Origin of the sequence: Paraburkholderia sp. EG304 (assembly GCF_046543485.1) — a bacterium.
GTDB classification, from domain to species: domain Bacteria; phylum Pseudomonadota; class Gammaproteobacteria; order Burkholderiales; family Burkholderiaceae; genus Paraburkholderia; species Paraburkholderia youngii.
The window spans coordinates 55,600-113,270 of record NZ_JBKGUA010000022.1 but is presented as its reverse complement, the minus strand read 5'-3'; the positions used below and the strand labels follow the sequence as shown (position 1 = coordinate 113,270).

The 57,671-nt window shown below is 61.1% G+C and carries 50 protein-coding genes and 1 pseudogene (2 of these 51 only partly in view); 39 read left to right on the top strand and 12 right to left on the bottom strand.

The window, feature by feature from the left end:
• On the top strand, positions 1-191 hold the 3' end of the coding sequence (gene ilvC, locus ACLFKU_RS24980) for a ketol-acid reductoisomerase (protein WP_410850846.1). 826 nt of this gene lie to the left of the window's left edge; the window shows 191 of its 1,017 coding nt (coding positions 827-1,017); its start codon lies off the left edge, out of view; it ends in the stop codon at positions 189-191.
• Between the two features lie 56 nt (positions 192-247).
• On the opposite strand, the gene ACLFKU_RS24975 is transcribed toward ilvC, so the two are convergent.
• Positions 248-679: a YybH family protein gene (locus ACLFKU_RS24975; RefSeq protein ID WP_410850845.1), complete on the bottom strand. Its 432-nt coding sequence runs from the start codon at positions 677-679 to the stop codon at positions 248-250.
• A 309-nt stretch (positions 680-988) separates the two neighbouring features.
• Here ACLFKU_RS24975 and ACLFKU_RS24970 point away from each other — a divergent pair, with 309 nt between their 5' ends.
• The 6 genes from ACLFKU_RS24970 (at position 989) to ACLFKU_RS24945 (ending at position 7,087) form a co-directional block, all read left to right on the top strand.
• Positions 989-2,914 (top strand): FUSC family protein, encoded by a 1,926-nt coding sequence (locus tag ACLFKU_RS24970; RefSeq protein WP_410850844.1) that lies wholly within the window; start codon positions 989-991, stop codon positions 2,912-2,914.
• Positions 2,915-3,162: 248 nt separating this feature from the next.
• A complete protein-coding gene (locus tag ACLFKU_RS24965) occupies positions 3,163-3,963 on the top strand; it encodes an amino acid ABC transporter ATP-binding protein (protein WP_410850843.1) in 801 nt (266 codons plus the stop codon).
• Positions 3,960-4,616, top strand: coding sequence for an amino acid ABC transporter permease (locus ACLFKU_RS24960; RefSeq protein WP_410850842.1), 657 nt, complete (start codon positions 3,960-3,962; stop codon positions 4,614-4,616). The genes ACLFKU_RS24965 and ACLFKU_RS24960 overlap by 4 nt, the downstream gene beginning before the upstream one ends.
• On the top strand, positions 4,613-5,272 hold the full coding sequence (locus tag ACLFKU_RS24955; protein ID WP_410850841.1) for an amino acid ABC transporter permease: 660 nt from the start codon (positions 4,613-4,615) through the stop codon (positions 5,270-5,272). Before ACLFKU_RS24960 ends, ACLFKU_RS24955 begins: the two co-directional genes overlap by 4 nt.
• Before the next feature lie 108 nt (positions 5,273-5,380).
• Positions 5,381-6,217: a substrate-binding periplasmic protein gene (locus tag ACLFKU_RS24950; RefSeq protein WP_410850840.1), complete on the top strand. Its 837-nt coding sequence runs from the start codon at positions 5,381-5,383 to the stop codon at positions 6,215-6,217.
• A gap of 81 nt (positions 6,218-6,298) precedes the next feature.
• On the top strand, positions 6,299-7,087 hold the full coding sequence (locus ACLFKU_RS24945; protein ID WP_410850839.1) for an aspartate/glutamate racemase family protein: 789 nt from the start codon (positions 6,299-6,301) through the stop codon (positions 7,085-7,087).
• A gap of 93 nt (positions 7,088-7,180) precedes the next feature.
• Here ACLFKU_RS24945 and ACLFKU_RS24940 read toward each other — a convergent pair whose 3' ends face one another.
• From ACLFKU_RS24940 to ACLFKU_RS24930, 3 genes are all read right to left on the bottom strand, one after another.
• Positions 7,181-7,543, bottom strand: a complete 363-nt coding sequence (locus ACLFKU_RS24940) for an MmcQ/YjbR family DNA-binding protein (RefSeq protein WP_410850838.1) — start codon at positions 7,541-7,543, stop codon at positions 7,181-7,183.
• Between the two features lie 71 nt (positions 7,544-7,614).
• Positions 7,615-9,492, bottom strand: a complete 1,878-nt coding sequence (locus tag ACLFKU_RS24935; RefSeq protein WP_410850837.1) for a TRAP transporter large permease subunit — start codon at positions 9,490-9,492, stop codon at positions 7,615-7,617.
• On the bottom strand, positions 9,493-10,512 hold the full coding sequence (locus ACLFKU_RS24930) for a TRAP transporter substrate-binding protein (RefSeq protein WP_410850836.1): 1,020 nt from the start codon (positions 10,510-10,512) through the stop codon (positions 9,493-9,495). It abuts the gene before it with no gap.
• A 175-nt stretch (positions 10,513-10,687) separates the two neighbouring features.
• On the opposite strand from ACLFKU_RS24930, the gene ACLFKU_RS24925 reads away from it, so the two are divergent.
• The 10 genes from ACLFKU_RS24925 (at position 10,688) to ACLFKU_RS24880 (ending at position 21,307) form a co-directional block, all read left to right on the top strand.
• Entirely contained in the window at positions 10,688-11,587 is a 900-nt protein-coding gene (locus ACLFKU_RS24925; RefSeq protein ID WP_410850835.1) for an IclR family transcriptional regulator, read from the top strand.
• Positions 11,580-12,749: an acetyl-CoA acetyltransferase gene (locus tag ACLFKU_RS24920; RefSeq protein WP_410850834.1), complete on the top strand. Its 1,170-nt coding sequence runs from the start codon at positions 11,580-11,582 to the stop codon at positions 12,747-12,749. The genes ACLFKU_RS24925 and ACLFKU_RS24920 overlap by 8 nt, the downstream gene beginning before the upstream one ends.
• The gene (locus ACLFKU_RS24915) at positions 12,746-14,380 is read left to right on the top strand and encodes an acyl-CoA synthetase (protein WP_410850833.1); all 1,635 of its coding nucleotides are present in this window, start codon (positions 12,746-12,748) and stop codon (positions 14,378-14,380) included. The genes ACLFKU_RS24920 and ACLFKU_RS24915 overlap by 4 nt, the downstream gene beginning before the upstream one ends.
• Positions 14,367-15,260, top strand: a complete 894-nt coding sequence (locus ACLFKU_RS24910; protein ID WP_410850832.1) for a PCC domain-containing protein — start codon at positions 14,367-14,369, stop codon at positions 15,258-15,260. Before ACLFKU_RS24915 ends, ACLFKU_RS24910 begins: the two co-directional genes overlap by 14 nt.
• Positions 15,238-16,020, top strand: coding sequence for an SDR family NAD(P)-dependent oxidoreductase (locus tag ACLFKU_RS24905; RefSeq protein ID WP_410850831.1), 783 nt, complete (start codon positions 15,238-15,240; stop codon positions 16,018-16,020). The genes ACLFKU_RS24910 and ACLFKU_RS24905 overlap by 23 nt, the downstream gene beginning before the upstream one ends.
• A 72-nt stretch (positions 16,021-16,092) precedes the next feature.
• Complete coding sequence (locus ACLFKU_RS24900) at positions 16,093-16,896, top strand: SDR family NAD(P)-dependent oxidoreductase (RefSeq protein ID WP_410850830.1); 804 nt, start codon at positions 16,093-16,095, stop codon at positions 16,894-16,896.
• 49 nt (positions 16,897-16,945) lie between these two features.
• Positions 16,946-18,079, top strand: a complete 1,134-nt coding sequence (locus ACLFKU_RS24895; protein ID WP_410850829.1) for an acyl-CoA dehydrogenase — start codon at positions 16,946-16,948, stop codon at positions 18,077-18,079.
• Between the two features lie 30 nt (positions 18,080-18,109).
• Positions 18,110-19,639: a CoA-acylating methylmalonate-semialdehyde dehydrogenase gene (locus ACLFKU_RS24890; RefSeq protein ID WP_410850828.1), complete on the top strand. Its 1,530-nt coding sequence runs from the start codon at positions 18,110-18,112 to the stop codon at positions 19,637-19,639.
• Positions 19,640-19,664: 25 nt separating this feature from the next.
• Positions 19,665-20,561, top strand: coding sequence for a 3-hydroxyisobutyrate dehydrogenase (gene mmsB / locus ACLFKU_RS24885; RefSeq protein ID WP_410850827.1), 897 nt, complete (start codon positions 19,665-19,667; stop codon positions 20,559-20,561).
• Entirely contained in the window at positions 20,558-21,307 is a 750-nt protein-coding gene (locus ACLFKU_RS24880; protein ID WP_410850826.1) for an enoyl-CoA hydratase, read from the top strand. The genes mmsB and ACLFKU_RS24880 overlap by 4 nt, the downstream gene beginning before the upstream one ends.
• Before the next feature lie 109 nt (positions 21,308-21,416).
• On the opposite strand, the gene ACLFKU_RS24875 is transcribed toward ACLFKU_RS24880, so the two are convergent.
• On the bottom strand, positions 21,417-22,688 hold the full coding sequence (locus ACLFKU_RS24875; RefSeq protein WP_410850825.1) for an IS4 family transposase: 1,272 nt from the start codon (positions 22,686-22,688) through the stop codon (positions 21,417-21,419).
• A gap of 204 nt (positions 22,689-22,892) precedes the next feature.
• Here ACLFKU_RS24875 and ACLFKU_RS24870 point away from each other — a divergent pair, with 204 nt between their 5' ends.
• The gene (locus tag ACLFKU_RS24870) at positions 22,893-24,041 is read left to right on the top strand and encodes an enoyl-CoA hydratase/isomerase family protein (RefSeq protein ID WP_410850858.1); all 1,149 of its coding nucleotides are present in this window, start codon (positions 22,893-22,895) and stop codon (positions 24,039-24,041) included.
• 118 nt (positions 24,042-24,159) lie between these two features.
• Here ACLFKU_RS24870 and ACLFKU_RS24865 read toward each other — a convergent pair whose 3' ends face one another.
• Positions 24,160-24,966 (bottom strand): IS5 family transposase, encoded by an 807-nt coding sequence (locus ACLFKU_RS24865; RefSeq protein ID WP_410850857.1) that lies wholly within the window; start codon positions 24,964-24,966, stop codon positions 24,160-24,162.
• 63 nt (positions 24,967-25,029) lie between these two features.
• Between ACLFKU_RS24865 and ACLFKU_RS24860 the strand changes: the two genes are divergently transcribed.
• Entirely contained in the window at positions 25,030-27,510 is a 2,481-nt protein-coding gene (locus ACLFKU_RS24860) for an SDR family NAD(P)-dependent oxidoreductase (RefSeq protein WP_410850824.1), read from the top strand.
• A gap of 87 nt (positions 27,511-27,597) precedes the next feature.
• Here ACLFKU_RS24860 and ACLFKU_RS24855 read toward each other — a convergent pair whose 3' ends face one another.
• Positions 27,598-28,416, bottom strand: a complete 819-nt coding sequence (locus ACLFKU_RS24855) for an IclR family transcriptional regulator (protein ID WP_410850823.1) — start codon at positions 28,414-28,416, stop codon at positions 27,598-27,600.
• Positions 28,417-28,707: 291 nt separating this feature from the next.
• On the opposite strand from ACLFKU_RS24855, the gene ltnD reads away from it, so the two are divergent.
• The 6 genes from ltnD to ACLFKU_RS24825 all read left to right on the top strand — a co-directional run bounded on the left by ltnD (position 28,708) and on the right by ACLFKU_RS24825 (position 35,442).
• The gene (ltnD, locus tag ACLFKU_RS24850; protein ID WP_410850822.1) at positions 28,708-29,598 is read left to right on the top strand and encodes an L-threonate dehydrogenase; all 891 of its coding nucleotides are present in this window, start codon (positions 28,708-28,710) and stop codon (positions 29,596-29,598) included.
• Between the two features lie 26 nt (positions 29,599-29,624).
• Complete coding sequence (locus ACLFKU_RS24845) at positions 29,625-30,791, top strand: acetyl-CoA acetyltransferase (RefSeq protein WP_410850821.1); 1,167 nt, start codon at positions 29,625-29,627, stop codon at positions 30,789-30,791.
• 33 nt (positions 30,792-30,824) lie between these two features.
• Positions 30,825-32,420, top strand: coding sequence for an acyl-CoA synthetase (locus ACLFKU_RS24840; protein WP_410850820.1), 1,596 nt, complete (start codon positions 30,825-30,827; stop codon positions 32,418-32,420).
• A gap of 1 nt (position 32,421) precedes the next feature.
• Positions 32,422-32,949 carry a gamma carbonic anhydrase family protein gene (locus ACLFKU_RS24835; RefSeq protein WP_410850819.1) on the top strand — a complete coding sequence of 176 codons (528 nt, stop codon included), beginning with the start codon at positions 32,422-32,424 and terminating at the stop codon, positions 32,947-32,949.
• A 104-nt stretch (positions 32,950-33,053) separates the two neighbouring features.
• Complete coding sequence (locus ACLFKU_RS24830) at positions 33,054-34,367, top strand: MFS transporter (RefSeq protein ID WP_410850818.1); 1,314 nt, start codon at positions 33,054-33,056, stop codon at positions 34,365-34,367.
• A 73-nt stretch (positions 34,368-34,440) separates the two neighbouring features.
• Positions 34,441-35,442 (top strand): alpha/beta hydrolase, encoded by a 1,002-nt coding sequence (locus ACLFKU_RS24825; protein WP_410850817.1) that lies wholly within the window; start codon positions 34,441-34,443, stop codon positions 35,440-35,442.
• Between the two features lie 19 nt (positions 35,443-35,461).
• On the opposite strand, the gene ACLFKU_RS24820 is transcribed toward ACLFKU_RS24825, so the two are convergent.
• Entirely contained in the window at positions 35,462-36,985 is a 1,524-nt protein-coding gene (locus tag ACLFKU_RS24820; RefSeq protein WP_410850816.1) for a PLP-dependent aminotransferase family protein, read from the bottom strand.
• Positions 36,986-37,125: 140 nt separating this feature from the next.
• Between ACLFKU_RS24820 and ACLFKU_RS24815 the strand changes: the two genes are divergently transcribed.
• From ACLFKU_RS24815 to ACLFKU_RS24800, 4 genes and pseudogenes are all read left to right on the top strand, one after another.
• On the top strand, positions 37,126-38,418 hold the full coding sequence (locus ACLFKU_RS24815; protein ID WP_410850815.1) for a 4-aminobutyrate--2-oxoglutarate transaminase: 1,293 nt from the start codon (positions 37,126-37,128) through the stop codon (positions 38,416-38,418).
• 34 nt (positions 38,419-38,452) lie between these two features.
• Complete coding sequence (locus ACLFKU_RS24810) at positions 38,453-39,913, top strand: NAD-dependent succinate-semialdehyde dehydrogenase (protein ID WP_410850814.1); 1,461 nt, start codon at positions 38,453-38,455, stop codon at positions 39,911-39,913.
• 1,284 nt (positions 39,914-41,197) lie between these two features.
• Positions 41,198-42,069 (top strand): annotated as a pseudogene (gene tnpC / locus ACLFKU_RS24805) (IS66 family transposase); the annotation flags it as partial.
• 148 nt (positions 42,070-42,217) lie between these two features.
• Positions 42,218-43,129, top strand: coding sequence for an HTH-type transcriptional regulator ArgP (locus ACLFKU_RS24800; RefSeq protein ID WP_410850813.1), 912 nt, complete (start codon positions 42,218-42,220; stop codon positions 43,127-43,129).
• A gap of 82 nt (positions 43,130-43,211) precedes the next feature.
• Here ACLFKU_RS24800 and ACLFKU_RS24795 read toward each other — a convergent pair whose 3' ends face one another.
• The 4 genes from ACLFKU_RS24795 to ACLFKU_RS24780 all read right to left on the bottom strand — a co-directional run bounded on the left by ACLFKU_RS24795 (position 43,212) and on the right by ACLFKU_RS24780 (position 46,739).
• A complete protein-coding gene (locus ACLFKU_RS24795) occupies positions 43,212-44,450 on the bottom strand; it encodes a sodium:solute symporter (RefSeq protein ID WP_410850812.1) in 1,239 nt (412 codons plus the stop codon).
• Positions 44,437-45,393, bottom strand: a complete 957-nt coding sequence (locus tag ACLFKU_RS24790; protein WP_410850811.1) for a fatty acid desaturase family protein — start codon at positions 45,391-45,393, stop codon at positions 44,437-44,439. The genes ACLFKU_RS24795 and ACLFKU_RS24790 overlap by 14 nt, the downstream gene beginning before the upstream one ends.
• Before the next feature lie 560 nt (positions 45,394-45,953).
• Positions 45,954-46,163: a hypothetical protein gene (locus tag ACLFKU_RS24785; RefSeq protein ID WP_410850810.1), complete on the bottom strand. Its 210-nt coding sequence runs from the start codon at positions 46,161-46,163 to the stop codon at positions 45,954-45,956.
• Between the two features lie 129 nt (positions 46,164-46,292).
• Positions 46,293-46,739 (bottom strand): helix-turn-helix domain-containing protein, encoded by a 447-nt coding sequence (locus ACLFKU_RS24780; RefSeq protein ID WP_410850809.1) that lies wholly within the window; start codon positions 46,737-46,739, stop codon positions 46,293-46,295.
• Positions 46,740-47,190: 451 nt separating this feature from the next.
• Between ACLFKU_RS24780 and ACLFKU_RS24775 the strand changes: the two genes are divergently transcribed.
• The 10 genes from ACLFKU_RS24775 to ACLFKU_RS24730 all read left to right on the top strand — a co-directional run.
• Complete coding sequence (locus tag ACLFKU_RS24775; RefSeq protein WP_410850808.1) at positions 47,191-48,069, top strand: ParA family protein; 879 nt, start codon at positions 47,191-47,193, stop codon at positions 48,067-48,069.
• Complete coding sequence (locus ACLFKU_RS24770) at positions 48,066-49,772, top strand: ParB N-terminal domain-containing protein (protein ID WP_410850807.1); 1,707 nt, start codon at positions 48,066-48,068, stop codon at positions 49,770-49,772. The genes ACLFKU_RS24775 and ACLFKU_RS24770 overlap by 4 nt, the downstream gene beginning before the upstream one ends.
• On the top strand, positions 49,769-50,491 hold the full coding sequence (locus ACLFKU_RS24765) for a hypothetical protein (RefSeq protein ID WP_410850806.1): 723 nt from the start codon (positions 49,769-49,771) through the stop codon (positions 50,489-50,491). The genes ACLFKU_RS24770 and ACLFKU_RS24765 overlap by 4 nt, the downstream gene beginning before the upstream one ends.
• Complete coding sequence (locus ACLFKU_RS24760; protein ID WP_410850805.1) at positions 50,433-50,897, top strand: hypothetical protein; 465 nt, start codon at positions 50,433-50,435, stop codon at positions 50,895-50,897. Before ACLFKU_RS24765 ends, ACLFKU_RS24760 begins: the two co-directional genes overlap by 59 nt.
• The gene (locus ACLFKU_RS24755; protein ID WP_410850804.1) at positions 50,894-52,447 is read left to right on the top strand and encodes a hypothetical protein; all 1,554 of its coding nucleotides are present in this window, start codon (positions 50,894-50,896) and stop codon (positions 52,445-52,447) included. Before ACLFKU_RS24760 ends, ACLFKU_RS24755 begins: the two co-directional genes overlap by 4 nt.
• A gap of 301 nt (positions 52,448-52,748) precedes the next feature.
• Entirely contained in the window at positions 52,749-53,822 is a 1,074-nt protein-coding gene (locus ACLFKU_RS24750; RefSeq protein WP_410850803.1) for a PFL_4669 family integrating conjugative element protein, read from the top strand.
• Positions 53,823-53,958: 136 nt separating this feature from the next.
• Entirely contained in the window at positions 53,959-54,324 is a 366-nt protein-coding gene (locus ACLFKU_RS24745; RefSeq protein ID WP_410850802.1) for a hypothetical protein, read from the top strand.
• 131 nt (positions 54,325-54,455) lie between these two features.
• Complete coding sequence (locus ACLFKU_RS24740) at positions 54,456-55,019, top strand: single-stranded DNA-binding protein (protein WP_410850801.1); 564 nt, start codon at positions 54,456-54,458, stop codon at positions 55,017-55,019.
• Positions 55,020-55,070: 51 nt separating this feature from the next.
• Positions 55,071-55,364, top strand: a complete 294-nt coding sequence (locus ACLFKU_RS24735) for a hypothetical protein (RefSeq protein ID WP_410850800.1) — start codon at positions 55,071-55,073, stop codon at positions 55,362-55,364.
• A 261-nt stretch (positions 55,365-55,625) separates the two neighbouring features.
• Positions 55,626-57,671, top strand: partial view of a DNA topoisomerase 3 gene (locus ACLFKU_RS24730; protein WP_410850799.1) — the 5' portion only. The gene runs 45 nt beyond the window's last position; 2,046 of the gene's 2,091 nt are visible here — the first part of the coding sequence; its start codon is at positions 55,626-55,628; its stop codon lies off the right edge, out of view.

Sequence of the window (57,671 nt, the reverse complement as noted above, 5' to 3'; positions counted from 1 at the left end):
AGGTGCTTCGCGATATCCAGACCGGCGAGTACGCCAAAAGCTTCGTACTGGAGTCCGCCAGCGGCGCCCCCACCTTGATCAGCCGCCGTCGCTTGAACGCGGAGCACCAGATCGAGACGGTGGGGGAGCAGCTGCGCGCGATGATGCCTTGGATCAAAGCCAACAAATTGGTCGACAAAAGCCGCAACTGAGAATCAGCGCCGCGCCGCCGATCTCGATGTCACGGCGGGCGGCGTTGATCTGCCGCTCAGGATGCGACGGCACCGGCGAAAGACTTCGTCAGCGCCCAGTTCGAATGCACGATGCGCCATTGCTTATCGACCAGGCGGTAAACCTCGGTCGAATTCCATGCCCTCAGCAACTTTTCGCCGCCCCACTCATCGGTCACAAAGGTGTTGAGGTTGTAGCTCAGCACCGCCAGGTCGCCCGCATCACTGACGATTATGTGCGGATTGAGATACTCGCACCGCACGATGTGCGGGTTGCTGTAGATCTTCGAAATGTGTGCCACGACCGTGGACCGACCGACAAGCAACGTTTCTGTTACCGGGTCGAAATAGCTGATGTCCTCATGGTAGTTCTCCAGGTAGCCGCTGTTGTCGCCAGAACTCCATCGCTCATTGAGAGAGCGTTCCAGCGCCATGAGTGTGTCGCCGATCTGTTTCACGTTTGCTGCCATGTGCGCTCCTATGATCGCTTCCGCGAAGATGTCGTCCGGCAGAGCGGCGACATCGATGTGTGCTCGGCCCCCGGACGTCAGTCAACTGCTCGCCCGCCAGTGTTGGCTAACTGCGTGGCGCTTCTTCGACGGCACGGACAACAATTTTGACGCACCGCGCCATCGAGGGCATACTGACCAGACGGTCTAATTTTAGTCCTTATCGGTTTTATTGCAAGGCTAACCGGTCAACGCCAGCGTCCGAAACTCCGTGTTCACGGCGATGTTGCGCTGTGTGATGCGACGCGTCTCAAATTTTCGTCGAGTCAAATGTCGAACCCATCGTCGTCAGCATGGCGGTCTTGGAATCTCAACGGCGTTGCCCGAGACCTCGCTGCCGACTTGGGGCACGACCCCGGCCGAATCCGGCTGTTCAACGCGATCAGAGCAGTCGTCGCTTCGCTGGTCACCGGCCTCGTGCTTTACCAGTTCGCCGTTCGATCCGAGCAAGCCATTGCGCTTGCTGCGCCGGGATTCCTGATTTCATTCCTGTGGGTCGTGCTCGCACGCGAGACGCGATTTCGCGGCCAATTGGAAATGTTGTTCGCATCGAGCGCAACGATCGCTGCGACCGTCATCATCGTCTCACTGCTCAGGGACTGGCCGTCTTGGTTAGGGGCTCTCTACCTTTGTGTCGGCATGTTTCTCGGTACGTTAGTCCAAGATTGCTTGCGACGGGCCTCGGGCATAACAGTCATGTGGTTCGTTGTCACCTGTGTTGAACTCTACTCGAGTCCTTCGATTGCAGCTGTGCGATTTCAAATGGCGTCGATTGCTATCGGCGCTGGGATAACGTTCGTTATCTGCATTCTGTTCCTGCCTCACTCATCCGCCCGCGTCCTGCGTAGCGCCCTATCCGACTTTCAATGGAATGCAGCGCGAATCCGCCACAACGCCCTGAGGCGATCGTCAGGAGACGATGTGTACAACAAAGCCGACCAGAGAGCCTACGATCGACTAGGACGGTCTATAGCAGTGATCGAGAGCGAGCTTAGCGGGCAAAGCCTTGCCCACTCCGATGCCTTTTTTTATGCCTTGGCGCGAGCCCACGTAGAAGTGCAAATCGTAAGGGAAGCGTCTATCTCGGCCGCACGTCAGAGCGGCCCCGATACGCAACTCCACGATGAGATCTCCGCACGCATTGCAGTGCTCGATGACGCCCTGTCAACGCTGCGTACAATCGCGGACAAGATGGAAATCCGACCAATCGTTTCGGCCCACAAGATGCCTATTTCCATCGGCGTGCTTGCTTGGCGGCCAGCGATCCAAGTCACGGCCGCCATTACCATGGCGTTGTCACTTGCTGAATGGATCGTTCCTGGGCGTTGGTACTGGGCCGTTGTGACGGCAAATGCCGTTCTTGCCCGCTCCAACACTACAACGATCCATCGAAGTTTTCTCCGGCTTGCCGGCACTGTTACGGGGCTAATAATTGGATTGTTGATAGGCTGGCTTATCGGCGGAAACATGCTGTTGGCGTGTGCAGCAATCTTTGTTGTGATTTTCGCGTTGCATTTCTATCTGCCTGTCAACTACGGGATTGGGGTGCTTTTCGCCACGATTTTCGTGGGCTTGCTGTACGCCTCGCTCGGCTTCTCTGAGACGCAGATTCTCCTCATGCGTTTCGAGGAAACCATCATTGGCGTGTTGGCCGCCGTGCTCGTCGCAACAGCGGTGTTTCCGGTGCGAGCGGCGAGCGAGGCGTCGCCGGCTGAGCGCGCGGCGCTCAATGCATTGAAGGAGGTTGTCGAGGCGCTCGCTGGTGGTGGCGACGCGGGACTTGCCCACGCATACCTACGTTTGCATGTCTTGAATCAGAGGCTGAGCGAGGCCAAGCAAGCACTGCGGCCAGCCATCACTGTCGAACGCGTCATAGGAAGACGCGATACCTATGAACGATGGCGCTGTTTGGACGATTGCAGGTCATGGATCATGATTGCGCTCCGCAACTCCAACCTGAATTCTTGTGTGCCCACATCGACGGTGGCTCACCTTCAGTCGTTATGGATCATGCTTGAAGGCATGATCGATGGGACGTACGTGCCCCGAGGCGAATCGAATCGGACATTCATCCGACGCGGTCATGAAGAAGATGCAGCAACGCAGGCCGCAACAGCAGAGGCGGCCGCAGCGCTCGATCGATACTGGGCTGCATCTTCCGGCAGGCGTCCACGTCGTAGCGTGCCGGATCTCTGACCTGGTAAGCGGGTCCTTCTTCAGCGCCGGAGGGCTCCTAGGTATTTTCCCGGCCGAGATCAAAAACAATTTTGACGCGCCACGCCCGCCAGTGCATACTGACTTCGTAGTCGAATTTTAATTCCAATGAGTCAAATCGAAAAGACGGTGACCTACCAGAGCGCGACGCGCCTTGTTCATGGCCAGGCCGGTTGGACCGTCTGATGCCGAACGACGGTCTCGCTAATCGATTGACGGAAACGTCCGCAATGAGCGATCTCTCGGAACCCACAACTGCTCGCCGAGCCTCAACGAGCACGAAGTCACATCTGGTCACGCTCGATCACGTCGGGAAGGCATATGGCGATCATCGCGTGCTGCACGATATCAGCCTCGAGATTGCCGCGGGCGAAGTCGTCGCAATCATCGGCCCAAGTGGCTCGGGGAAGAGCACGCTGCTGCGGTGTATCAACCAGCTCGAACCGCCCACGTCTGGGTCGGTGACGGTCGACGGCGTGCAAATTGTGGCCGGCACGCCTCCGGGCGCGGCGAAGCTCGCGCATTTTCGCAGGTCGTTGGGGATGGTATTTCAGTCGTTCAATCTCTTCCCACACATGACCGTCCTTGAGAACGTCAGTCTCGCGCAACGTCGAGTGCTCGGTCGTTCCAGCGAAGAGGCGAACGCTCGCTCGATCGAGTTGCTTACCCGGGTGCGGTTGGCCGACAAAGCTGGCCAATACCCCGCTCGGTGCTCAGGCGGGCAGCAACAACGAATCGCAATCGCGCGCGCCTTAGCCCTCGACCCGAAAATCATGTTGTTCGATGAGCCGACATCGGCGCTGGATCCGGAGGTGGGTCTCGAGGTGCTCGCGGTGATGCGGGAGCTGGCTGACGACGGTATGACGATGATGGTCGTGACCCATGAAATGCGCTTTGCAGAGAGCGTGTCAGATCGTGTGATCGTGATGGCCGATGGTGTCGTGCTGGAGGAGGGGCTGAGCGCGGACGTCATGGCGAACCCGAAGACGGAGCGCGTCCAGCGTTTCTTGTCGGCGGTAAGGGATCGATGATGTCGGCTCTAGTCATGCAGATCTTTGGAGAGATCATAGCGGCGCTGCCGTGGACGATTGCGCTCACGGTCACGTCGTTCGTGATGGGTGCGTTGTTGGCCGTACCGCTATGCAGGCTGCGCATCGCCCGTCATCCGCTGGTTAGACACGGCGCGGTGGCGCTCATCCTGACTTTCAGATCGATTCCGCCGATCGTTTGGCTCTTCATCATCTTCTTTGGGCTCGGAAGCGATTTCGTTTCACTGAGCCCGTTCGCTTCAGCGGTCATTGGGCTTGGCCTCATCACGGCGGCGAATATCGCTGAAATCTATCGTGGGGCCATCAAGGCGGTGCCGATCGGCCAATTCGAAGCGGCGCGGGCGCTCGGGTTGCCGGCGCACAGGCAGTACAGCGATGTGCTGATCCCGCAGATATTTCGGCTCGTGCTTCCCACGATGGCCAGCTATGTCATCGGCCTATTGAAGGACACGGCCGTTGCCTCGACGATCGGTGTGCATGATCTGGCGTTCTCCGCCTACCGCGTATCGCAAGAAACGTTTCGCGGCATCGAGGTCTACGCCATCTACGGGCTCGTGTATTTCTTGATCAGTGTCGCAATTGCGTATCTCACGCGCGGATTCGATCGGCGACTCAGAGAAAGGATTTCGCGATGACCGCACTCGTGAGCTTGTGGGCGCAATGGTTGCCGAGTCTCTTGTCCGGATTGCTCACCAGCCTGGAGGTGACCGTTTCCTGCATGGCGATCGGCATACCACTGGGCTTGCTGTTTGCGCTGGGCGTGGGCGCGACCGACAAGGCCGTTCGCCACGTTACGGTGGTTCTCGTGGAACTAGGGCGGGGCGCTCCCGCGCTCATCCTGCTGCAGTTCTTCTACTTCGGGCTGCCGGCGCTGCATATCACGCTGTCATCGTTCGTGTCGTCTGTCTTGGCTCTGGCGTGGTGTACGGCCGCCTACACCAGTGAAATCATGCGGGCGGGCCTGCTCTCGGTCCCCCACGGGCAACGCGAGGCCGCCTACACGATCGGGCTGAAAGAGATCGACACGCTCAGGTTGATCGTACTACCACAGGCTTTTCGTGTTTCTTTGCCGCCCTTGCTGGGCTTCGCCTTGGTCATGCTGCAGGCGACCTCGCTCTGCTTCACGATAGCGCTTCCCGAACTGGTGACACGCGCCAATCAAATCGGCACCGGGACATTCCTGTATATGCCCGTCCTCATGTTGACGGCGCTGCTGTATGCCTCCATCTGCGTGCCGTCGACGTTGTTCGTGTCATCGCTGGAACGGAGGCTTTCAAGGCACGAGACGTGAGCAATACCGGCGCGAGGGTGCATGGGGCCGGTATGGGCATCAATACGGGGCACCTCGAAACGAAACGATCACTCTTTTTTCACAACGCGCTCGACGGGAAATAGTCAGATGAAGCTCGCACAACACATTCTCTACGGTACGGCTGCGATTGCATTGGGTATGTTCGGTGTTTCCAGCAACGCCTATGCGGATTGCAAACCCGCACACCCAATGAAGACAGTGGTGCCCGGCACTTTGACCGTATCGACGATGATGCTTCCGCCCTACAACATTCCTGGTAAAGACGGCTCCATGTCAGGCGTCGAGGGCGACATTCTCAAACGGATCGGCGACATGGAATGCTTGAAGATCCATGCTCTGCAAGTTGATACCGCGGCGGAAATTCAGTACGTGACGACCGGCAAGGCCGACATGAGCGCCGGAAACTGGTATGCCACGGCGGAGCGAGCGAAGGTCCTCGGGCTCACCGCCCCGGTATATCTCGATCAGGCTGGCATCTTCTCCAAAGAGGGTTTCACGAAATTCTCTCAACTGAGGGGCAAGACAGTCGGAACAGTCCAAGGCTACAACTGGGTTGGCGATCTGCAGCAGATGTACGGCGACGACCTGAAGCTTTACCCGACACCGGTGGCCCTCGAACAAGATCTCGCGACCGGGCGAGTGGATTCCGGCGTGGACAGCCCAGGTGCGGGCATATACGCGCAGAAGAAGGGCGGGTATCCCGGCATCAAGATCAAGGTCGCCGATCCTGATCCGAAGATTCGCTCCTCCGTTGAGCCGGCACAGATCGTATTTCTGTATCCGAAGAGCAGTGTTCAGCTCGGGGAGGCGCTCGATGCGGATATCGCTACGCTGCGCAAAAACGGTGCGATCGCTGAAATCCTCAAATCGTATGGGCTGGATGCGCGCAGCGCCGACGTCGGGCCAGCGCGCCTGATCAATTGAACGAGAAAAGCGGCGCTATCTGGCAAGTCGCCGCGCCTATGTGTGCGGGGCGGCGCAGTCCATGAAGAAACGAGAGGCGAGATGACTGTTGTGATCAAATTCATCAACCCGTTCGGTACAGATCAATACAACGGGTTGATCAGCGAGACGATGGCTCCATATTTGCGAGAGGGGACGCAGCTTGTCGTCGCGAATACGAGCAATTGCCCCGAAAACATCGATTACTACTACAACAAGCATCTCATCGAAGAGGCCATTTTCGAAGAGGTGATCAAGGCCGAGCGGGAGCGATTCGATGCTGTCATCGTCGGGTGCTGCTATGACCCGGGGGTGAGAGTTGCCCGTGAGCTTGTGGACATACCGGTCATTGGACCACTTGAAGCGGCGATGTATTTCGCACCGTACTTTGGCCACGACTACGTCGTCGTCACCGACCACCACAAAGCCGTGCCCTACCTTCGAGACCTTGTTCGGCTATATGGCCAGCAGGCGAATTGTCTCGACGTTTCGTGTATCAACTGGTTTATCACCGACATGATCAAAGATACCGACGGCGTTGCCAGGGATGCGATGAGCGCAGCAGCGTCTGCGATGATGAACAAAGGCTCCGAAACGGCCATTCTCGGCTGTACGATCATCTCCGCAAGCTACGAAAAATTGATCTTGCAAACTGGGGAGGAGCGCAATCGCGCAGTATTGAATCCGAATACCTGCGCACTCAAAATGGCAGAGTCGCTTGCCGATCTCAAGCGCCAAGGCATCTATCAGATCAGCCGTCGCGGCTATTACCAGCAGCTCCAACAACATAACCCCATCGAGTACGCAGCGGTGCGAAAACGGTTCGCGCACCGTGGACAGGGCGAGGTTTGACAACGATCGGCACCTGCGATCGGCCGCTTGCCCGGCACTGCGTCAGCAAGCGGCCCGGTTCCACTTTTCCGTCGCGCTGCAGATGGAGTGGCTTTACCCATTCTTCGTCAATTCGAAGCTGTCGTCGATGACGTCGAATACGTCGTGCTCGGGAACCGACCCATCGAGGACAACGGTGACCCAATGCTCCTTGTTCATGTGGTAGGCCGGCAAGAAGCCGGGGCGCTTGCGCAACGCCCCGACGAGTTCTACCCGCGCCTTCACGTCGATCACGTCGACCTCCCCGTCTCCCGCTAGGCCGAGCTTCGAGCGCGGCACATTCATCAACAAGCAAAACCACTTTTCGTCGTCGAGATGCCGGAAGACGGCGTACGACGGGTAACGATCCCACGGGTAGTCGGGTTTCACGCGGTGCTTCTTTTTGATGTAATCAAATACCTTCGACTTCACATCCATTCAACGCTCCTTGCCGAACTATTTTCATGTTGCGGATATCGCGGGCGATGCCCCTTCGCGAGGCATGGCCGCTAGTGAATGAAGCCAACCGAGATCCATGGTACGAGCACGACCACGACCAGTGCAATGACGAGCGCGGCCATGTAAGCCCAGATCCGATTCATCGCCGACTCGGGTTGTACTTTTCCGATCGCGCACGCGGTGTAGAAGCCGACGCCCAACGGCGGCGCAAAGAGACCCACGCCCATCGACAACACCACGACCATCGCATAGTGGACGTCATTGATGCCGAGGGCCCGCGCCACCGGAAACAACAACGGTCCGAACAGCACGATCGCGGGGATGCCTTCGAGCACGCTGCCGAGCACGATGAACACCGCCATCGAAGCAAATAAGAAGCCTGTGGCGCCGCCGGGCATCGACTGCACGACCGCGACCAACTGTGCCGAGAAGCCCGATTGCGTCAGCGCCCAGGCCATCGCCGTGGCCATGCCGATGATGAGCAAAATGGCGCCCGATAACGCAGCTGAGTCGACAAGCATCGGATAGACCCGTCGGAAATCAATCTGCTTGTGAAACAAGTTCAAGATGAGTCCAACCACGACCGTATAGAGGATGCCGACCGTCGATACCTCCGTCGCGGTCGCGACGCCTTCGATGACCGCGGTACGAATGAGCAGCGGCAGCGCAAGAGCGGGCAGGGCCACGACGAGCTTGCGCGCGATTTCACCGAACGACGCGCGCCGTGCGGTAGGTCTGGGTTCCTTGCGCGTGCGTACGAAGCACACGGCGACGATGGCGAGCGTGGCGACGCAAGCGGGCAGAAGGCCACCCACGAACAGCGCGGAGATCGACACACTGCAGACCGCACCGATGGTGATCATCACGAGGCTTGGCGGGATCGTCTCCGTCATCGCCCCGGTGGCTGCGAGTAACGCAACCAAGTCTTCAGGCTTAGAACCATGCCGCTTCATCTCCGGGAACAAGGCCGGCGCGACGGCCGCCATGTCGGCTGCCTTGGACCCGGAAATGCCGGATACGAGGAACATCGCGCCTAGCAGCACGTATTGCAGACCGCCGCGCACGTGGCCGAGGAGCGCCGCCATGAAGTCGATCAAGCTGCGGGCCAGGCCGCTCAATTCGATCAACCCGCCCAACAGCACGAACAGCGGCACGGCAAGCAGGACGAGACCCGACATGCCTTCGTCCATCCGGCTCACGACGATGAGCAGCGGTGCGTGCGTGGTGAGCGCCAGGTAGGCGAACGTCGCCGTGCCGAACGCAAACGCAATCGGAATTCCGCCGAGCACGCAGAACCCGACGAGCACGACGAAGAAGACGACGAGATTGTAGTTGCCCATGTCGGTCAAGGCGGACCGACCGAGCCACAACAGGCCACCGATCGCGAGCAACACCGCGAGGCCCGTTACGAACTGGCGCAGCGTCGTACGTTGCGCCATCCGCGCCACGGCCGCGACGAACATGAGCACGATGCCGACCGGGAGGGCGGCGGCGCGCCAGCCGTCGGGCAGCGAGAGCGCGGGTGTCGTGATCGGCATCTGCTCGGCCGCGTGCTGCCAAGCCGGCAGAATGATGAACGCGACGAACACGCAAACAACGAGGGCCGACATCGTCTCGAACCAGCCGCGCCAGTTGGACGGCAATCGATTGACGACAGCCGAGAGCCGCATGTGTTCACCGCGATCGAGCGCGAGGACCGCGCCCAGCATCGAGAGCCAGATGAACAGCATGGACGCGAGTTCGTCCGACCAGGACAACGGGTTGTCGAGCATGTATCGCGAAACGACACCCGCTAGGAGGATTGCGGTCTCAGTGACTAGCAGGAGCACCGCTGTTGCCTCGGTTAACCGCATCACAGTGCGATTGATGAGGCCGAATGCGCGCGCTAACGGGTGTCCGGACGCTGCAGGCATAGTCATGACAGTCATTTACGCCAGCCTCCCGGTGTATTTCTCGAGTAGGGCCCACGCGTCCGACCCGAACTTCTTGTGCCAATCCTCGTAGAAGCCTGCACTGCGAAGCTTGTCGCGGAACCCGGCTGTCGAGACGTCGTTGAACTGCATGCCCTTAACCTTCAAGTCTGCCATTACGGAATCGTTGACCTTTCGCACGTCCTCGCGCTGCTTGAGCGCGGCTTCGTTCACGTTTGTTCGCACGATTTCCTTCAGGTCCTTCGGTAGTTTTTCAAACGATGCCTTGTTGGCGAGGAGCCAGAAGCCGTCCCACATGTGGTTGGTCATCGAGCAATACTTCTGCACCTCGTAAATCTTCGCCGTCGAGATGATCGCGAGAGGGTTCTCCTGGCCATCGACGATATGGGTCTGCAGCGCCGAGTACGCCTCGGACCAGTTGATTGTCGTGGGCGACGCGCCGAATGCTCTGAACATCGAGGTCCATAGTGGGCTGTTCGGCACCCGGATCTTGAAGCCTTTGAAGTCCTCGGGTTTCGCGATGGGGTGTGTGCTGGACGTGGTTTGCCGATAGCCGTTGTCGAAAATCTTTTCAAACGCGAATACGCTGGTCTTGGCGATTTCCGCACGCACGTGTTCGCCTAAGGCGCCGTCCATGGCGGCCCACACCTCGTCGTAATTCTTGAAGGCGAACCCGATCCCACTGACCTGGGCGGCCGGCACGAGCGTGCCGAGAATGAGCGGCGAGAGCGTGAAATAGTCGATCGCGCCTGAACGGAGCTGCGCGAGCATATCGCTGTCCGATCCGAGCTGGTTGTTCGGGTAGATCTGCAGATCGATGCGTCCTTTCGACTGCTCGGCGATCCTCTTTGCCATTTCCTGCGCGCGCACGTTCAAGGGGTGCGTCGTCGGCAGGTTGTTCGCGTACTTCAGCGTGAATTCGGCGGCATATGACGGCAAGCGATACAGCCCTGTGACTGCCGCGGTCGATGCGATGGCAACCGTCTTCATGAAACTGCGGCGATCGATTCCGTTCATGCAGTTGTCTCCTTAGGTCCACTAGGCGGACCAGTCTTTTAAAAGGTGGTCCGATATACGGACCGAGTATCTCTACTGATTTGTGTATCTACTTTTTAGCACCTAAACTGGCGCTGTCAAATCAAGGTTTTCACCATGCAACTAGGTCCGCATATTGGACCATGGAGACAAATCGGTGTCGGTTAATCAAAAGGACGAAGGGCGCATCGCGGGTGTCGCCGCCAGCCAGACGTTGGACCGCGCCATGCACGTGTTGCAACTCGTTGCCGGCTCGCGAGCCGATGGTGTTGGGCTTTCGGAACTGGTTAAGAGGACGGGGCTCACGAAGCCGACCACGCGGCGACTGCTGCTCGCCTTAATCGATAACGGGTTGGTGGAACAGAACGACGAAGATCGACGCTATTACGCCGGCGCTGAGACATACGCCTTGGGAATGCTCGCTTCAGAACGTTTCAGCATTCATCGCCTGGCTGCCGAAAGCCTCGTCAGCATCGCGGCGCGCAGTGGCGATGCCGCACTGCTTAGCGTTCGACGCGGGTACGAGACAGTCTGCCTCGGAAGGGAAGAGGGGACTTATCCGCTGCGCTCTCACGTATTGAAGCCCGGCGATCGCCATCCTATTGGTGTGGGCGCAGGGGGCTTGGCGCTCCTTTCGATCATGCCGGATGCGGAAGTCGAGCATGTTTTGGCATTTAACGCCGAGCGGTATGCCGCGCACTACCCGGCTCTTTCGCCAGAACTTCTGAAGCGGCAAGTGCAGGAAACACGCGAGCGCGGTTACTCGATCAATCCCGGGCTCATCGTGAAAGGCTCCTATGCCATCGGTGTCGCCATACGGGACCCGCTCAGCGGCTCATCAGCCGCGCTTGCGATTGCCGGGGTGGAGAGCCGTTTTACCGAGACTCATATTCAAGAACTGGCGGCGATCCTCCTCGCGGAAAAGGATCGTCTGCAGGCGCGCATGCAACGTTTCGAGCCGGCTTCCAGTGATGCGAAGCGCGGGGCGCCGGCCAAGCGCTCATCGGAAATTGCTCAATCGCTGACTTATCCCTCAGGAGAAAGAACCCATGTCTAAACGTGCCGTCATTGTCGGCTGGGGCCACACGGAATTCGGCAAACTCGATGACCCCGACGTCGAGTCGCTCATTACCCGAGTGTCTGCCGCTGCATTGGATCACGCGCATATCGCGGCATCGGACGTCGATGTCGTTACGGTCGGTGTGTTCAACAATGGATTGACGCCGCAGGGATTCGAAGGCGGTCTTGTTTCGCTGGGTAATCCCGCTTTGCGTTTCACGCCGGCGGTGCATGTGGAGAACGCGTGCGCAACCGGAACGGCCGCGATTTATACCGCGGCGGACTTTATCGAAAGCGGTCGCGGGCGGATCGCGCTGGTCATCGGCGCCGAAAAGATGACGGCCGTTTCGTCGCGCGAGATCCCGGGAATCTTGCTGAGCGGTTGCTATCGCAAGGAAGAAGAGAATCCGGATGGCTTCGCCGGGATCTTCGGCCGGATCACGCAGGCTTATTTCGACAAATACGGGAACCACAGCGAAGAGTTGGCGATGATCGCCGCGAAGAACCACGCGAATGCGCTGGCAAATCCTTACGCGCACGTGCGCAAGGACCTGGGGTTCGATTTCTGTAATGAAGTGTCCGATCGCAACCCGCGCGTGGCAGGTCCTCTGCGCCGCACCGACTGTTCGATGGTGTCCGACGGCGCCGCCGCGGTCGTGCTCGCGGACGAAGATACGGCTGCCACGTTGCGCAGGGCAATCCGCTTTCGCGCGCGGACTCAAGTGAACGACTTTCTGCCGCTGTCGCGCCGTGATCCGACGGCATTCGAAGGGGCGCGGCACGCATGGCAGAAGGCGCTGAAGGCGGCAGGCGCAACGCTTCGCGATCTGAGCCTCGTCGAGACGCATGACTGCTTCACGACTGCCGAAATGATCGAATACGAGGCGATGGGTTTGGCGGCGGCCGGACAGGGATGGACGGTCATCACAGAAGGCGTGACCAGAAAGGACGGACAGCTTCCGGTCAATGTCTCGGGCGGCCTGAAGGCGCGAGGGCATCCGCTAGGCGCCACCGGCGTTTCGCAGCACGTCATGGCGGCGATGCAGCTTGTCGGCGAAGCGGGAGACATGCAATTGAAAGATGCCAGCCTGGCCGGCGTTTTCAACATGGGCGGCGCTGCCGTCGCAAACTACGTGTCGATTTTGGAGCGGGCACGATGAACCAAGTTTTCCAAACGCCGACGTCCACGCGCGTGATGAACCTGGCTTACTGGTCGACCCACAATGCGCGCAGGCTGGCTGACCATGTGGCTCTCGTGTGGGGCGAAAAGTCTTGGACGTGGGCGGAATTCGATGCGCGCGTGAGCGCCTTCGCGGCTGCGCTCGCGGAACAGGGCGTGGGCCCAGGAAGCACCGTCCTCGTTCATTCGAAAAACAGCAACGAGATGTTCGAGTCGATGTTCGCGACGTTCAGGCTCGGCGCGACCTGGGTGCCGACGAACTTTCGGCTGATGCCCGATGAGGTGATCTATATCGCGAGCAAATCGAAAGCCCGCGTGTTCCTGTGCCAAAGCGATTTTCCCGAGTATGCCGCGGCTGTTTGCGCCGCGCGGCCCGAGACGCAGGTGATTTGGATGACCGGCGCGCAGCCGCCTCAAGATGACGGCCCTCGTGCGTCCGATCTCATCGCGGCTCGATTGGGATGTAGCGTTCCGAATGCTGCCGTGGATCGCGATACCCCTTGCTGGTTCCTTTTCACGTCCGGCACGACGGGCAAACCGAAAGCCGCGGTGCTCACGCACGGTCAAATGGCGTTCGTGGTCAACAACCATCTTGCCGACATGATGCCGGGAACGGATTGTCACGATGGCGGGTTGGTGGTGGCGCCGCTTTCGCATGGAGCGGGCGTCCACCAGTTGATTATTGCTTCGCGAGGCGCAAAGACAGTACTGCTCCCGTCGGAAAAGTTCTCCGCGGAGCAGGCGTTCCAATTGATCGAGCAGTACCGCCTCAGCAGCATGTTTACGGTGCCGACCATTCTAAAAATGTTGGTGGAGCATCCGAGCGTCGACAGCTACGACCACTCGAGCCTGCGCTATGTCATCTATGCGGGCGCGCCGATGTATGAGGTCGATAAGAAGCTCGCCCTCGAAAAGCTCGGGCCTGTGCTCGCGCAGTATTACGGATTGGGAGAGGTGACGGGCAACATCAGTGTCTTCCCGCCGCAAGATCATCGAGACACTGCCCCGACCCGCGCCGGCACATGCGGCTACGAACGCACGGGGATTCAAGTGTCGGTCCAGGACGACGAAGGCAATGAGCTTCCCTATGGCGAGACGGGAGAAATCTGCGCGATCGGCCCGGCCGTCTTCGTGGGCTATTACGACGATCCCGCAGCGAACGCAAAGGCATTCCGCAACGGTTGGTTCCGAACGGGCGATTTGGGGTACATGGATCGCGACGGATACCTTTACCTCACGGGGCGGCATTCGGACATGTACATCTCCGGCGGATCGAACATCTATCCGCGCGAGCTGGAAGAAAAGATTCTCACGCACGGCGATGTGGCCGAGGTTGCGGTGCTGGGTCTACCGGACCCGCAGTGGGGTGAAATCGGCGTAGCGGTGTGTGTGCTTCGGCCGGGAGCGACGCTGACCGAGGAGCAACTGCTGGAGTGGATGTCCACGCGCATCGCACGCTACAAGGTGCCCAAGCGCGTGTATTTCTGGAACGAGCTGCCGAAATCAGGCTACGGCAAGGTGCCGAAGCGATTGGTGAAGGATGAGCTCGCGCGGCGAGGCGGTGCCGTCGAACTCGTGATTGCAAAGGAGGCGAGCGATGCGCCACATTGAGCATCCGGGGCCGGTTGCTGATGGGCGGCGCTGCGCGGCGGACTGCGCCATCCGGCGCATTGACGTCAAGTTGCCTCCCGGCAATGCGCTACTCGCAACCTTGGCTTCGGTGCTGGAGGCCAACCATGCGAAAAGCGCCGTCGCACGGCTGCGCGGCGGAAGCTTTGATCCTTTTGCTTACTGCATGCCGGCCCTGTCTCCAACGCCCGAGCATGCCGTGTATTTCAGCGAGCGCTATCAGCCGCGCGGGGCCGTTCGGCTGGAACGCGCGAGCGTCACCCTAGGGCAGCGCGATGGTGAGCCTTGGCTTCATTGCCATGGCATCTGGTATGACGCCGGCGGCCAGCGGTTGGGGGGGCACGTATTGCCGAACGACGCGGTCATCTCCGAGCCGATCGACGCCTCGATATGGTTGCTCGACGGGGCGTCTTTCGAGGTCGTTCCTAGCCAGGAAACCGGCTTCTCACTGCTCGAGCCTGTTGCGGACCCCGCGTTTTCCCGGCAGAGGAACAGCCCGTTTGCAATGTCCACCCGTCCGAACGAAGACTTTTGCAGTGCGCTCGAAGCCGAATGCCGGGAGCGTGCAGTCTCGCGCGCATGGGTGCATGGCGGAGTGGGGAGCCTCGTCGGCGCTACGTTCGACGACGGCCGCGAGGTCATTCCCTTCGTGACGGAAGTCTTTGTTCGCGAGGGGGAGGTCGCCACGACGAAGGAAGGCGAACTCGCCGCGAATGTTCACGTGTCTCTAGTCGATCACCTTGGTGGCCTCAGCGAGGGATGTCTCAAGCGAGGCGAGAACCCCGTTCTCGTGACGTTCGAACTGTTGGTCGAGCCCGTCGAGTTTGCAAATGCAAGGAGTGACGGTCGAAATGAACATTAGCCTTCAGACTGACGAGCGCATCGCAGTCGTCACGGGCGCGGCCGGCGGGATCGGTGGTGCGATCGCACGGCGCCTGGCTCGTGCGGGAATGCATGTGGTCGTTACCGACCTGAGCGTGGAAGCGGCGCAGGCCGTCGCTACCGGTATAGCGGAAGAAGGAAATGCGGCTACCGCCATGTCGCTTGACGTCGGCAATATCGAGGCGATCGCCGATTTCTTCGCGAAGCTCGACGAGCAATTTGGGCGTTGCGATGCCCTAGTGAACAACGCGGGTGTCGCTAGCCTGACGCCTTTCGAACAGTTGCCGGTGGACGCATGGCGTCGCACCTTCGAGATCAACGTGACCGGGCCCCTTGCGCTGGCCCAGCATGCCGTGGCGCGAATGAAGGCGCGTGGCTGGGGGCGAATAATCAACATCGCCTCGATCAGCGGAATACGCGCGGGCGCCGGGCGGGCAGGCTACGGCACGTCCAAGGCAGCGCTGATCGCACTGACGCGGCAAATGGCCGTCGAACTCGCCGTCCACGGCATTACGGTGAACGCTGTCGCGCCTGGCCCAATCGAAACGGCGCTTGCGCGAAACCATTCCCAAGCGGCGCGTGAAGCATATCTGCGCCAGGTTCCGATGAAGCGATACGGTATGCCGGACGAGGTCGCTGCCGCGGTTGCTTTCTTTGCCACCGACGATGCGGCATACGTGACAGGTCAAACGCTCGCCGTCGACGGCGGGTTCGTGGTAGCGGGCATGCTCGAAGCGTAGAGCGCACTACTACATCGCTGCGTTGCTACATCGCTTCGTCGATGCTGCAGCGAGATTTTCAGGAGTTTAATCTTGGTTGATCGTCTCAAGGACAAGGTTGCCATCGTGTTCGGGGCAGGTGGGCCGCCCGGCGAATGGAGCAACGGTAAAGCAACGGCTGTTGCCTTTGGTCGCGAGGGCGCGGCTGTGATCTGTGTGGACCGAATAGCCGAAGCGGCGGAGCAGGCTGCGCAGGTAATCCGCGCCGAAGGCCATCAGGCAATCGCCGTGGTTGCGGATGTCACGCAGACGGAACAGGTAAATCGCGCGGTTCAGGTCGGCATCGAACGCTTCGGACGGCTCGACATCCTGCATAACAACGTTGGCGTCGCATCTCCGGGCGGGCCGCTGGAGCTCGACGACGCGGCGTTCCAGCGCACGATGGACATCAACGTCGGTTCGGTACACCGAACCGTGCGGGCCGTGTTGCCTCACTTTCTGGCGCAAGGGAGCGGCGCCATCGTCAACGTCTCGTCGCTGGCGGCGATCCGCTGGAGCGGGTACTCATACTTTGCCTATTACGCATCGAAAGCGGCAGTCAACCAAGCTACCGTCGCCATCGCGCTGCAGTATGCCGACAAAGGCATCCGCGCCAACGCAATCATGCCGGGCGTGATCGACACGCCGCTCGTCTACAAGCAGATCTCCGCTCAGTACTCGTCGGTCGAGGAAATGGTGGCCGCACGCAGCCGTGCGGTGCCGATGAAGCGGCCCGGTTCGCCGTGGGACATCGCCAACGCAGCGGTCTTCTTGGCTTCTGACGAAGCGGGCTTCATAACCGGTGTCTGTTTGCCCGTAGATGGTGGTCACGCATGCGTGATGCCGGGACTCGTGTGATCAGCGGGTGCGCCCGCCGAACGTCTGAACTCAATAAGTGACACTTCCCATGGACGAGCTTTATTCCGAAGAGCAGAGAATGATACGCGACGCAGCGCGCGATTTCTCCCAGCAGTGCCTCGCGCCCAGTGCCGCGCAATGGGATCGTGACAGCCGTCTTCCTGCCGAAATCGTTACGCAAATGGGCGAGCTCGGGCTGCTGGGCATGATCGTTCCAGCGCAATGGGGTGGCACGTACACGGACTATGTTGCATATGCACTCGCGATCGAGGAAGTCGCGGCAGGTTGCGCCGCGTGCGCCACGCTGATGAGCGTCCATAACTCGGTCGGCTGCGGCCCCATCCTGAACTTCGGCAGCGACAGCCAAAAAGAGCGCTATTTGGCGGATCTCGCGACGGGGCGGAAGATCGGCGCCTTTTGCCTGACAGAGCCTCATGCGGGCTCAGAGGCGCATAACATTCGCACCCGGGCCGTGCTCGAGGATGGGCACTGGAAACTGAATGGCAGCAAGCAATTCGTGACTAATGGCTCGCGTGCGGACATCGCGATTGTCTTCGCGCTGACCGATCCCGAATTCGGGAAGAAGGGTATTTCGGCGTTCGTCGTAACCACAGACACGCCTGGCTTCAATGTCGGACCACCGGAGCACAAGCTTGGCATTCGTGCGTCCGATACGTGTCCGATTACGTTCGACGATTGCGTAGTACCCGAATCGAATCTGCTCGGTGCGCGTGGCGAGGGATTGAAGATTGCCCTGTCGAATCTCGAGGGCGGTCGCATCGGCATTGCAGCGCAGGCGGTTGGGATCGCGCGCGCGGCGTTTGATGCGGCGCGTACGTACGCGGCCGAACGCGTGCAATTCGCGAAGCCGCTCAAGGAACACCAGGCGATTGGTCATATGCTGGCCGACATGGCGACGAAGCTCAACGCCGCGCGCCTGCTTGTCCACCATGCCGCGCGCCTACGCAGTGAAGGCAAGCCGTGCCTATCCGAGGCGTCACAGGCAAAACTATATTCCTCGGAAGTCGCGGAAGAAATTTGTTCCAAGGCGATCCAGATCCATGGTGGCTATGGCTACCTGCAGGACTATGCCGTTGAGCGCCACTACCGTGATGCTCGCATCACGCAAATTTACGAAGGCACGAGCGAAGTCCAGCGGATGGTCATCGCACGGCACGTTTGAATGAAAACTCACGAGACAGGAGAAAGAAAGATGAATGCAACGCTGGCGGCGGCCGCCGCGCGATCGGTAAAGACGGTCAAACTACTCATCAACGGCGAATGGATCGAATCGTCGACCACCCAGTGGCGGGATGTAGTCAACCCTGCTACACAAGAAGTCCTCGCGCGTGTGCCGTTCTCAACGGCGGAGGAGGTTGACGCGGCAATTCGTGCTGCTCAAGCGGCATTTGAGACGTGGAAAAGCACGCCGATCGGCGCGCGCATGCGGATCATGCTGAAGTTTCAAGCGCTCGTTCGCGAGCATATGCCGCGTGTCGCGAAGATCTTGACAGCGGAGCAGGGCAAGACCCTACCCGATGCGGAAGGGGACGTTTTCCGAGGGTTGGAAGTTGTCGAACATGCCTGCTCGGTCGGCACGCTGCAACTGGGCGAGTTCGCCGAGAACGTCGCGGGTGGCGTGGATACGTACACCTTGCGTCAGCCGATCGGTGTCTGCGCGGGCATCACGCCTTTCAATTTTCCCGCGATGATTCCACTGTGGATGTTCCCGATGGCCATCGTCTGTGGCAACACCTTCGTCCTGAAACCCTCCGAGCAGGATCCACTGTCGACTATGGCACTCGTGGAACTCGCGTTGGAAGCGGGTGTGCCGAAGGGGGTGCTCAACGTTGTCCACGGCGGCAAGGACGTCGTCGACGCGCTTTGCACGCATGAAGACATCAAGGCGGTGTCGTTTGTTGGGTCGACCGCGGTTGGAACGCACGTTTACCGTCTTGCAAGCGAACACGGCAAGCGCGTGCAATCGATGATGGGTGCAAAAAACCACGCCGTCGTACTCCCCGACGCAAATCGTGAGCAGACACTCAATGCGCTTGCTGGCGCCGGTTTTGGCGCTGCCGGTCAGCGCTGCATGGCCACGTCCGTGGTCGTGCTCGTGGGCTCCTCGAAGGAATGGCTCCCGGATCTTGTCACCAAGGCCAAGGCGTTGAAGGTTAATGCCGGGGTGGAGCCGAAGACGGATATCGGCCCCGTCGTTTCTCGCGCCGCGAAGGCACGCATCCTCGATCTTATCGAGGCTGGCGTGAAGGAAGGGGCGACGCTTTTGCTCGATGGACGAGACGTAAAGGTCCCCGGGTATGAGGACGGGAACTTCATCGGGCCTACGATTTTCTCCGACGTCAAGACGGACATGACGATCTATACGAACGAGATCTTCGGGCCCGTGCTCGTCGTCCTGACGGTCGACACGTTGGATGAGGCCATCAAGCTCGTGAACAAGAACCCGTTCGGCAACGGCGTGGGTCTCTTCACGCAGAGCGGCGCGGCGGCGCGGAAATTCCAAAGCGAAATCGATGTCGGCCAGGTCGGCATCAATATTCCGATTCCCGTTCCCGTGCCGTACTTCAGCTTCACCGGCTCGCGCGGATCGAAGCTTGGCGATCTCGGCCCGTACGGCAAACAAGTGGTTCAGTTCTACACCCAGACGAAGACGGTCACGGCGCGTTGGTTCGACGACGCAACGATCAACGAGGGTGTCAACACGACCATCAGCCTGAAGTAAGCAGGCGCGACAAGGAAACGCTCATATGAAAGTGGGATTCATCGGTCTTGGCAACATGGGTGCGCCCATGGCCATGAACTTGGTCAAAGCCGGGCATACGTTGACGGTGTTCGATTTGAATACGCAGGCGGTTCAAACGCTTGTCGATGCCGGAGCGGAGGCGGCGCCTTCACCTCGAGCCGCGGTGTCCGGGGCGCAGTGCGTTGTCACGATGCTGCCAGCCGCAGCGCATGTGCGGTCGGTTCTGACCGGGCCTGACGGCGTGCTCGCGGGTTTGGCTAAGGGCGTGAAGATCATCGACTCGAGCACCATCGATCCGGGCAGCGTCTTGGAATTCGTGCGCCTCGCGCAGGCCAACGGAAACACATTCGTGGATGCGCCTGTTTCGGGAGGCACAGGTGGGGCGGCGGCGGGAACGCTGACGTTCATGGTGGGCGGTGATGCCGCTATGGTGGAAGAACTTAAGCCATTGCTCTCGGCAATGGGAAAAAACATCGTCGCCTGCGGAAAGGCATCGACGGGACAAGTGGCGAAGATCTGCAATAACCTGGTGCTCGGCATCACGATGGCCGGTGTGTCGGAGGCGATGGCGCTCGGGGAAGCCCTCGGCATCGACCCGAAGGTCCTGGGCGGGATCATCAATTCATCGACAGGGCGTTGCTGGAGTTCGGATACCTACAATCCGTTCCCTGGCGTGATCGAAAGCGCGCCTGCCGGGCGCGGCTATACGGGCGGCTTCGGTACGGACCTGATGTTGAAAGACATGGGGCTCGCGACGGACGCCGCTCGTTCCGCTCGTCGGCCGCTCTATATGGGAGCAGTGGCGCAGCAGCTCTATCAGACGGTGAGCGCGAACGGGGCCGGCGCCCTCGATTTCTCCTCGGTCATCAACCTTTATCGCAAGAAAGGGGCGGGCCAATGATCGAACTCGAGCGTATCAGCCAGGGCAAGGTGGTTCTGATCACACTGAAGCGCCCGCCTGCGAATGCGTTTACGCCAGCAGGGCTGACGGATCTCGAACGAGCGGTGAAGACGATCGACGAAGACGCTAGCATTCGCGCAATCGTCATCACGGGCGACGGGCACAAGTTTTTCAGCGCCGGGGCTGATCTGAATACTTTCGCCGACGGTGATAAGGAGGTCGCACGTATCGCGGCCGCGCGTTTCGGCGCGGCATTCGAGGCGCTTCAAAACGCACGCCCCGTCGTTATCGCCGCGATCAACGGTTACGCAATGGGGGGCGGCCTCGAATGCGCGCTTGCCTGCGATATCCGAATCGCGGAAGCGCAGGCGTTGATGGCGCTGCCCGAGACAGCAGTCGGCCTGCTGCCTTGCGGATGCGGCACGCAGACTTTGCCGTGGTTCGTCGGGGAAGGCTGGGCGAAGCGCATGATCCTGACCGGCGAACGCGTAGATGCGGCCACCGCGCTGCGCATCGGGCTGGTCGAGGAAGTGGTGGAAAAAGGCGCATCGAAGCAGGCCGCGCTGGCGATGGCCGAGCGGGTGCTTGCGCTCAGCCCGCAAGGTGTCACGTTCAGCAAGGAACTGATTCATCAGGCGAGGAAAGGGGTGCCGCGGAGCGCAGCCTTGGCGGTTGAACGCGAACGATTCGTCGAGCTCTTTGACGGCCCCGATCAAAGAGCTCAGGATTACCCACAAGTTGAGTGATCACGCTATTCGTTTTGCCTGAAGATCTGATACATCTTCGTGATCTCGTGCAATATGAGGAACCCTCGCCACATGACAGTCGGACCCGGTGGTCGGTCATGTTTGCGATTCAGGTAGCCGCCGAGCATGGCGATCCACAGTACGGTCTGCTGCAGCGAGGGCGTGTGTTTGGCAATTGGGTCGTGCTGTGCGTATGGCAGTACAGCGCGCGCCATTCAACGGGCTGAAGCAATACGTCGCATGACAGATCGGTGTCAATCCGTGCCAACAGGGTTGCATACAGAATGCGCCAGCTGATCACGGCAAACAGAGCGGTAGCCCGCACGAACCGGTCAAGACTCCCGAACTGGCGCGCCTCGACCTGGCAACCGCTTTTCAGTACGCGATGCCACGATTCAATCATCCAGCGTCGTGCATACCAGGTCAGTCGCTCAAGGACCTCCTCAAGCGTAGTGGTCGGCACAGAACTCAGCAGCATCCATTCGAGAGGCTCTACGCCGTGCGGGGGAGCTTGTTCAATGGCGTGAATCGCAAATACGTCTAGCTCGTTCAGGTGGCTTGCACGCGCCCTCGGGGGCCGCAGTCGTACCGCTGCGCAACGCAATGTCAGGCGCGCGGTCCGTTGCGGCATGCTGCCCCGGGCGGGCACCAGCAGGTCAGTACTGCCCAACGGCGCACAGGCCTGCACGGTTTCCCAAAGATGTTCCTGGGAATGTCGAACGCAGCGATTGCTTGCCGCACGAACCAGCCAGTCCACGCCATCAGGACGCTCGCTCGCAAACAGTTCGTACAGGTCGCTCTCACGGTCGCCGACGGCGACAAGCCGGGTTTCGGCGCAACGTGCCTTCAGTGCTCCAAGATGCTCGATGCCTTCAATCCATTTGATGCTTTCTTTTTCGGCGATCGGGCGCGCTTTGCGTTGGTGCTTCTTGCCGAGTTCCTCTTCGGGACGCACCCAGGTCTTCATGCCTAGCACACCCAGTGGCAAACCCTCAGGCGTAACGGCCAACAGACTGTGCATCATGAAGCCGTGCTCATGTCGACCAGAGCCATAACCCAAGCCTACGGTCGCGGGCAGATGCGACAAATTGAATTCGGTCGTGTCCTGCACGGCCAGCACCACAGGTACCTGCCTCATGCGACCTAGCGTTTGCGCAATGTGCGGGGCCAGGACTCCGTCGGTATCGACGCGTGTGTTGTCAAAGAACCGGTACGCGGCCTTTAACTCGGCGGGCTTGAGCGACTGTGGAAACGACTCCTGCGGACTGCAGGCAAGCCGGCGTGCTAACGCAACCAGCCGCTGCGCCAGACGTGCGTCGCCTAGATTCGCCTCGCCGAATTCGGCGCTTGCCCAGTCGTCCGTGTCGTTCTCGTCGACCACTCTCGAATGGCGCTGCAAACTGGATGGGCCGAAGTTAACATCGAACCCATCCGTTTACAAGCGAAAACCTCACCTTCACTTACAGACTTGTGGGTAATCCTGAGATCAAAGAGAGGGGGTGAACGCATTTCTGGAAAAGCGTGCGCCGAACTGGTCGGTCTCAGAACAAGGAAGGCCAGCGTGAGTACCGAAGCGAAAAGTCCGATGGCGCAAAGCGCAGTCGACGGGAGCTCGTCAGTGCTGTTTCGCGTTGTCAACCGGGTCGCCATTGTCACGCTGTCTCGGCCGAAAGCGCTCAATGCGCTGTCGCACGACATGATCCTGATCCTCGGGGCGATCCTCCGCCGCTGCCGCGACGACAGCGAGGTCGTGGCGGTGGTGCTGCGCGGCGCCGGCGACAAAGCGTTCTGCGCCGGCGGAGACGTACGCAGCCTCTACGAAAAGGCGCTCAGCAACGATCGCAACTGGGTGCAATTCTTTGCGGACGAGTATCGGCTCGACTACGCGATCCACACGTTTCCCAAGCCCGTCATTGCTTTGCTCGACGGCATCACGATGGGCGGGGGAATGGGCCTGGCGCAAGGTGCCTGGTTGCGTGTGGCCACCGAGCGTTCGAAGTTGGCCATGCCCGAGGCGCGGATCGGATTGGTCCCAGACGTTGGTGCAAGCCACTTCCTCTCTCGCTTGCCCGCTGGCGCGGCGCTGTACCTGGCGTTATCGGGAGCGACATTAAGCGGACCGGAGTCGGTGTCGCTCGGCTTGGCTGATGTTTGTGTGCCGTCCGAATGGCTCGCCGGTTTCGAGGAACGACTCGTCGCGACCCCGCGTTCGCGGCTCGATCTTGCCGTGCCGGATGTGTTGCATCGTTCGTTGCATACAGTGTTCGGCGCCGGCCCGCAGGCGGAAACGGAATGTTCGGTTCCCCGGCTGCTTCCGGCGATCAATGCGCACTTCGCGCCTTCGAAGGCAGTCACGGACATCGTTCAATCGCTCGCGGATAGTGTCGAAGTCGAGGAAGACTCCGTTCGCAAGGATTGGCTCGGTAGGACGCGCGATGCGCTGGCAAACAATTCGCCCTTGATGCTGCATGTAACCAGGGAATCCATTTTGCGCGGAAGAGAAGCTCCGCTTGGGGAGTGCTTTCGTCGTGAGCTGGATGTCGTGATGCGATGCGTCGAGGAAGGCGATTTCGTCGAAGGCGTTCGGGCCCGGCTAATCGATAAGGACAATCGGCCCGCGTGGAGGCCGGCATCGTTGGCTGAGGTGGACCAGGACCGGGTGCGGCATTTCCTGTCGTCGCCTTGGTCCGAGAGCAATCATCCGCTGGCGGATATCGAACGCAACTTTCCGTAATCGATTGGGTGAGGCTGCTGCCACCTCGCGCGGTAGCCAAAAAAGGCCACGGGCCGGCGATCAAATTAATTACTTATCCAAAGGAGACAAACGATGAATCAATTTTCCCTAGAGGGTGTTAGCAACTTTGGATAATCGGCGCAGCATGAACGAGCATCAACATTGCGAAGACGACGAAATGAAGCCCTGCAAGCGTCTGCGGAAGTCGCTCGTAATCTCGTGCGAGCCGCCGGAAGCGATTCAACCAGCCAAAGCTGCGCTCGACCACCCAGCGACGCGGCAGGAGGACAAAGCCTTTTTTTGCCTCCGGCAGCTTGATGACCTGCAGTTCAATGCCTTCATCACGCGCGGCCTGCGCCGCATCCTCACCTGTATAGCCTTGGTCAGCGAATGCCACCTTCACTGTTTGACCTGTTACCTGCTGAACCTGACGGGCAAGCTCGGCGACCTGCGCTCGCTCCTGCTCGTTGGCCGGCGTAATGTGCACAGCCAGCAGATTGCCCAGCGTATCGACCGCCACGTGTACCTTGCTGCCACGCTTGCGCTTATAGCCATCGTAGCCCGCACGCGGGCCGCTTTCGCACGTGGACTGCAACGTGCGTCCATCCAGGATAACCGCGCTGGGTTGCCCCCGGCGCTCCTGGGCGACACGCAGCACCGAACGCAAATCGCTAACCATCGCCTCGAAACAACCCGCGTTCAGCCACCGTTGTGTTTGCTGATAGACCAGTTCCCACGGCGGGAAGTTAGTCGGCAGCATACGCCACGAGGAACCGGCTCGCGCCATCCAGCGCAGCGCGTTGAACATTTCGCGAAGTTCGTATCGACGTTGCGGTGCGTTTTCGTTCATCAAGGTCAAGTACGCAGCGGCGAAGCTCCATTCTTCGTCCGTCACATCAGTCGGGTATGGCTTGCGTGGTGTCATCACACCAGGATACCAGGTCCAACTGAAAGTTCCTAACACCCTCTAGAGGGCCGTGTAGCGTTGGTGTTCGGGGCCGGGTCTTGCGGACCAGGTTGGGGTAACGGAAAGGCGGCGGCGGTAACTTACGCGCGCGCCGGCGCCACAGTAGTCGCGATTGATGTCAACCTCGATGCGGCCGAAGAGACGCGCTCGATCATCGCAGGCGAAGGTGGCCGCGTCGAAGCTGCGATGTGCGACGTTACCAAGAGCTTGCAGGTAAGCACATTGGTGGATGACGTTGCCCGCCGGCATGGTCGCGTCGACGTGCTGCACAATAATGTGGGCGGAACTGCGTTAGGCGGCGTAGTCGAGGAGAGTGAGGAGAGCTTTCGCCACATTCTCAACCTGAACTTGGTCAGCGCATTTCTGACTTCGAAGTACGCGCTGCCGCACATGCTACGGCAGGGCAAGGGAGCGATCGTCAACGTCTCCTCGCTTGCGTCCATCCGATACCTCTATCCATACGCGTCGTACCAGGCGAGCAAGGCAGGGCTCAACCAGCTCACGCAGAGCATGGCGATCCAGTATGCCAAGCAGGGCATTCGCGCCAACGCCATTCTTCCCGGCTTCATGGACACACCGATTACCGCGCAGGTCTCTGGCCAGTACGAAAGCGCCGAGGCGATGCGTGCTGCGCGTGCCGCCAAGACGCCGCCAGGACAGCCGGCCGAAGGGACGCCGGATCCGCTGCGCATCACGCGCCAGTTGCGCGAGGAGGGTGTCACGCGCATCGCGCTAGTGTCGGACGATCCCGCCCGCTGGACAGGGCGCGCCGATCTTGCCCAGGGCGTGGAAGTCTTCCACCGTGACGCGCTCGACGCCGTTCAGCGGGAGTTTCGCGAGATTCCGGCAGTGACCGCGATCGTCTATGAGCAGACATGTGCCGCCGAGAAGCGGCGCCGGCGCAAGCGCGGCACGATGCCCGATCCGGATCGGCGCCTCTATATCAACCCGGCCGTCTGCGAAGGGTGCGGCGACTGCTCGGTGCAGTCCAACTGTATCGCGGTGGAGCCGCTCGATACGCCGCTCGGTCGCAAGCGCGCCATCAATCAGAATGCGTGCAACAAGGATTTTTCTTGCACCAAAGGTTTTTGCCCGAGCTTCGTCGAACTGGAAGGCGCCATCTTGCGCAAGCCCGATGCTGACGCGCTGCAGGCGCGTGCGAGCGCATTGCTCGCGCAGGTACCTGAGCCCGACGTTCCGTCGCTGGATCAGCCTTTCAATGTCTACGTGACCGGCATCGGCGGCAGTGGCGTGTTGACCATGGGTGCATTGCTCGGCGCGGCGGCGAATGCAGATGGCAGAGCTGCGACGGTGCTGGATTTCACCGGGCTGGCGCAGAAGAACGGCGCGGTGGTCAGTCAGGTGCGGCTCGCCACCTCAGCCGACGCCATCCCCGCGTCGCGCATCGGTGAAGGCGCGGTCAACCTGTTGCTTGGCGCCGATCTGGTTGTGTCGGCGTCTGCCGATACGCTGACGCGGCTGTCGCCGGACCGCACCGCCGCCGTGGTCAACCTGACTGTGCAACCCACGGCAGACGCGGTCCAGAATCGCGATGCGACGCTTCCCGTCGGCCTGATGCAGGAGCGTGTCCGCCAGCGCTGTCTCGCGTCGGCGTGGCACGGACTGGACGCGAGTGGGGCGGCGCAGCGTCTGTTCGGCGACACGCTGCCGATGCATACGTTGCTGCTCGGCTTTGCGTGGCAGAAGGGGCTGGTGCCGCTGTCGCGTGCGTCGATCGACGGTGCAATCGTAGCTAACGGCGCCGCCGTGTCGCTCAATCGGCGTGCGTTCGATTGGGGGCGAATTCTTGCTGCGGGTTTCGAAATCGACGCGATCACGGCTACCCCTGGCGCTGCTGACGTCGCGCCCGAAACGCTCGATGAAGTGATCGCGCATCGGGCCGGGGAGCTGACGGCCTACCAGAACGCCGCCTATGCTCAGCGTTACCGTGATCTGGTCACGCTCGCTCGTCGTGCGGAAGCCGCTGCCCGGCCGGGCAGCGAAGATTTCGCGATGGCGGTTGCGGTCAATGCGTACCGGCTGATGGCGTACAAGGACGAGTATGAAGTCGCACGTCTTTACTCGGGCGACGTGTTTCGGGCATCGCTGGATACGCAGTTCGCGTCCGCACGCAAGGTATCGCTGTGGCTCGCGCCGCCGCTGCTGTCGCGCACCGATCCGACCACGGGCCGTCCGCGCAAGCGTCGCTTCGGTCCCTGGATCTTCCGTGTGATGCGTGTGCTGGCATGCCTTCGCGGGCTGCGCGGGACGGCTGCCGATGTGTTCGGCTACACCGCGGAGCGTCGCGCCGAGCGCGCGCTGGTGGCGCAGTACCTCTGCGATATCGAAACGCTTGCTACGCGCCTGTTCGACCGCTATGAGGTTGCGTTGGAGGTGGCCAGGTCGCCGCAACAAATCCGGGGCTTCGGGCCGGTAAAGGAAGCCGCGCTGCGTTCGCATCGCATGCAGCGCGATGAGCTGATGCAGCAGCTTACGGCCTAAACGAGGAGCGCGCGCCAGAGGCGGTGAACGCCCACAGCCTCAGCCGCGGCCGACGCGCGCTCATGAGCCCTTGCGCGATGCGCCGTGTCACGCGCTACGGGATCGCTTCGGCTTCGGCTCGGGGCGCATCGCGGACAAACGCGCAAGGTGCGCTTCAAGACGTTTGGCTTCCTTCATGAGATGTTTGCCAACCTCTGACTGTCGATCTTTGGGTAGGCGCGATTCCACAGCCGCAATGGATAGCGCACCGATGACGTCCCCGGTTGGCGAATGCACGGCGGCGCCGATACCCCATGAGCCGCTGACTACTAGGCCCTCATTAACGGAGAAGCCTCGCTCGCGGGTCATTGTCACTGCACTTCGCAGAAAGGCAGAAGAAAAGTTTGCGTACGATTTTTTGAGAATCTTTTCGTTCTCCCCGAGGACGCGATCTACTTCGGTGTCGCCCAACGCGGCGAGCATCGCCAAGCTGCCTGCGCCTATGCCGAGAGGATGTCGCGTGCCCGGCTGCAGCACGTGTGTCTTAAGAGGGTAATCACCGTCTTCCCGCAGTACGCAAACTGCAAATACGTCACTGCGAATCGAAAAGAAAGCCGAGTCGCCTGACCACATCGCGAGCCGCGCCACAGCGTCTACGGCTTCTCTGCCTAAACCGAATCGCTCGCTGGCTATTCCGCCCAGCACATAACACTCGCGGCCGACGAAATAGCGCAGAGATTGGGGATCTTGCTCGACCATGCCTTCCGCGATCAAGGCCAGTACGAGCCGATGAGCTGTTGCTTTGTTGAGCCCCGTGTCTCGCACGAGTTGAGCGAGGTTGATTCCAACGGTTCGCGTGCGCGCGACCGATCGAAGCACGCGCAGCGCACGAGAAACGGCTTGGGCGCCGGGAATTGCATCAGACATGGTCATTCTCCTAGTGGTTCATATTATGACGCCATAGTTAACCCTTGTGTCCGTTGATAGCCAGCTACTTTGGCCTATCATGCGACCTATCCTCCAATTGAGTAGCGAGATATGAATACAAGGGTTCATATTATGAACCCTATCCGGGTTTGTGGCGGCGCGGTCGGATGGGCCTGAGTCTAGGCCCCGGCAGCCTCGCGGTCGGCTGGTACGCCGTATCACGAAGGGTGTGGTACCGGCGGTTTGTTTCCGTTGGTCTATTGAGCGAATTGGCGTGGCAGGAGAATGAATATGAGCAGAAGCGTCGGTGTGATTGGTCTTGGGGCAATGGGTCAGGGAGTGGCCGACAATCTCATCAAGGCAGGCTTCACGGTTTATGGATGCGATCTGCGTCGCGAAGTCCTCGATGCGTTTGCGGCACGGGGCGGAAAGGCTTGTACGTCGCCTGCCATGCTTGGCGCGCAGTGCGACGTGGTCATCGTGTTGGTCGTCAACTCAGCGCAGACCGATAGCGTGCTTTTTGGCGAGAACGGCGCCGTGCAAGGCATGAAACACGGGAGTGTGGTGGTGTCCTCCGCAACGGTGCAGCCCAGTTACGCGGCGGCGCTTGGCAAGCGGCTTGGCGAGAAAGGCATTGCGTTGATCGATGCGCCCGTGTCGGGAGGTGTTGTCGGCGCGGCCAAGGGTACTTTGACGTTGCTGACGTCCGGCCCGGATGCCGCATACGAAGCGTGCGGCGATGTGCTCGAGGCGATCTCCTCCAAGGTGTATCGGCTCGGCTCGGATCACGGCTCTGGTTCCAAGGTCAAGGTGATCAATCAACTCCTCGCCGGCGTTCAAATTGCCGCTGCGGCGGAAGCGATGGCGCTTGGCCTGCGCGAAGGCATCGATCCCGAACAGCTCTACGACGTGATCACGCACAGCGCCGGTAATTCATGGGTCTTCGCCGATCGCGTGCCTCATATCCTGAAGGGAGAATATTCTCCACCGCACACCGCGCTGGATATCTTCGTCAAGGATCTCGGCTTGGTCCTCGAGGCCGCGCGCGCAAACACGTTCCCGCTGCCGCTCGCCTCCACGGCGTATCAAATGTTCGCGGCAGCCTCCGCCGCGGGTCTCGGTCACGAGGACGATACGGCCGTCATCAAAACCTTCCCGGGTATTAAGTTGCCTGGCGTCTGAACAGCATTCTCAATACAGGATTTCACATGCAACCTTCGATTATTGGCTGGAGCCATCTTCCGTTCGGCAAGCTCGACGCGCTCGAACCCGAGGAAATGATCGCAACGTCCGCGAAAGCCGCATTGCAGCATGCGGGCGTGGCGCCGGAGGCGATCGACTCGGTTCACGTCGGCACCTTCAATGCGGGCTTCGTGTATCAGGATTTTCCGTCCGCGCTGGTCTTGAATTCCATCCCCGAGCTTCGCTACGCCGCAACCGTGCGATGTGAGAATGCGTGCGCGACCGGCTCGGCCGCGATCTACTCAGCGCTTGATGCGGTGCGCGCCGGCCGCTCGAAATATGCGCTCGTGATCGGCTTCGAGAAAATGAACAGCCTACCGACGAAGGAAGTCGGCGAAGTGCTGCAGAAGTGCTCGTATGCCAAGGAAGAAGCAGGCGTGGAGGGCGGATTTGCAGGCATATTCGGAACGATCGCCCAGGCTTACTTCGATCGCTACGGCGATCAATCGGATGCGCTCGCCGCGATCGCAGCAAAAAACCACCACAACGGCGTAGCGAACCCGTACGCGCACATGCGTCGTGACTTCGGCTTCGACTTCTGCCGAACGCCGTCGGAAAAAAATCCTTTTGTCGCAGGCCCGCTCAAGCGCACCGACTGCTCGCTGATTTCCGATGGCGCCGCAGCAATGATCATTGCCGCCCCCGAAGTTGCACACGCTGCGCCGCGCGCAATCGCGTTTCGTTCGGCTGTCCAGGTCAGCGACTTCCTGCCCCTCTCGCGTCGGGACCGCACGGAGTTCAGCGGCGCGCGTGAGGCGTGGAAAAGAGGTTTGGACGGCGCGCGCGTCACGCTCAACGATCTCTCGCTCGTCGAAACCCACGACTGCTTCACGATTGCGGAGTTGCTCGAATACGAGGCGATGGGTCTGGCGGAAAAAGGCCAAGGCGCTCGCGTGATTCTCGATGGTGTCACGACGAAGGACGGTCGCTTGCCCGTCAACCCGTCCGGCGGCTTGAAATCCAAGGGGCATCCCATTGGAGCGACCGGTGTGTCGATGCACGTCATGGCCGCCATGCAGCTTGCGGGGGAAGCCGGCGACATGCAGATCCCCAACGCGACGCTCGCCGGCGTGTTCAACATGGGTGGGGCCGCGGTGGCGAACTATCTGAGCATCCTCGAGCGCCGCTCGTAATGCATCTCGGTTTTTGATGAAAAGAGAACCTACATGCTGACCACCGTCATGAACCTTGGAGACCTGCTGACGCAGGTTGCCCGCCGTCATCCCAACGTGCCTGGATTCATTACCGCCGAGCGGACGTGGACTTGGGCCGAGATCAATGCTCGCGTCGATGCGGTCTGCTCAGCCCTGCGTAGGCTTGGCGTCGGCAAGGGCGACAAGATTCTCGTGCATTCCCGCAATAACTTGCCTTTGTTCGAAAGCGCCTACATCGCATTCAAGCTCGGGGCAGTATGGGTGCCGACGAACTACCGTATCGCCCCGCCCGAAGCTGCCTATCTTGGGAAGTCGAGCGCAGCGAAAGTCATGATCTATGACGCCGGCTTCGAGGAGTACGTCGATGCCGTGCAAGCAGCGTCGCCCGCACTGCAAGTCGTTCTCGCGCTGGGGCAGCCGCGCGCTGGCGAGCTGGCATACCCATCGCTCGCGGCTAGCGCACACGAGCCGCTCGAGTCGGCGGAAGTTGACCGTGACGATCCCCTCTGGTTCTTCTACACGTCGGGCACGACCGGGCAGCCCAAAGCGGGCACGCTGACGCATGGCCAAATGGCGTTTGTTGTCACGAACCACCTGGCGGATCTGATGCCCGGCATCGACTATCGCTCGCGCTCGCTCGTGGTGGCGCCGCTATCTCACGGCGCAGGCATTCATGCGATCGTCAATACCGCGCGTGGCGCTGCAAGCGTGTTGCCAGGCTCTGAACGTCTCGATCCGGAAGAGGTGTGGTCGTTGGTTCAGACGCATCGGATCGACAACATGTTCACGGTGCCGACCATCGTCAAGATGTTGACCGAGCACGAAGCCGTCGACCGTTACGATCATAGCTCGCTGCGATTCGTGATCTATGCTGGCGCGCCGATGTATCGCGCCGATCAAAAGCACGCACTGAAGAAGCTGGGGCGTGTATTGGTCCAATACTACGGTCTTGGCGAGGTGACCGGAAACATTACGGTGTTGCCGCCGTCGATGCATGAAGAAGACGACGACGCGCCGAACTGCCGAATGGGAACATGCGGCTTTCCGCGCACCGGCATTGAAGTCGCCATCTGCGACGACGACGGCAATCGGCTGCAGCCTGACGAGACGGGCGAGATTTGCGTTCGAGGTCCGGCGGTGATGCTCGGCTACGACAATAACCCGGACGCGAACGCGAAGGCGTTCAAGCACGGCTGGTTTCATACCGGAGACTTAGGCCATCTCGACAAGGAAGGCTTCCTTTACATCACGGGCCGATCCTCCGATATGTACATCTCGGGCGGGTCGAACGTCTACCCGCGCGAAGTGGAAGAGGCTCTCCTGACGCACGCAGGTGTCCATGAAGTGGCCGTGTTGGGTATGCCGGACCCGAAATGGGGCGAACTCGGGGTGGCGGTCGTCGTGTGCAAGCCCGGTGCGCAACCCGCGCCGGACGATCTGATCAAGCACCTCGACGGCAAGCTCGCGCGATACAAATGGCCGCGACATGTCGTGTTTTGGGAGGCATTGCCAAAGTCCGCCTACGGAAAAATCGCGAAGAAAGACGTCCGGGTGCTTCTCTCGAAAGAATGGGAAGCGTATTGCGTCGATCAGCAAGCGAGTGTCTGACATGGCGCTGTACAAAATCGGTACGCGCCGGCCTGTTATCCATCCACAAGCCTATGTGTCGGAGCACGCGATCATCATCGGTGAGGTCGAGATTGGTCCGGGCGCGTCCATTTGGCCGGGAGCTGTCATTCGAGGCGACAACGAGAAGATCGTCATCGGGCGTGACGCGAACGTGCAGGATGGCGCCGTCATTCATGCAGATCCTGGTTTTCCGGTTGTGGTTGGCCATGGCGTCTCCATCGGCCACCAAGCGACGCTGCACGGTTGCTTCGTCGGCGAGTACAGCCTCATCGGTCTGCAATCCGTCTTACTCAATGGCGTGAGGGTAGGGCCAAACAGTCTGATCGGCGCCGCGGCTTTACTGGGAGAGAACAAGCAGTTCCCCGGCCGCAGCCTCATCGTCGGCGCACCGGCAAAGGTCGTTCGTGAATTGAACGACGAAGCTGTCGAGAGGATCCAGATAAACGCGAACGAGTACCGGGAGCGAGGCCAGATGTACGCAACGCAGCTGGAAAGAGTGGATATCTAGCGGCACGGATGCCCGGCAAGCCTACGCTGTATTGGGCCTGACAACGGGCTTCGCAACAGGCCTACGCGCACCAGCCGCTGCAACCAAAATTTAGGAGACAGGCCGTGAATACTTCCATCAAGGCGCCATCTGCCCGGCAGGTGGCGGCGGCAGTGATCGGTAACGCACTCGAGTGTTATGACTTCGTGATCTTCGGGCTTCTCACGGCCATCATTTCAACGGTATTTTTCCCGTCGGGAAATGAATATGCATCGATTCTTTTGACCACCGCGACCTTTGGCGCAGGTTTCTTCATGCGTCCGGTCGGCGGAATTTTGATTGCGATCTATGCGAACCGAAAGGGCCGGAAAGCGGCAATGCAACTCATCATAGCGATGATGACCATTGCGACGGCGTTGATTGCCTTTACGCCGTCCTTTGCAGTCATCGGCGCGGCAAGCTCCGTAGTCGTCGTTGCAGCGAGATTGCTTCAGGGATTCGCCACTGGCGGTGAGTTCGCCAGTTCGACGGCGCTTCTCGTTGAAATGAGTCCTCGTGAGAGGCGAGGCTTCTATGGCTCATGGATGGGCTTTGGACAAGCGCTGTGCTTCCTGCTCGGCGCGGGAGCGGGCGCGCTCATCACCCACTCGCTGAGTCACGACCAGCTTTACGGCTGGGGCTGGCGGATTCCTTTCATGTTCGGCTTGCTTATCGCACCCGTGGGTTACTGGTTTCGGCGCCATGTCGAGGAACCGAACGTGGAGCGTGTCGAGCAAGCTGAGCTACCCCAAGGCATGCGAAAACCGCGTCAGATCAGAGCGGCGCTGTGTGGATTCTTTTTGACGTCGGCTTCAACGATTGCGCAATATGTGCTCGTTGCCTATATGCCGACCTTCGCCAACAAGTATCTCGGCATTCGCCTGGACGACGCATTCGCATCGCAATGCCTTTGCCTCATCGTGATGATCGTCTCGATTCCTCTTTTCGGCGCGCTGTCCGACCGTATTGGGAGAAAGAGCGTCTTGCTTTTCGGTCTAGTCTCGTACGCAGCGATATTGCTCCCGCTTTTCGGGTGGTTGGTTTCCGCGCCCAGCTTCCTGAGGCTCGTCGTAACACTCGTCCTGCTCTCGACCCCCGTGGCAATGTTGTTGGCGGTGTACGCGCCGGCGATGGCCGAGCAATTCACTTTCAAGCACCGGTCGCTTGGTCTGGCGATCAGCTACAACATCGCGGTTCTGCTTTTTGGGGGCTTTGCTCAGCTCATCATCACTTGGATCTTACACACGACGGGATCGATGATGACGCCCGCCTACTATCTGCTCGTCGGCGCCGGGCTCGGTATCGTCGGGAGCCTGCTTGCAAAGGCGCCGGCTACTGAGTCCAACTTTGTTAGCGATCGCGGCCGTGCTGATGCAAGGGCTTTCGACATTTCATCGTGACAGCGCGATATTCCCCGCTTATGGCAAGCACCAAAAAATTAGATGAAACGCAACTTACACTTGGAGCTCCATTGTGCTGATCAAGAGGAAACTTGATGCGCTATTGCACGTCACGCCTGAACTACGGCCGGCCGGCCGCGGCGTGATCGAGTTCATGGCATCGGCGCCTGAGCCGTCGATCGGAAATTTGGCACGCTTCTGCCAAGCGATGACGGATGAGTATAAAAAGCCTGTCCCGCCCGATCCTTCGGTCCCGTACTTCAGGCGGACGATCGATGGTCGCCCCGCAGAGGTCGAGGTGCCGATCGTTGTCATCAATGCCAAGCCCGGAGCGAGGCGTCCCGCGATCGTACATATGCATGGTGGGGGTTTTCTGTTTGGGGCGGCGGCAGACGGTGTTCGGTTCCTGCAGGATATCGCGGTAGCAATCGGCTGCGTTGTGGTCTCGGTGGACTACCGTGTCGCGCCCGCGGCAACGTGGGACATGTCGGTCGAAGACAACTACGCGGCGCTGCGTTGGCTGTATGAGCATGCCGAGGAGGTGGGCGTCGACAGAGATCGCATTGCAGTAATGGGAGAGAGCGCAGGCGGTGGACACGCCGCCTTGCTCGCGATCACTGCCCGCGATCGCGGCGAGTATCCCATCGCGTTCCAATGCCTCACGTATCCCATGCTCGACGATCGCACCGGCAGTTCTGTTCGAGTACCCGCACACATTGGAGCGATCCAGTGGACGGAGGCGGCCAATCGGCTCGGGTGGCATTGTCTACTAGGGCAGGTACCGGGCACGGACACTGTTCCTGCCGCAGCGGTTCCGGCGAGAGTCGAGGACGTGGAAGGTTTGCCGCCAGCCTGGATCGGGGTCGGGTCGATCGACCTGTTTATCCACGAGGACATCGCCTACGCAACGCGGCTGCTTTCCGCGGGAATCGAAACAGAGCTCGTCGTCGTTCCGGGTGCATTCCATGCCTTCGATCTGAGGGCGCCTTCGTCTTCGATCGTCATGAGTTTTCACGCGTCTCGACTGAACGCTCTGCGTCGGGGGCTCAGATGTGAAACATGGCCTTTGACCTGATGGCGTCGCAGCGAACGCGTCAGGCACAACGATCGAAGGTCGCATCAAGGGCTTCTGCGAGCGTATCGAAGGCAGGAGGAATTTCGTGGTCCGGCACGCAGGCATAACCCAGTAGAAGGCCCGCGGAGGCGCGTGAAGGGTCTGCGTAGTAGCCCGAGAGCGGCCGAACCACGACGTTACGCTCGAGCGCCGCGTGAGCGACTGCGTGATCGCTGATGTCGTCGGGTAGGCGCATGACGAGGTGCAGCCCGGCGTCCCCGCCCGCGACTGCCAACGCATCGCCGTAGCGGCGCGCCGCAGCTTCCAGCAAGATTTGGCGGCGTTGCCCGTAGAGTGTGCGCATCTTTCGGATATGCGATGCCAAGTGCCCCTCCGCGATGAACTCCGCAAGCACGGCCTGCTGAAGCAGTTGGCCTTCGCGATACAGCTCGGCACTGGCCGTGGCGAAGGTCTCGGCGAGTGGCTCGGGGAGGACGATATAGCCGACGCGCAACCCGGGAAAGAGCGTCTTGCCGAAGCTGCCGACATAGATCACCTGTCCCGCGTCATCCAGCCCTTGCAGCGACGCCAACGGCCGGCTGCCGTAGCGGAATTCGCTGTCGTAATCGTCTTCGATGATCCAGCAATGGTGCTGCCGCGCGTATTCGAGCAGCATGCGCCGGCGCGCGAGGCTCATCACCATTCCGAGGGGGTACTGGTGAGAGGGCGTAACGAGCATCAATTTCGGCGGCAGTGCAAGGTCGGCGACGGAGGGATTGATGCCTTCCTCGTCGACAGGGATCGGTTTCGGTTGAAGCCCTGAAACCTGTAGGACGCTGCGCACGCCCCAATAGCACGGATCTTCGGTCCATATCACCTCGCCAGGATCAGACAAGAGCCGGACTGCAAGATCAATGGACTGATGAATGCCCGTTGTGATGACTACCTGCTCGGGCGTGCAGCGCACGGAGCGCGACGCTCGCAGATAGTCCGCCAACGCGCGCCGCAAAAGCGGAAGCCCGCCTGCCGGCGCATAGGTGAGCAGGTCTTGCCGTGGGCGCCGCCAGTACTTGTTGTGTAGACGAGTCCAAACGCGAGCGGGAAAACGGGTGACGTCGGGCACGCCTGGCATAAACGCGCCCAACTGACGCTTCGATACGCCGATGCCTCTGAGCAGGCGCTGACCGCGTGCGGACAACGCCTGCTGCGCAGGCGGCGGGCTTGCAGCGTAGTGATCAAGGGCCGGCGGCAACGCGAGCTTCGCGCCCGCATCGGGCGCCTTATCGATCGCCCCCACGATCTCATCGGGCGAGGTGTCGGCAACGAAGGTGCCGCGGCCTGTCGATGACGATACGTAGCCCTCTAGCGCAAGTTGCTCGTATACCTGAATGACGGTGTTGCGCGCGAGCCCGAGTTCCTGTGCAAGCAGGCGCGAGGGAGGCAGCCGCGTGCCTGCCGACAATTCCCTCGACAAAATCGCCTGCTGCAACAGCCGGTGCAACTGGCGATAGAGCGGCTGGTTATCGCTGCGATCGAGGCGCTGCGCCAGCCAATCGGACAGCATCGTCGGCCCCAAATTGGCTCCTAAAGTTTGCGTGGATTGGCTCTGATGATAAGGGCCACTTGCAATTATAGTGGACGGCAATCGATTCATCGCGCGGGCCGTTGCGGACGCGTCATACCTAACTGCGTGAAGGAGTGAAGATGGGAATCAGCAACGCTAATCTGCAGCAACGCAAGAACGCGGCGACGCCGCGCGGCGTCGGCGTAATGTGCGACTTTTATGCGGAGCGCGCGCTCAACGCCGAGCTGTGGGATGTCGAAGGGCGCCGCTTCATCGACTTTGCCGCCGGCATTGCGGTGACGAATACCGGCCACCGTCATCCGAAGATCGTGGCGGCCATTCGCGAGCAGTTGGACCATTTCACCCATACCGCGTATCAGATCGTTCCGTACGAGTCATACGTATCGCTCGCCGAAAAGATCAACGCGCGCGCGCCGGGCAAGCACGAGAAGAAGACGGCGTTTTTCACGACCGGCGCGGAGGCAGTCGAAAACGCGATCAAGATTGCGAGGGCTGCAACGGGCCGTCCCGGCGTCATTGCGTTCACGGGTGGTTTTCACGGGCGCACGATGATGGGCATGGCGCTCACGGGCAAGGTTGCCCCTTATAAGATCGGCTTCGGCCCGTTCCCGGCGGACGTATTCCACGCACCGTTTCCGAATCCATTGCACGGCGTGACGACGGCCGATTCGTTGAAGGCGCTCGAATATCTCTTCAAAGCCGATATCGATCCGCAGCGCGTGGCTGCGATCATCTTCGAACCGGTGCAAGGTGAAGGCGGGTTCTATCAGGCTCCTACTGATTTCGTCCACGAACTGCGCGCGCTTTGCGACAAGCACGGCATTTTGCTGATCGCCGATGAGGTGCAGACGGGCTTTGCGCGCACCGGCAGGTTGTTTGCGATGGAACACTACGACGTGGTGCCTGACCTCATGACCATTGCCAAAAGCCTCGCGGGCGGCATGCCGCTATCGGGCGTGGTGGGCCGGGCGGAAGTGATGGACGCAGCCGCGCCTGGCGGACTGGGCGGAACCTACGCGGGCAACCCGCTTGCAGTGGCCGCCGCGCACGCGGTGCTGGACATCATCGATTCCGAGAAGCTATGTGATCGCGCCGCGGCGCTGGGCGAACGCCTGAAGACGAAGCTGACCGCGCTTCGATCGACCGTCCCGCAGATTGCCGACGTGCGCAGCACGGGCGCCATGACGGCCGTGGAATTCAGTGTCCCGGGCGCCCCGGACGCACCCGACGCAGCGTTTACGAAGCGCGTGCAGACACGCGCCCTTGAGCGCGGTCTCTTGTTGCTGGTATGCGGCGTTTACTCGAACGTGATCCGTTTCCTGTTCCCGCTGACGATCGAGGACGGCGTGTTCGAGGAAGCGCTCACGATTCTCGAGGACGTGCTCGAGCAAGCAGCGGCGGAAGCTGCGTGACGCAGCGGTCCGAACGTTATAAGGAACTGACATCATGACGACTATCCAGCTCAAAGATCCGTCGCTGCTTCAGACGAAATGTTACGTCGCCGGCGAATGGCAGGACGCCGATACGGGCGCGACGTTCAACGTGACGGACCCGGCGACCGGAACGGTCATTTGCGCCGTGCCGAAGATGGGCGAAGCGGAGACGCGCCGCGCTATCGACGCCGCCAATCGCGCATGGCCCGCCTGGCGGAAGAAGACGGCGAAGGAGCGCGCGGCAGTCCTACGCAAGTGGTACGAGCTCATGATCGCGAACGTCGACGATCTCGCGTTGATCCTGACAACGGAGCAGGGCAAGCCTCTTGCCGAAGCGAAGGGCGAAATCCAATACGCCGCGTCGTTCATCGAATGGTTCGCCGAGGAAGGCAAGCGCACCTATGGCGATGTGATTCCGACGGTTGCCAGCGACCGGCGCATCGTTGTCACCAAGGAGCCAATCGGTGTATGCGCGGCCATCACACCCTGGAATTTCCCAGCGGCGATGATCACGCGCAAGGTCGGCCCCGCGCTGGCCGCGGGTTGTCCCATGATCGTGCGCCCCGCGGATGCAACGCCTTTGTCGGCACTTGCGCTCGCAGTGTTGGCCGAGCGGGCGGGTGTGCCGAAGGGCGTGCTCAGCGTCGTTACCGGAAGCTCACGCGTGATTGGCGGCGAATTGACGCGTAATCCCATCGTGCGCAAATTGTCATTTACCGGGTCGACGCCGGTGGGCAGTGACTTGATGGCTCAATGCGCGCCGACGATTAAGAAGCTCTCGCTCGAATTGGGAGGCAATGCGCCGTTCATCGTGTTCGACGATGCGGACCTCGACGAGGCGGTGGTGGGTGCGATGGCTTCGAAGTACCGGAACTCGGGGCAAACCTGCGTGTGCGCGAACCGCTTTTACGTTCATGACCGCGTCTACGACGAATTCGTGTCGAAGCTGACGACCGCTGTCGGGCAGTTGAAGGTGGGTGTCGGCACGGCTGACGGGGTCACGCAAGGGCCGCTCATTAACGAGGCTGCCGTGCTGAAGGTCGAGGAACATATCCAAGACGCGCTTGGCAAAGGCGGCCGCCTGCTGATCGGCGGTAAGCGGCATGCGCTCGGACATGGATTCTTCGAGCCGACCGTCGTGGCCGACGCGAAGCCGTCGATGCTGCTCGCACGCGAAGAAACGTTTGGGCCGCTTGCACCGATCTTCCGCTTCCAGACGGACGAAGAGGTCGTCGCCCTTGCGAACGATACCGAATTCGGGCTCGCCTCCTATTTTTATAGTCGCGATATTGGCCGTGTGTGGCGCGTCGCCGAGGCGCTCGAGTATGGAATGGTGGGCATCAACACCGGGATGATTTCCAACGAGGTCGCGCCTTTTGGCGGCGTGAAGCAGTCGGGCGTGGGTCGCGAAGGCTCTCATTACGGCATCGATGAATACACGGTCGTCAAATACATGTGTGTTGGGGGGATTTGAAGCAACCTTCAGGAGAGATGTCCTGGCTTCTCCAGGGCGGGACATCATGCAACCGGCGCGGCGATAGCGAACAGGCGCTCGAGCAGTCAGGTTCGTTACTGGAGAGCCCCGCACAATTCCTGCTCACAAGACGGTGCTTTGAACAGCGGGGCGGCTGTACGGGCAGCCCCCCGCAGTATTGCGGGCCCGGGGGCACGAACCGCTCCGCAATTCCCGTCGGCGCTAGTCCCAAAGCCGCTTTCCGCGATGGTCTTAAAGCCAGTTCGCGGAGCGCTTTTTCGTGTAACCTATTGATTCGATGGGATTTATGCCGGGACTCATAATCCGCCTCCGAAAGGACACCGTGGGTTCGAATCCCACCCGGCCCACCAAGGCTTTCAGCGGGTCACGCGGCCAGTAAATCAGAGCGATGTCTGCCCACAGCGGCTAGCTGTAATCTTAATTTGACTTGCGGGTCAAATTTGCATATCGTTCGGTATGCCGGTGCCGATGCGTCTTCGCTCCAAAAATGGGTTGAGGCTGCATGCCCCTGACTTGCGGCACCGTTCGGTGAACGGTGGCGAAGGGCTGCCTACCAATGGGCGGGAGGCATGAGATGAGCACGGCTTGCAATGCTTGGCATGCTATAGGCGAGAATGCGAATCTCGAAGATGATTTTTCTGACGCGCGCTGTCTTGAGCGCTGCGTAGGTCTCACTACGGCCCGCATTCGTACTCGGTCGGCACCTAGTCCGGTGGCTCTGGTCGTGGACCTCGCGAGCTCAGTAGGCCTGTCCCAAGGCAGCCGGTGCTTCGGCGGTCTGAGAAATGACCTTCGTGGATGTTGACGCGCGCCAATTTTGGTTCATACGGACTGGCCGGTTGAAAAAACGGGTTGCATGGTATGCGCGGTAAGGAATCACCCTGGTACAACGTCCCTCAATTAGCTTTAATAAATCTGCCCACGATTTCAGCCTGCTTTTACGGTCCTACCAGCTTCGTTGAGACGGATAATTGTTAAAGGAATTTGTGGGATGTTGTACTAGTTCAGTGAGCCGCCGTGTCCAGACCCGAAATCTGCTGATGCAGCGTAACCGGTAAGCCATGGGCGTTATAGAACCCGCGTAAAGGCAGTCGCACAATGCCGCCATTGAGTTCGCTCAGGAGGGGCAAGCGATGACGGCAATAGCAAGAGAAGAAGTGGAATCGGCGTGGCGTGAGAGGCTGTCGCGCTTTGCGCAGAGCGGCGAGACGGTCAAGACGTTTTGCCATCAGGAATCGGTGTCGGAGCGGAGTTTCTACCGATGCACAGCGGCAGTCGATCCTCATCTTACGCGTCAAGCGCATGGACGAGACGCAGCTGAAGGCTGGGCGAGACGGCCCGGGCAAGATGAAGTCGGCGTACTTCTGGCCGGTGATGGGCGAGCACGACGAGATCTGCTTCCTTTACGAGCCGAGCCGGCGGCAGGAACACGTCGAACAACTGCTAGGGCAAGCGCCGGTAGCCGGGGGCGTGCTGCATACGGACGGCTACAGCGCGTATGCATGGTATGCGAAGAAGACCCGTATCGCGCATGCTCAGTGCTGGGCGCACAGCAGATGCGCGTTCGTGAAGGCCGAGGCGATCGAGCCTGCTCGGGTGGCCGAGGCGCTGGCGCACATCGGCGTGCTGTACCGCGTCGAGGAAGAGATCCGGCAGAAGAACCTGGCTGGCCCCGCCAAGCGCGCGTGGCGGCAACTGCATGGGTTGCCGGCGGCGCAGCGGTTCTTCGCGTGGGTGGACAAGCAGTTCGAGGCGCAAGGCTTACTGCCGAGCAGTCCATCCACGAAAGCGCTGGCCTACGTGCGCGAACGTCGCGACGGCCTGTTGCTGTATCTGGACGATCCGGATGTCGAGATCGATACGAACTCATTGGAGCGCACGCTGCGCGCCATTCCGATGGGCAAGAAAAGCTGGATGTTCTGCTGGGCCGAACTCGGTGCCCGGCAGTCGGCAACGCGCAAAGCCTATTGGTGACGTGCAAGCTGCACGACATCGATCCCTACGATTATCTGGTCGACGCGCTGCAACGCGTGGGCCAGCATCCGGCTTCGCGCGTGCATGAACTCACGCCGCGGATGTGGAAATCGCTCTTCCCCGATAACCCGCTGCGCTCGCCACTGCATCAGATTTCCTGAGATCGCAAGCGCGTCGATCAATTACCGATTACGCAGCGAAAGGGGAACTGCCGAAGACCTCGTCGCGGACAGAGTGACCACAGTCGATTGGGCCACGCGGGCGATCGTCGAATCGCGCGTCAGAGGCACGGTTCGGGAAGGAGGCACAATGTTGAACATGCTGCAACTGGAGACGTTTGCTGCTGTGGTGGAACATCGACATTTCACACGGGCCGCGGCTGCCTTGAACATTTCTCGTGGCGCGGCTTCGCGCCGAGTCAAGATCCTCGAGGAGTCTTTAGGAGCATTGCTTCTCAGTCGCGAGCCGCCGCTCACCCCTACGAAGGCGGGTGAAGACGTTCTGCGCTATTTCATGTCGGTGCGACTGCTGCATGATGCGCTGCTTCGGCGCGTCACGCCAGGAAGCGCTGCAACTACCGACCTTGCGCTTGCGGTCAATGCGGATTCGTTGGCAACCTGGTTCGGACCGATCGCCCGAGAACTCGCACATCGCCACGTAGCGCTGGAGGTCGTCGTTGACGACCAGGACCATACGCTCGATGCCCTCGCACGCGGGGACGTCAAAGGGTGCCTGTCTACGGACCGGAAATCGGTCGATGGTTTCCTGGCCGAGCCGGTCGGCCAGATGCGCTATCAATGCGTGGCGACACCCAAGTTTGTCTCCGAGCATTTTGCCAACGGTATGACGCTAGCGGATGTGCTTAGAACGACGGCGGTCCTGTTTAACAGAAAGGACGGCCTGCATGACGTCTTTCTGGAGTCGCGGTTCGGCGTGTCTGTGGGTAAGTACCTCAAGCATTATTTTCCATCACCGGCAGCGCTGCTCGATGCGATACTGGATGACCTCGGATATGGCCTGGTGCCGGCGATGCAAGCCGAGCCATTGATTCACTCCGGCAGACTGGTCGCGCTCGCGCCCAGCCATGATTTGCTGATAGATTTGTATTGGCATCACTGGGAGTCGGAGCCCGAGCCGCTCGCCAAGATCACTGCGCTCATCATTGATGCAGCGCGCCGAAGCCTTGACTATGCAGGGTTTGAGCACGGAAGCCTCACGTGAGCAGTCCATAGGATTCCAAGGCCGTGCTCCGATCCCACACCGGTTCCAGACTTAGAATTTTCCGGCATCGCAGTGGCAGATTTCATGACCGCGCGCGGCGACGAAAAAGTTCGACGTGCCATGCGGCGAGCACGCAGGCCGATGCTGCAAGTCCTGCAGGAAGTGGAAGCCAGACTGGCATGCTGCTGACGCCGGCGTAACGCGCCGCGGTCACCGTCAGCGATGTCGCAGCGCCTGCCAGCATCATCGAGGGTGCACAGCGCGGTGCCACCTGTCGTCCCGCCTCGTGAAGGACAAACAGCAACCCGATGGCCGCAACATACACGACGTTCAAGGAAATGATGGTTGACACGATTGCCTGACCGTCACTCGCGATCGCGCAGCCCATTGCGATGATCAGGATGCGCGACGTACGGCCGTGGCCGCCCGCAACTGGACGAAGGCCTTCAAGTGCGCAGGCCATCGCACGCGTAATGGCTGTGCCAGAGCCGAGGGCAGCAAGCAGAATAACGCCGATGCACACTAGCCCCATTCCCCCGCCAGTTTGTAGCATGATCGACGGGACCGCACTTGCTGCATCTGTTAGTCCGGACAGCCTCCCAGCATGGAGCGCCGCGACAACCGTAGCTGCCGGAAGAAACCCCGTCACCATCAGGAATGCGCTCGCGAGCGCACAGCCCAGCCAGGCATCTCGCGGTCGACGTGCGGCGATGACGAACTGCTGATAGTCGGAGCCGGTGACGACGAGAAAGCCAATCGCGGGGATGGTAGTCACGGTTTCAGCCAGAGGGGCGTTGCCTATCCCGTGTACGAACGACGGCCACCCATGCAAGTACACGTACAGTCCGTTCGATTCGATAAGCGCATGCAGGAGAGCGATGTTTGTCCCGAGGAGGCAGAACGCGAACAGGATTGCAGCCATGCCGAGTTCGGCGGAAGACATCACTAGCAACGCCGCGGCAATTAGAGCCAGTGCATGGGTTGCCGGCAGGCCCACGGCGACAAGCACCGCGATGCCGCCATGGATCTGAGCGGCCAACACGCCGGACATCCAGACGAGTGAGAGTAGCGCCACAAGCTTGCGCACGGCCGGGCCATAGCGCTCGCCGAAGACGTCCCAGATGAGTTGGCGTTGTCGCCAGAGGGTCGGCGCGGCGAGACCAAGCGCGAGCATACCGAACGCCGTGACGATCGCGTACAGACTGCCGGCCATCCCGGCATGGACAGCCATTTCGCCGGAACCGAGCAGGAAGGAGACGCCATAGCTTGCAGAGACCAGCAACGCGGCCACACGGACTGCCCCCAGGTTACGCTGCGCCATTTTCGCCTCCCGCACCGATTTCCCATTCGCGCACGACCGCCTCGGGACCACGAAAATACGCGTGACATACGCGTGCAGTGCGGGCGAAGGCCGGTAACTTTCGCAGGCTGCGCTGAGCATGGCCGAGGCGATGATAGGGAATTGACGGTATCAGGTGATGCGTCAAGTGGTATCCGTTGTTGCGCGGATGAATGACCCAACGCCACAGGCTGTGAGACGAAACGTCACGCGTGTAAGCGAAGATTCCGCCCGGTTGTCGGCCGAAGTGGTCGCACAGCTCCCGAAACGTGGTGATCGCGTGAAAGACGGTGGCGCGTGCCAGCATCCAGAGGCAGACGAACTGCTCGGCGGCACGAGCTCCCCAGACGAGCGTGATGACCCCCAGTACGGCCGCCCACCAACCGATGATGCCGCAGCGCTGCAACCAAGTAAGCCGCAACAGATGCAGATGCCCGAACGTGGAACCCAACCATGCGCGCAGCGTGAGAGACACCTTCAAAAATGGCTTATACCAGCTTTCGCCTGGCTCGGGCCTAACAGCTATGTAGTCGGGATCGAACCGCGGATCGCCCAACCATGCGTGATGGCGAGCATGGAGATCACGATAGAGGGCGAGGCTGTTCAGCAGCGCGGGCGCGATGCAAAGGCGCGCAAGTGTGTCGTTGATGAAACTCGAGCGAGCCAGGTTGCGGTGTGCAGCATCATGCAGCAGATTGCCGAGCGCACGCTGCCGGTTGCCGATCCAGACAACGACCGCTGGGGCCACCCACCATCCAAATCGATGCAGAATCAACATCGCGAGCGCGACGCTGGTCCAGTCGAACATAATGTCGAAGACGACATTGAATACGTCAGGCGATGCCATGGTGTGTTGAATTGCGTTCCAATTCGGAAACGCCGAGCGGATGAGATCCTGGTCACTTATCACGTCGCGGTGACTCATCAATGACCTCCGATTGGGATAAATGATCGTGCCGCTTGCCGTCGCGCGCGGACATTCATGCTTCCCTGCCGACGAGGAACGACAAACCGAGGTTTGATCTTAGGAAACCGTCGGCCGTGCGGCGCCGTGTTCTGGAAATTTGCACAGCGTTGCGCTTTGTGGAGCAGGGGCGTGCGCAGTCAGTTGTCGCACGTTCGTGCTCGGACGCGTACGCCCCGAGGGGGCGTTTGATGCGCTTGGGAAAATGCGTGTAAGTCTGTTCACAATGGGAGGTGCGAGCATCCCGCGCGCCGCCGTAAAGCCGGAGCGACGCGAAGTGTTGTATGCGTCAGAGATTACTTTGCCGAGGAGGCGAGCTTGCGGCGGGGCCCGGGTAACGAACGAAAGACGGGCAGCGGCGCGCTCGCGTGCAGCCCGATATGTTGATCTCGCGCCTATCGACAAGAACGCAACGTCGGTGCGCTCTGAACTGGGCGAGCAGCATGTGGCGGAGTGTAGAGCGTGACTGGATGCGCTGATGCGCAACGCATGTCAGGCCGGTAGAAGCACCGGGCGAAATTTTATTGTGGTCCGTCGTCGGGCGGTTGCATCGTGATGCTGATTCGCAGCCGGTGGCGCGCATTTGGCGTAATGTCGAGTTCGATGCGAACCGGCGTCTCGCAAAAGGGAGACGCGACATGTTCACGCACAGTACTTTCGCGTCGCACCTCCTGTTCGATCTCCCTGCCTAGCTGTTCCAGTTCTTCACGCAGGTCGTCCAGACGCGCCATCACGGATCTCCTCGACGGATGCAGCGCTTTTTGCTGGCGTTGAATGCGCCGGGCAAATGCGGAATCAGAAGCTTAGCGCCGGCCTTCCGGTTGTTGCGTGTTGTTCAACGTTTTTGCCGGTTGTCGATCTCAGCGAAACGCCCGCGTCAGGCGCCCGATTCGCGAGTCTTTCAGGATGTCGTCGGCGCTGTCGCCAAGGAGTTGGCATTGCTCGTAGAGCAGGCCAACGAGCCGTGCCTTTTTCTTGGCATCGAGGGGCACTGGAAGGCGTTGCTCGATTCGCTCAACGGCCATTAGCACGTTGTCGAGCGTTTTTTGATCGAGCCGATATCGCACATCGCGGTCGAAGGCCATATTGCCGTCGCCTGTCAGCAGCCAAACAGGGTCAATCGCAAACTGCTCGTACAGGCCGCGCAGCAGTTCAATGGGAATTGCACGCTCGCCACGTTCGTAGTTCGCATAGGCGCGCAGTGACAGTCCGAGCTGACGGGCCATCTTGTCCTGGGACAGCTCAAGATGCTCGCGCACCTGGGCAACGCGCTGATGGTAGTTGCCGGGATCGGTGGAGCTTGACATGTCTGTCTCACGTTCCTAGAGTGATTTTGTACCTTGATTATAGGAACGTTCGAGTAATGGACAAGACTAGACGTGCCTGGATGAAAACAGCAGGCCGTGGACCCGTGAGGCTTGTTCTGGTCGCGGAGGCCAAGTGACCAGCAGGCGGTTTTATACGCTCGAAGAAATTGCACGCGAGTTGCATATCGCGCCTGCGACCGCGCGTAACCGCCTGACGCTCGGGTTGCCGATGCCTCCGTCGATACGGGTGGGTCGCCGTCGTCTCTTTCCCGTGGATGAGTATGAAAAGTGGATTGCTTCGCAATTGACGCGCTCTGACTGCGGTAGCGACGCCGTCGGTGACGGCGATAGTGGTCAGCAGGGCCCGTCTCACGAACCAACGTAGTTCAGCCCTTCTATTTCGACGACAGACTTTCTTCTAAAGCGATGACGCTGTACTGGATATCCCACCGTGCCGGCGGTTATCTCCTTCGTTTCCACCAAGGGCGGCGTCGGTAAGACGACCGTTGCCGCCAATCTGGGCGGACTGCTCGCAGCCTTCGGCATGAAGGTCCTCGCGATTGATGCAGATGTCCAGCCGAGTCTAAGCAAGTTCTTTCCCGTCCATTACCGTTCACCGCGTGGCCTGAGTGCTGTTGTGACGTCAGGCGGTAATCCCTCCGCGGACTGTATCAGCCGCACCATCTTCTCGAATCTCGATCTCATCTACTCTGACACGCCGGACGCAGCGCTGCAGTCGTGGCTCAACCGCCGTGAGGACCGGTTGATGATCATGCGTCGCGCGATGCGAAGTCCGCTGCTGGAGACCTACGACGTCGTGCTGATTGATACGCAGGGAGCGGTGGGCGAGCTGCAGAAGTCCGCCGCGATGGCAGCTGACTTCATGGTGTCGCCGGTGAAGCCCGATGCGCTCAGTGCGGGTGAGTTCGCAACAGGTACCATCAACATGCTTGACGACCTGAACCGGCTGAGTGATTTCGGCGAGTCATTCCGCTCCGGTGATCTATTCGCGCTGATCAATGCGCATGAACGGACCGTCAACGCCAGGGCACTGGCTGCCGTGCTTCGGCAGCGCTTCGCGGATCATCGACGAGTCAGGGTGCTGGACACGGTCGTGCCGTCGGCTGCCGCGTACGCTGCAGCCGCGACCGCCCGCGTTCCTGTTCATGATTTCGATCGTCGCCGAAGGTTCGGCAATTCCGCATGGAACGTCATGCATCACCTGGTCTGGGAACTGTTCCCGTCGTTGGCCAATGTCTATGCGGGTTCACCAGGACCGGTGATGGGTGGCGGCGATATTGCCGGGGACTCATGCGGAGCGGTGGCATGAGCGCATCTGGGGCTGCGAAAGATCCGGAGAGGGAACTGGCCGCTGCGCGACGGCTGGGGGTTCCCGCTCCGGGACCACAGGCGCGCGAGCCGGAACTGACATCGGTCATCCGGTTAAGAATCACTGAGGTGATGGTGTATGAGCGCAACCCGCGGCGCGTTTCTCATGAACGCATGGTTGAGCTGAAGGAGTCGATCCGCGCCAACGGCATCGAGCAGATCGTAACCGTGACACGCCGACCCGGCGAAACCCGGTACGTCGTCGCGAAGGGCGGGAATTCACGCGTGACAGCGGCAACGGCGCTCTACGATGAGACCGGCGACGAGCGATTCCTCTACTACGATTTCGTCTGCGTTCCGTATCCCGGGGAGGCAAGACTGCTCGCCGCCCATCTGCGCGAGAATGAGCAGCGCGCGGACCTGTGTTTCTGGGACAAGGCGAATGGATATCTCGCGCTCAAGGCAGATATGGAAAAGGAGCGGGGTACCACGCTGTCATTGCGCGAGTTTTCGCGGTTGCTCGAGGAAGAGGGCACACCGGTCAGTCACGTCCTGCTCTCACTGTTCCAGTTTGCCGTCGATCGACTTTCCGCACTGGGCCCCGCTACGGAATACCTGAGCCGGCGCGCGCTCGTTGACGTGATCCAGCCGGCGATGGGCGCACTGATACGGCTCACGCGTCGCCTGGGATTCGATGATGCGTGGCTCCAGCACCATGTGATCGATCCGGGACTGCTGCAGGTTGCGGCGGACTTTACGCCGCAGACCATGCAGGATCACCATCCGGCGGCCCTGCATCCGGGGAGTCTCATTCGAGGCTTTCGGTCGCGCTGCGCGGTTGCGCTGGGAATTTCCATGGAAGGTCTGGACCGGATGAGCTATCTCCTTGAGCATGCTCCCGATGTCGACGCGGATGAGTTGCGGCAAGCCGCGGAGCAACCCGTAATTGAGGATGCGGTGGAAGGCGAGGCGGGGCGACCGGCCCTGCGTTCGATACGCGCGGACCCTAAGCAGGAACCCGTGTCCTCGCCGCACATTCCAGTTGAGCCGCGTGCAGGCGAGATTGCCATGCGCGGTGTCGCCGTTCGGGAGAGTGAGCTGCATGCTTCGCTGAACGATGAACGCCCGGCCAGCGAATCGATCAACCGACCCGCGTCGTCCACGGTTGTTCCGGCAGCGAGCGTAGAGCTGGCCGCCGCGGCTTTTCGCGACGCACTGAACGCATTTGCGAGCACGTGTGGACTGGGGGAATGTGTCCGGGACGCGCCGGGCCTGCCTTATGGTTTCATGGTAGAACCACCGGCACCGGAGCCGTCACAACCATCACTCGATGATCAGGCGCGCGTCGGCGGTGACGCGTTGAACCGGTATCTCGGCTGGTGGTGGCTGGTCAACCTGTCGCGACAGAACACAGCATCCGGCCTTGACCACGTACCGAAGCAAAGCGTGTATGCGCGCATGGCGCGCGATGAAGATTACTGGGCGCGGATCTGTGATGCCTGCGTCGGGGAGCCTCTGCTGGGTGACCGCATGGATGTGATGTTTGCCGCCATGCTCAACCCCGACAGACCCATCGGGCTGTGGTGGTCCGAACTCGTGTACGCCGCCCGGGCGTTCCGGGTTGCCTGTCCCGAGCGCTTTCGCCCACCGCGATGGAACGAGCTGGATGCGGTCGAGCGGCTACTGCGTGGAGAGGGAGCATGAGGCCGACGTTCTTTCCCGTGCCGGATACCGCCATCGGGCACATCGTGCTGCTGGAACTGATACGGCTGTCACGCATGGACAACAATGGATTTCATTGCATTGATATGGACTGCAAAGTTTCATGTGAAACATCGGCCGGCGAAGAAAGGATGGCAGGAAACGGTCTGCCTGTTTCGATCCAGCGCGTTCTTGCCGACGCACGTGCCGGCACACTGATCGATGCGCTGGTTGCTTCCGGTGCCCTGCGCGTACTGGTCGATCTCGATGTTCTGCAGCGACGCTGCGAACTGATTGCACGGCAGTGGCACGACGAGCGCCTGCTCCATGCGTTTGTCAGGGCGCAGGCGAGCGCTCCGATGATCCGGCGGTTCTTTCGTACCGCGACGCGCTCCTCCATCTCCCGCCTGCGCCAGGAGATGAACGTTCCTGCACCCGCCAAACCACGCATGCCCGCAGCCCGCGAGACCGACACGTTGCTGTCGCGCTGGCACAGCCTGCGGGACATCGCCGATGTCCGTGAACGTTATCTGGCCTTACATCGCGAGTGCGATGGAGCGTGGTCGCTTGCTTCGCTCTTTGCCGCACTGGACAGCGCGGCGAACCCGGACGCGGCCTCATCGGTCCGCGTCCGTCCTTCCCCGAACTCAAGGGAGTCTCACCATGTACGACATGCGCCTCGACCCGGAGGGCAACCTGTTGCCGGGCAAAAGCTGGGATGATCCGCCCGGACCGCCACCTGCGGAAACGGAACTGATGCTGTCGATGCTCGACATTCCCGTCACCATCGACCGCTGCTTCGTCGAGATCTGCGGGGACATGCCGGCAGCAGCGGTATTGACCGAGCTGTCGACGATCGAGAGCGAGACTGGCTGTCGCGAACAGTGGCTGACCGTCACGACTGGCGAACTGGAACGACGCCTTGCGCTGTCCGAGCGGCAACAGCGGAGTGCCCGTCGTGTGCTGCGTGTGAAGGGCCTGATTGGACACCGGAGAAGAGGTCCGGGGCCTGCGGATGAGTACCGTCTGCTTTGGCCGGCGATCATGGCCCAGTTGCGGCAGAAGGCCGCCGAGCGCACGGCGCACATCGCATGGCCGCCGCGGCGGCCGGAAGGAGTGCAGCCATGATGCAAGGATCGCAGCCCTATCTGGAGGACTTTGAGGACCTGTGGTTTGCCCTCAAGCCGTACCGGCCCATCGCGTTCGGGACACGTCTTGCGCGTATCACGGGCCATCCGAAAGATGCGATGCTGCTCTCGCAACTCGTCTACTGGACGCGCCGCGGGCGGGATGTCGGTAGCAACGGCGGCTGGGTCCACAAGACGCGGGAACACTGGTTCGCCGAAACGGGGCTTTCGCGTGAGGAGCAGGAGAATGCGCGGCGCCGTCTACGCGACAGGAACCTGGTCATGGAATGGCGGGGCGGCCGCCCGGCGTGCCTGCATTACCGCCTGGATGTCCAGGCGATGTCGATGGCGGTGCGGACCAGTTGCCGGATGGTCGGACCGCTGCCCGCGTCGATCGAGGCGATCCGTACGGACGAGGGGGCGATGCAGGAACTGCTCGGGCCGACAGTGGCCTTCCGGCGGGTCTTCGTCGATCTCGTGGGGAACGTCAACGCCGCGCTGCTGCTCTCGCGTATGGTGCAGCTTCAGCGCCGGGAAGCAGACCAGCAGGCGACGTGGTTCACACAGAGCGGGCTCGAATGGCAGCGCTCGCTCGGGCTGAACCGCGTGCAGCAGGAGAATGCCCGGCGCCGGCTGGTCCGGCAGGGCCTGATTCGCGAGCTGACGCGCCCGAACACCGGCAAACGGGTGTTCACGCAGATCAACGCGACGGAGTTGCGGCATCAGGTCGAGCGGCTGGTCTCCCGCATCGATGTTCGTGACCGGCTCGCAACCCGCAAGGCGCTGATCGCGGGCGGTGCACGGGAAGCGGGCCCGGTGCCAGGCGCAGAGGCACTGATTGCTGTTACCCCGGGTAACAGCCCGGCAGGGGCGGTGCACGTGCCCGTCTTCGGCCCCGTCGCCGCGTTTCGAAACCCGCCAACCCGAAGTCCCCAACCCGGTCAGGAATCGGGGATGCAGTTACCGTCGGAGAGTTTGATGCGTTACCGATGGCGACAAACGTACGGTTCCAACGCGCGCGCGTATACGAGGATTACATATTCGACTACGACAACCACTGGCTTTGCCTCCGGAAGCGGCTGCGCATGCCCGGTCGTTGTGGGGACGAAGCGATACGCCGATGTCGCTGCGGACGACGCCAGCGGCGACGGCCTCGTCTGGCCCACCATGCTGCACGCGGCGGAGCGCCCGCTGGTCGCAGCGCACCTCGAACGCGTTCCCGTCCGGGACCGTCAGGTGCTGCTCGACGAAATGGCAGCCTGCCATCGGCACCGCCCTGTGCACTCGCCAGTGGCGTACATCGCCGGGCTGGCACGTCGTTGTCTCGCTGGCGACTTCGTGCCGGCGCGGGCCCATCTCGAACGCGCCGCGCGTGAGCGTGCATGCACAGATGAGGGCGCGGTGACAGCCAGCTTCGACCACGACAGTTCCGGGAGCGGGCCTGGACGGCCACATGCCTCGACGCCCGAGACGGCGCGGTTGCACCTTGCCGCCATCCGCGCCGGGCTGAAGCAGGGGCGGTTCGGGCAGATTGGAGCCGGCCATGCGTGACGTGTGTCTCTCGCGCCTGTCGCAGACAGCCTCCTGTGCTGCTGTTACGCCGGGTAACGCTAAGCAGTCCCGGTTTCTATCCACCGATCCTGCGAAAGGCAGTTTTCGGCCAGGATGCACAAAGCGCACGCATCGCCCCGTCTTTCCCTGCGTAGCCCGGCAATTGACGCTGTTACCCCGGGTAACAGTCGTTGCGCGATTCGCGACTTGCCGTACGGGAGGAATGCCTGTTACCCGGGGTAACAGCCCGGTGGCGAATCATCTTCCGTCGATTCTGATTCTGCTCATGAGGAGTCTGTTTATGGACATGCAGCCAGCCGGCGTCGACCCGTCAGTCGATTCGGCCGTTGACGCCTTTGCCCGTTCGCCGTCGTCGCCGTTTGCCGACGGCTACGACCTGGAATCCGAGCGCGCCGCGCTCGCCCATCTGATCGCTTCAGATGACCCCGATCCGGCCGATCCGCTCTTCGGGCGGTACCAGCTCTTTCTCGAACGCGAGGAATCGCTGGATCACCAGCAGCAGGTGCATGCGCTGCGTCAGGGTGGCGATCCCCTTGTCAGGCCACACGAGGCCAGCGAGATCAACCGGATCGGTCAGCTCACGAGCGAGGGCGGCGACCGGATGCGGCTGCATACGCGCGATGCGATGCGCCTGTTCCTGGGGCGCGCCGTCGCTCCGGGTGAGTCCGGTCATGCCATGGCAGGTGGGCGGCGCGTGGCGGCGGCGCTGCGCGCGCTCTGGTCCCTGTCGGGCAACGACAATCCCTATGCCGACTGGAAGCTCGTCGAGATTGCCGAACGGATCAGCGGCATCCGGCGCGCCAACGAGCTGGAACAGCAGCACGCACGGCAACTGCTGGATGCCGCGCGCGAGAAGGGGCTCGATTTCGCGGTGTTGCAGTCGCGCGAACCCGCCCAGGTGTCGCTGGGGTTTGGCTCCCCCTACGGCTACATGATCGTGATGCTGCTGGTCGAGATCGACTGGCTGGTGCGGCTCGTGCGATCGGCCGTGCTGCGGGACCTGATGGGCTCCAGTGAGGGCGTGCGGCGGATCGGGTCTGCGAAACACCGCTGCCTGTCGATGTTTCATTTCGCGGTGCACTGCCAGCGCCTGCTTACCCGCCCCGAGCTGCTGCCGCTTTCGCGCGTCGATTTCCTGCCGAATGCGGATACTGCCGCAGCCCGACGGGTCGAAGCCGCGCGGGCAGTCCTGGGTGCGATGCCCCGGGACATCTTCACTGGCGAGCGCGAACCCCGCCACAGCCGCCGGCGTGTGAGCCGGCTGTCGGATGCGGAGCTGCGCCTGCTTGACAGTGTGCCGCTGTCCGGTGACGTCGCCGACGCGAAAGCTGCGGCAGATACGCTGGTGCAATGACAGGAGGACTGCGGCAATGACAGACCGGCCTTCCCATCTGGATCGACGTGCAAAGGCCTTTAAGGGTAAGGGGGACCCGCCGGCTGAGCTGCCTCCATTTCACGTTTCGCGCGTCGCCGGGCGAACCGGTTTCCGCGTGCTGCTGCGCTCGTATGAACACTGGCTCGACGAGACGGTGACAGAGATGGGCGCGCTTGCACAGGAAAGCGTGACGGCGGGGCTTGATGTGTCGCTGCGCTGCGTTCGCGTAGCACTGCCGAGCCGAGCGACGCGTCATCGTCTCGACTGGTTCATGCGCGGCGAGCCGCATGCGGTGGCGTATTCGCGGGTGCAATCCTGTTTCAGCCGGATACCGGTGCCGCTGCGCGCCTATCTGCAGCAGTGCCATTCGCGCGCGAAGGAACTCAATGCGCTCGAATCGGTGTTCCGTTATGCGGCCAGCCAGCTCGCAATGTATCTGGAGCACGGCACGGTCAAGATTCGTCGAACCGACGACACATGATTGCGACCCTTCGCTTGCCCCGTGCGGCAACCGCGGAACCGTCAGGCTGACGCAGAGCAGCCGCAAATAGCAGCAGGCAATGGACAGCGCGTTGGATTCACTGGGGCAACCCATGACGAACGGAGTCCGCAATGGGCATCTACGCAGAACTGGTCGGCAACGTACTGGCGTCGCCGACGATGAAACAGGTCAATACCGCTGGCGGCGCGAGGCGCATCGTCGAGTTGCGCGTCATGTCGGCGAGCTACCGGCGCCTCGAGGATGGCACGCTGGAGCAGCGTGACGGGCGCACCTTTCCGGTTGACGTGACAATCTGGAACGAGCGGCTCACCGAGCGCGTCCTCCAGCACATCCGCACCGGAGCCAGCGTCGTCGTGCGGGGTGACTTCTACGTCAGTCCCTGGATCACCCGCGAGAACGAGGCCGATGCCGGTGCCCATATCGACGCGGAATCCATCTCGCTGAATCTCGTGCGCATCGAACAGGTGGTGTACCGGGCGCGTCAGTCCCGGGACACTGGAGAACAGGCCCAGGACGGTGCTGCATCGGGCAACCCGGACGACGATTCCCCCGAAAACGCGCACCGTCCGGAGCCCGACCCGCCACAGGGCGGGACAACCGGCGAAGACGCCAGCGCATCCGGCCAGTCCGCTGGCCGGCGGTCGCGACGCGCGTCGAGTGCCTCGACCCGGTAGTCCACGTTGCAATTCGTTGGATCGCGCGCATGGCGGCTAAACGCTACCTGCGTGGCCACCCAGCAGGAGAAAGACGTGGAGCGCTCGAACGTGGCGTGTCCGGTCTGGCCGGACGCGCAGGAAGTCAGGATGTTGCGGGCACTGGTGCGCGAGGGCGTCGCCAGTATGGCCGCGGCCCGGCATGAGCTGTATGCGGTTCAGTTTCATGGCTGGTGCGTATGGGTCTGGCGGCACGACGACGCTCTCCAGAACTCGATGCAAATCGACATTCGGTCCCGTGACGGCGACGTGTGGGCGCGCCTCACCTGCGAGACCGCGTGTCATGTTAGCGATGAGGTGGCGTGATGGGAGGCATATGCTGGATCGATGTCTGCCACTTCGGCGACTGCCGCATGCTGATGACACGCATGGCTGCGGACGGAATACGCTCGCAGACGGTGGTGACGATGCGGAGCGATATGGACGAGAGATATAAATCATAAGGATTCCATATCTAGCAACGTAGAGGAATGAACCAGCTGGCCTGGGCAATCATAAAAATGAAAACACTCGTTTAGAGCGGCGCGCGCGACCAGGGGAGCAGGCCTTGTCCATCCGGAGGTCTGCATGAAGCTGTTCATCTGCGAAAAACCGTCCCAGGCGAAGGACCTGGCGCCGCATGTCGGTGCGCGCGGGCGCATCATCGGGGCGTTCACCGGCAACGGCGTGACGGTTTCCTGGTGCATCGGACACCTCGTCGAGCAGGCGAAGCCGGAGCAGTACGTGCCCGCGCTGGCGAGATGGAATCTTGATCTGCTGCCGGTCATTCCGAGGCAGTGGGCCGTTCAGGTCAAGCCGTCGGTCAGGGCGCAGTTCGACATTGTCGTGCGGTTGATCCGGGAGGCGAAGGAAATCGTCATAGCCACCGACGCAGATCGCGAAGGCGAAGTGATCGCGCGGGAGATGATGCAGATCGCCGGCTACAACGGACCGGTGTCGCGGCTTTGGCTCTCGGCGATGGATGCCGCCTCTGTGCGCAAGGCGCTCGCCCAGTTGTTGCCCGGCGCAAAGACAGTGCCGCTGTATTACTCGGGGCAGGGTCGCGCGCGGGCAGACTGGCTTGCCGGCATGAACCTCACGATGGCGCTCACGACGGCGTTCGGTACGGGTGGGCGTGAAGGTACCTGGCACGTCGGTCGTGTCCAGACGCCGGTACTCGCGCTGGTCGTGCGTCGCGAGCGCACGATCCGGGCATTCGTCCCGAAGACCTTCTACGAACTTTGTACGGTGTTCGGTCTCGCGGGCATGCAGGTGCCGATGCAATGGGTCGTCCCACAGACGCTGGCGGACGACGCAGGGCGCGCGACGGACGAAGCGAAGGTGAAGGCGGTCGCTTCGCGTGTGCGGGAACGTACGGGGCAGGTCGAACGCGTTGAGACCACGCCGGAGCGCGAGCTTGCATCGCTGCCATTCAGCCTCGGCAGCCTCCAGCGCGAAGCGTCAGCTCGCTACGGTCTGAAGGCTGCCGCCGTGCTCGATGCCTGCCAGGCACTCTACGAAACGCACAAGGCGGCGACCTATCCGCGTACCGACTGCGAATATCTTCCCGTATCGATGTTCACCGGCGCCCAGGCGACGCTGTCGGCTATCACGTCAATCGATGTAACGCTGCGACCGCTTGCGGACCACGCGACGCTCGATAACCCCGGCCGCGCATTCAATGACGCAAAGGTCACAGCGCATCACGCGATCATTCCGATCGCCAACAGCGCGGTCAGGCTCACGGCCCTCAGCCGTACCGAGCGCATCGTCTACGACCTGATTTGCCGCCGGTATCTCGCGCAGTTCCTGGGCGACTACGAATATCTGAAAACCGTGATCGAGGTGACCTGCGAAGGTGAGCTTTTCCGGGTGACGGGTGCGACGCCGACGACCCAGGGATGGCGGCAGGCACTCGATGCCGGAAAGGGCAAGCCGGCTCCTGATGATGAAGCGCAGGACACGCAGAAAACGGAAACGTCTGCGTTGCCCGTCGTCGCGGAGGGTCAGTCCGCCCCAAATGTCTCATGCGAGGTCGAGCGGCGACAGACGAAGCCGCCGAAGCGCTACACGGAGGGTACGCTGCTCGCCGCGATGGAGTCGATCGACCGCGAAATCGTCGATGAGAGGCTGAAGAAGATCATGCGCACGAAAGAGAAGGCCGGGATCGGGACGGACGCGACGCGTGCCGGCATCATCGAAAACCTGTTTCACCGGACCTACATCGGCAACCATACGAAGCAGAAAAAGCAGATCGTGCCGCTTGAACGCGGCGATGCGCTGATCGCGCTGCTCGAGCGCGTGGCGCCGGAACTTGCGGATCCGGTCCTGACTGCCGAGTGGGAGGACCGTCTGATGCAGATTGAGTCAGGGCAGCTTGAGCTCGTGCAGTTCGAGGCGGACCTTGGGACTTGGGTCGGGCAACTCGTTGGGCGCATTCGCGACCAGCGCGGCACCGTCGTCGATGGCTTTTCGGTCGGAACATCGACCCCGGATGTGGCGTGTCCTGCCTGTGGCGCACCCATGCGCCGGATCAAGGGCGCGCGTGGCTACTTCTGGGGTTGCACGGAGTTTCGCGAGGGGTGCCGGGCCACACTGCCTGACGCTGACGGCGCGCCGGTGCCACGGGACACA

What these genes read in the sequence shown, in the direction of transcription:
- ltnD (WP_410850822.1), top strand. Translation starts at nt 28,708, where the DNA reads ATGAGCAGAAGCGTCGGTGTGATTGGTCTTGGGGCAATGGGTCAGGGA.
- ACLFKU_RS24970 (WP_410850844.1), top strand. Translation starts at nt 989, where the DNA reads ATGTCGAACCCATCGTCGTCAGCATGGCGGTCTTGGAATCTCAACGGC.
- ACLFKU_RS24835 (WP_410850819.1), top strand. Translation starts at nt 32,422, where the DNA reads ATGGCGCTGTACAAAATCGGTACGCGCCGGCCTGTTATCCATCCACAA.
- ACLFKU_RS24815 (WP_410850815.1), top strand. Translation starts at nt 37,126, where the DNA reads ATGGGAATCAGCAACGCTAATCTGCAGCAACGCAAGAACGCGGCGACG.
- ACLFKU_RS24790 (WP_410850811.1), bottom strand. Translation starts at nt 45,393, where the DNA reads ATGAGTCACCGCGACGTGATAAGTGACCAGGATCTCATCCGCTCGGCG.
- ACLFKU_RS24895 (WP_410850829.1), top strand. Translation starts at nt 16,946, where the DNA reads ATGGACGAGCTTTATTCCGAAGAGCAGAGAATGATACGCGACGCAGCG.
- ACLFKU_RS24760 (WP_410850805.1), top strand. Translation starts at nt 50,433, where the DNA reads ATGTACGACATGCGCCTCGACCCGGAGGGCAACCTGTTGCCGGGCAAA.
- ACLFKU_RS24955 (WP_410850841.1), top strand. Translation starts at nt 4,613, where the DNA reads ATGACCGCACTCGTGAGCTTGTGGGCGCAATGGTTGCCGAGTCTCTTG.
- ACLFKU_RS24765 (WP_410850806.1), top strand. Translation starts at nt 49,769, where the DNA reads ATGAGGCCGACGTTCTTTCCCGTGCCGGATACCGCCATCGGGCACATC.
- ACLFKU_RS24870 (WP_410850858.1), top strand. Translation starts at nt 22,893, where the DNA reads ATGGCGCAAAGCGCAGTCGACGGGAGCTCGTCAGTGCTGTTTCGCGTT.
- ACLFKU_RS24810 (WP_410850814.1), top strand. Translation starts at nt 38,453, where the DNA reads ATGACGACTATCCAGCTCAAAGATCCGTCGCTGCTTCAGACGAAATGT.
- mmsB (WP_410850827.1), top strand. Translation starts at nt 19,665, where the DNA reads ATGAAAGTGGGATTCATCGGTCTTGGCAACATGGGTGCGCCCATGGCC.
- ACLFKU_RS24740 (WP_410850801.1), top strand. Translation starts at nt 54,456, where the DNA reads ATGGGCATCTACGCAGAACTGGTCGGCAACGTACTGGCGTCGCCGACG.
- ACLFKU_RS24750 (WP_410850803.1), top strand. Translation starts at nt 52,749, where the DNA reads ATGGACATGCAGCCAGCCGGCGTCGACCCGTCAGTCGATTCGGCCGTT.
- ACLFKU_RS24975 (WP_410850845.1), bottom strand. Translation starts at nt 679, where the DNA reads ATGGCAGCAAACGTGAAACAGATCGGCGACACACTCATGGCGCTGGAA.
- ACLFKU_RS24910 (WP_410850832.1), top strand. Translation starts at nt 14,367, where the DNA reads ATGCGCCACATTGAGCATCCGGGGCCGGTTGCTGATGGGCGGCGCTGC.
- ACLFKU_RS24880 (WP_410850826.1), top strand. Translation starts at nt 20,558, where the DNA reads ATGATCGAACTCGAGCGTATCAGCCAGGGCAAGGTGGTTCTGATCACA.
- ACLFKU_RS24920 (WP_410850834.1), top strand. Translation starts at nt 11,580, where the DNA reads ATGTCTAAACGTGCCGTCATTGTCGGCTGGGGCCACACGGAATTCGGC.
- ACLFKU_RS24965 (WP_410850843.1), top strand. Translation starts at nt 3,163, where the DNA reads ATGAGCGATCTCTCGGAACCCACAACTGCTCGCCGAGCCTCAACGAGC.
- ACLFKU_RS24930 (WP_410850836.1), bottom strand. Translation starts at nt 10,512, where the DNA reads ATGAACGGAATCGATCGCCGCAGTTTCATGAAGACGGTTGCCATCGCA.
- ACLFKU_RS24935 (WP_410850837.1), bottom strand. Translation starts at nt 9,492, where the DNA reads ATGACTGTCATGACTATGCCTGCAGCGTCCGGACACCCGTTAGCGCGC.
- ACLFKU_RS24795 (WP_410850812.1), bottom strand. Translation starts at nt 44,450, where the DNA reads ATGGCGCAGCGTAACCTGGGGGCAGTCCGTGTGGCCGCGTTGCTGGTC.
- ACLFKU_RS24915 (WP_410850833.1), top strand. Translation starts at nt 12,746, where the DNA reads ATGAACCAAGTTTTCCAAACGCCGACGTCCACGCGCGTGATGAACCTG.
- ACLFKU_RS24845 (WP_410850821.1), top strand. Translation starts at nt 29,625, where the DNA reads ATGCAACCTTCGATTATTGGCTGGAGCCATCTTCCGTTCGGCAAGCTC.
- ACLFKU_RS24855 (WP_410850823.1), bottom strand. Translation starts at nt 28,416, where the DNA reads ATGTCTGATGCAATTCCCGGCGCCCAAGCCGTTTCTCGTGCGCTGCGC.
- ACLFKU_RS24755 (WP_410850804.1), top strand. Translation starts at nt 50,894, where the DNA reads ATGATGCAAGGATCGCAGCCCTATCTGGAGGACTTTGAGGACCTGTGG.
- ACLFKU_RS24960 (WP_410850842.1), top strand. Translation starts at nt 3,960, where the DNA reads ATGATGTCGGCTCTAGTCATGCAGATCTTTGGAGAGATCATAGCGGCG.
- ACLFKU_RS24785 (WP_410850810.1), bottom strand. Translation starts at nt 46,163, where the DNA reads ATGGCGCGTCTGGACGACCTGCGTGAAGAACTGGAACAGCTAGGCAGG.
- ACLFKU_RS24840 (WP_410850820.1), top strand. Translation starts at nt 30,825, where the DNA reads ATGCTGACCACCGTCATGAACCTTGGAGACCTGCTGACGCAGGTTGCC.
- ACLFKU_RS24865 (WP_410850857.1), bottom strand. Translation starts at nt 24,966, where the DNA reads ATGACACCACGCAAGCCATACCCGACTGATGTGACGGACGAAGAATGG.
- ACLFKU_RS24820 (WP_410850816.1), bottom strand. Translation starts at nt 36,985, where the DNA reads ATGCTGTCCGATTGGCTGGCGCAGCGCCTCGATCGCAGCGATAACCAG.
- ACLFKU_RS24945 (WP_410850839.1), top strand. Translation starts at nt 6,299, where the DNA reads ATGACTGTTGTGATCAAATTCATCAACCCGTTCGGTACAGATCAATAC.
- ACLFKU_RS24780 (WP_410850809.1), bottom strand. Translation starts at nt 46,739, where the DNA reads ATGTCAAGCTCCACCGATCCCGGCAACTACCATCAGCGCGTTGCCCAG.
- ACLFKU_RS24940 (WP_410850838.1), bottom strand. Translation starts at nt 7,543, where the DNA reads ATGGATGTGAAGTCGAAGGTATTTGATTACATCAAAAAGAAGCACCGC.
- ACLFKU_RS24890 (WP_410850828.1), top strand. Translation starts at nt 18,110, where the DNA reads ATGAATGCAACGCTGGCGGCGGCCGCCGCGCGATCGGTAAAGACGGTC.
- ACLFKU_RS24770 (WP_410850807.1), top strand. Translation starts at nt 48,066, where the DNA reads ATGAGCGCATCTGGGGCTGCGAAAGATCCGGAGAGGGAACTGGCCGCT.
- ACLFKU_RS24800 (WP_410850813.1), top strand. Translation starts at nt 42,218, where the DNA reads ATGTTGAACATGCTGCAACTGGAGACGTTTGCTGCTGTGGTGGAACAT.
- ACLFKU_RS24950 (WP_410850840.1), top strand. Translation starts at nt 5,381, where the DNA reads ATGAAGCTCGCACAACACATTCTCTACGGTACGGCTGCGATTGCATTG.